Origin of the sequence: Pollutimonas nitritireducens, assembly GCF_002849615.1 — a bacterium.
Lineage (GTDB): Bacteria > Pseudomonadota > Gammaproteobacteria > Burkholderiales > Burkholderiaceae_B > Pollutimonas > Pollutimonas nitritireducens.
This window is the reverse complement of sequence record NZ_PDNV01000007.1, coordinates 173,015-229,302: the sequence shown is the minus strand read 5'-3', so window position 1 is coordinate 229,302 and position 56,288 is coordinate 173,015. Positions and strand designations below refer to the sequence as shown.

Below are 56,288 nucleotides of genomic sequence, written 5' to 3'. Positions count from 1 at the left end.
CAGGCAGTATTATCGGGCAAGCCCAGGGTTTCGCGGTAAAAGGTCCAGGGGTTTAGCGTTGCAGAAAAAAGTGTCGTCGCCCGGCTGGCCGCGAAGCGCGGGGTCAGGAAGGGCGCAGGCACAACATTGCGCAAGCATACGACCGAGCTGGCTGCGTCTGACGCCTTATCGTCGCCGCGCAGGGTGATGTCGAAGAGCGAGTGACCTCCGAATACCTCGGCAAGCCGCGAGAAGTGCAGGATGTCGAACTGGAAACGCTGCAACGCGCTGTTGGTATCTTGCGGGTGTGCGGCGAGGTATTCTGTGATGGCGCTGCCCGTTCGCAGTAGAGCGCCCTGGAATTTGATAGGTACCTGGTCGTACGCCTGATAACTGGCGGTCTGGTCGCGCCAGGTATCGCGCCAGCACCGCGCAAGACTGGTCAATGTTTTTTTCAGCGCGGGTGGGGCGGTCCGGCGCAAGCTTTTCAAGTCATATTCGTTCAGCTCGCAGCTGTACATTTTTCGCGCGCGTTCCAGCAAATTGTGCGCTTCGTCGACGAGCACGCCCACTGTCCATTGGTTGTTCGTCGCCAGGCTGTACAAGAGCGCTGAACCATCGAAGAAATAGTTGTAATCGCCGACGATGACATCGCTCCATCGGGTCAAGTCTTGTCCCAGCCAATAGGGACAAACTTGGTGTTGCAAGGCGATGTCGCGCAGCATGGATCGATGAAGCGTACCCGCCGCCACAGCCGCCTGCCTTGCAGCCGGAAGGCGATCGTAGAAGCCCTGGGCAAGCGGGCAAGCCTCACCATGACACGCTTGTCCCGGGTATTCGCATGTCTTTTCCCTGGCAGTCAATTCCAGGATGCGCAAGCTGCCGTCTGAGGGGATGGGGTCAAGCGCGGCTAGCGCGTCCAGCGCCAGTTGCCGCCCCGATGTCTTGGCGGTGAGAAAGAAAACCTTATCCAGCCCCACGCCAGGCGCGGCCTTGAGCAATGGAAAAAGGGTGCCCACCGTCTTGCCTATTCCTGTGGGGGCCTGGACCATCAGGCAACGATTCTGCCTGGCCGCCTTGTAAACGCTTTCAGACAGCGGACGCTGGCCACGGCGAAACGATGCGTGCGGGAAGGGCAATGCTTCCAGCTTCTGGTCGCGGCTGGCACGATGGGCAACTTCTTGCCGAGCCCAATCGATGAAGAGGCGACATTGCCGTTGAAAGTAATCTTCGAGCATGGCCGCTGAACATTCCTGCACCATTGACGTTTCCTTGTGCTGGATGACGTCGTAATAAACCAGCGCCACCTTGATCTCGTCAAGGCCCAAGTCCTGGCAAAGCAGATGGGCGTAGATCTTGGCCTGTGCCCAATGCAAGGCGCGATGGTTGGCCGGCATGGCATCAAGGTCACCACGAAATGTCTTGATTTCCTCCAGTTGATTCAGGTCGGGATCGTAGCCATCGGCGCGCCCACGGATCCGCAGTTCGGTGAACTGGCCTGTGAGGCTTATTTCTGACCGGTAACCCGGTCCTCGCCCGGCGCGCACCGCCGCATGCCCTTCGATCCCTTCCTGAGCGGTGGGCGACGGCGTGAAGCGCAAGTCGAGGTCGCCGCGCTTGGCGGTGAACTCGCAGAGGGTACGCACGGCGACGGTGTAGGTCATGTGAAAGAAAGCGCCTCGTAGTCGACATAGCACACCGAGACCGGCAGGTCATGCTTGTGGAAGTAGTCCAGCCAGCGTATCTGGTTGTCTTGAAGGCGGTCGCCCGGGCCCTTGACTTCGATCATCTGATAGCGTCGTTCTGCCGGCCAGAACTGAATCAGATCCGGAAAGCCTGAGCGATTATTGCGCACGTCGTGCATCAGCCGCCTGAAGGCAAGCTCCAGATGCGCTGCGGGAATGCAGGACAGGGCGTGATCCAGAACCTGGGCTGTGATGATGCCCCAGGCCACGAAGGGCGACTGTATGCCTGCCTTGCGTACGAAATTCTGCTGGATGGTGTGTTTGTATTTTCCAGATGCCAGCTGCCCCATGCTGCAAGCGAATTGAGACTCGCGGCGGACATGGAAATCGGCATGCAGGAGGTCGGCCGGACCAGGCTGGAAGGGATGGAAGAAGGCGCCCGGTATGACTGCAAAGATGGCTTCCCAGCACAACAGTCCGAACAGGGTGTTGATGAGCGTGTTTTCAACATAGAAAACGGGGGCGTCAGGTGTCTGCTCGTGTAGATGATCGCGGACCTGCCGTTCGACGCGCATAGGTGGCGCAAGGGTTGGCAGCCGCAGGCGGGAGTGCGGCAAGGGACGGGCGCGTTCACGACACTGCCATGGCAGACCGATACGGCGATGGAGGCGCGGCATCATACGTTCCAGGAGCTGCTGCTCGGCTTCACTTTCTGGCGATTGTGCGGCAATTGTGCCGATTTCTACGGCCTCGCCGTAGCGGCCGGCGCGTTCAAGTACGCGTATGCGACGCCCACGGGCCTGCGGATAGGAGCACGCTGTGTAGCAGCCCAGCGCATCGGTCCAGTTGCCCAGGCGCTCATGGTATCGGCCTAGATGAAACAGCAGCTTTCCCCGTCGTGTCTCGATCCAGTCATTGTCATGGCGAGGCGGCATGGTTACGGCGATTTCGGCGACGATGCCGGTATCGCCTGCGGCAATACCGGCCGCAAGCCGCTCTCTGCTTTGATGCAGCTGCAAATACGCGTCGATGTCTTCACGGGAGTGGAAAGCTCGTGACGTTTCCGGGAAGTCCACCTTCTCGTACACATAGCGCCCCAGGTCCGCCAGCACGAATTCGCTCCAGTCTTGACGCATATTGCCGAAGAACATCAGGCGAAAGCGGTCTGCCAGTGCGTTCATGTTTTCGCGATAGATCACTTCGTGCACGAGTTCATTTGCCTCGCAGCCCATGGAAGCACCCAGGCTTATCCATTGCGTAAGCCGGAGCGAATCTGGAAAACTCGCGCGTAGGCAGGCCAGCTGCGTTGCTTTCACCGACGTGGCGACCTTGCCCGCCAGTAGCAGCGGGCGGAATAGCGCTGTGATCTCTGCCTTGCTCAGCAGGCCAAACAATTCGTCGAGGGTAAGCAGTGGGTTCTCGCTGATCCACCCCTGGTCGCCCAGGCCCTCAGCGGCAATGAGCGCATCGCCGATCTCTGGATAGTTCAGCTTGGATGCCCTGAACAAGTTGCCCTTACGCATGACCATGCGTGTCAGTAGGCCACGGGCGGGACGCGGCAGAAGCAGAAAGCGTGATATCTGGTTTCGTTCTTCAGGCAGAAGTAGGTCGCTGTAGCGTTGTTCGATCCATCGAAGGACGAATTCGAAGTTTTCCAGGTAGTACCAGGGATTCGCCAGCGTATTCGTAGAGGACATGGGTGGTAAAGATAGCGAAACAAAGGTCGAATGAACTGGGTTTATGTACAGTTTATCAGTTTGACGCCGCCGCGTACTTGTTACCGTAAGGCCTTTAGGTTAAGTGATTGTTACCCTGCGAACCGAACCGCATGCGCTTTTTGACCTCGCACGGCAAGGTGCAGTAGGTACGCGGGCCGTGATACTCAAGGAAAAAACAGGAGACCGGTCAGAGTGTCGTTCACGCGGTATCGCGGCAACGGGCTGTAATGGCTTACTTACATTCCCCACGTTTTCGCCTTGACCGGTATTGGCGCAAACGGATAGGCTAATACCAAGCGTGACCGGATTGATATGTCCTCACGCCATCTCGGTGGCACGTCGCAGTAACGTCGTGCCGCAGTTGTCAATTAAGGGAGTAAACCATGAATAAAGACACACTCGAAGGCCAATGGAAGCAGTTGGCGGGTAAGGCGAAGGCAGCATGGGGCGACCTGACCGACGACGAACTTACCCGAATCAATGGCAATGCTGAGCAGTTGGCCGGCCTTATCCAGGAACGATACGGGCGTACTCGCGAAGAAGCGGAACGCGAAGTCAACGAATTCTTTGATAAAAACCGTTGAGTACTGCATTCTCTCGACACGTAAAGAAGCGAATGTACCTGGAAGCTTAAATAAGAAGGGGGAAGTGTTATGCTTTATTATGCAGTGGTCTTTTTCATTATTGCCATTGTTGCCGGCGTCTTCGGTTTTGGCGGTATTGCAGCCGGGGCGGCGTCTATCGCACAGATCCTGTTTTTCATCTTCATCGTGCTAGCTGTGCTCGCCTTGTTAAGCGGATTTTTCAGAAAGAAATAGCGCTACGATTGCAGGCGGCCGACAGCGGGGCAATTCTTGCCTCGCAACCGTCAGCTATGTTTGGGGTCCGCAGGCTTTTGGGCGTGCGGACTTTTTATCGAAACCAATGAATTAACACGTGCCGTTAAAGATAAACCGGAGATTGGCCGTTGCGGGCGCAATGACGTTGATTTGCGTCGGGCCAGTGCAGGCAGGTGATCATGCGTGGTCGCAGGACACGGTGAGCCCGGCAATCAACCATAAAAACGTCGCCATTGTTGCACGCCATATACCGGGATCGTCTGCGACACTGACGTCGACATCGCGCATTACTCGTGTCCAGGCCAGCCGTTCTTACCAGGGTAATGCGCAGATCACGACCCGCTTGTGCTGGAACGGGACGGACCGTTGCGTCAGCCTGACTGGCGCCAGCGTCAGCACACATGAGTTCGACGGCCTTGACGCTTCCAAGCCTTTGTATCTGGTGCACACCGTGGTTGCTGCGCATCCCGGTCCGTTGCCATCGCCAGTGTTTGTGAAGGGCAGCGTGGTGGTGTGGTACCGGCCCTAACTCGTCGAGCTAGTCGGCGATCAAGCTGTACCGGACCCGCCGCGTTTGCGCAGTGGATCCAGCAGTGCGCCGAGTCCGTTATGATCGATTTCCTGCATCAACATCAGCAGCCGGCCTATTTCTCCCGGTGGGAATCCTTCACGCGCAAACCAGTTCAAGTAGTTGCCAGGCAGGTCGGCAATAATCCTGCCCTTGTATCTTCCGTAAGGCATTGTGCGCCTCACGAGCAGTTCGAGGTCTTCAGGCTTCATAGGGCAGCATGGCGCGCGCGCAGTCGGCGCGAACGGCGCTTGCGTTCCCAAATCACGAGGCCGGTCACCGACAGCATGGCGACCATTACGCCCATCAACGACATCATGATGCGTCCAGGCATACCCAGGATGCGGCCCGAATGCAAAGGAAGTTGCAGCTGCACGAAAATGTCCGCCGCCGTGCCTTTCCATGGCCGGTGTTCGCCCAGCACAGTGCCGTCGTTCGCATCGATATAAAGATTGGACAGGCCCATACCCGTGGCTCCCATTTCATTTTCCGGATCGAAGAACGAGACATTGTAGAAGGCATAGTCGCCGCCGTAGTAGATGCCTCCCGCGGAGGTTTCAAAGCCGCGGCGCTTTGCTTCGGTTTGGGCCACGCGTACGGCATCTGTGAAGCCGAGTTTGGGTTCGAGATAGGTGCCATAGGGCGCCGGTGTCTGCGTTTCGTAAGGCCCCGGTGTGGTCTGCGACACCAGGGACATGACGGGGTAGAAGATTTCGCGATAAAGATTCAGCGAGAACGATGTGAAGGAAACCACCAGTATGATGCCCCAGACCCAAAGTCCTCCGGCACGGTGCAAGTCAAAATTAAGCTTGTAGCCACCGTCCTTCCAGCGCAATAGCCACGAAGGTTTCCAACGCTGCCACCAACTTCCTGGCTTGCGGTGCCGTTGTGGGGCGTCGTTGGCCTGACGTAGACGGCGCGGGGTCGTCAGGTATAGAGCCACGAAGCTGTCAACCAGCCACACCAGGGCGACGCCGCCCATTAACCAGTAGCCCCAACGATCCGTGCCCCAGAACGCAGGAATGTGCAGGCTATAGTGCAGATGCCGCAGAAATGGCATGAGACTGCGTCGTGACAGCGAAATAGCCAGTGAATCGCGGTGGCCGGTGATTTGTGCCGTTACGGGGTCGACGAACACGTTGTTGTAGTCGATGACGTAAGGGCGCCCGGTTGCTGGGTCAGTCAGTGGCCGTACCAGGAAGGAAGCAGCATGCCCTTCTACCAGACCCAGCGAGATGTAGCTGACCTCAATGCGGGGGTCGGCCGCCTCGACCGCAGTTGCCAAGGCGATCGGATCGCGCAGCGGCCCACGGCCGGGAGTCTCCATGATGTCGGCATTAAGCCATTCGTCGAGCTCGTGGTCCCAGGAAGTGATTGCGCCGGTCAGGCCGGCAACAATCAGGAAAAGCGCGATCGCGAGGCCGGCCCATCGGTGCAGCAGTGTTGCAATAACTCTCACCCAGATACCCGTTTAAAACTCGACCGCAGCGGACAGCATGAGCGTGCGAGGCGCGCCCAGTACCAAATAATTCGCTCCCGGGTAGCCGCCAGCGGAAGCCCAGTAGTTCTTATCCGCCACGTTATCCACGCTGGCGCGCAGGGTTACCATGCGGCCTTCTATTTCGGTGATGTACCTGGCACCTATGTCGAAGCGAGTCCAGGCCGGCAGGGTCTGGGTATTGGCGGCATCCGCGTACTGGGAAGAGGTATGCACGGCCCGGCCAGTCAGTGTCAGGCCTTCCACGGAAGGCACATCCCATTCCACACCTGCGTTGAACAGCGTGCGAGGCACCCCTATGGCGCGCTTGCCGTCGGTGAGGCCGCCTTGCGTACTGACTTGCTTCGCATCGAGCAATGTAACGCCGCCCAGCAAGCGTAGGCCGCGCATGGGTTCGCCGAACACGGTCAGTTCAGCGCCGCGATTGCGCTGTTTTCCGTTGCTGCCATATATCCCGGTGGTGAAGTCCACAAAGGCGGCCGGCTGATCGGTGGCGAAGAGGGCCAGACTGCCGCCGATTTTTCCACCGTCGAACTTGATGCCGATTTCTTTCTGCTTGGATTGGAAGGGGTCGAATACTTCGCCGGCATTTACCACCGGGCTGGCCGGGAAACCATAGAAGGCTGGCGCAGCGCCGACTTGCGTCAAGCCTTCAATATAGTTGGCATATAGGGATATCTCATCGGAGGCTTTCACGACTAAGCCGGCGACCGGCGTAATACGGCTGGTGCTGTTGACTGGCGGCTGGAGTTCTCCGGTATTGAAGCTGTATGAGCGATTGTCGATCTTCTGATGGCGCAGACCTACAGTAAACAGGACGCTGTCCTGGGCAAATGAGATCGTATCGGCGATGGCGAAGCTGGTGGTGCGCGTACTCAGACTGCGCAGCGGATCGCCCAGTGTGCCGCCCGAAAAAGTAATTACGCTGGAATGCGGTCTGTTCACCGGGTTGTAGAGATTGGATGATGTGGGATCGTAAAAGGCATAGGCCTGTCGGCTATCGAAGCGGAAGTGATTGGCAGAAGCGTTGATAGTGTGGCCAATGCTGCCCGTATTGAACTTTGCGCGTATCCCCACTTCGCCAGTCTTAATGATGTCCTTGCGTGAGAATGCCGAACTGCTGACGCTTGTGTCGCCGGCCAGATTGGTGACGGTCGGTGTGGCCAGAGATGATGATTCGTCGCTGCTGCGACCCCCAATGGCCGCCCACGCCATCACGGTATCGGTGATGTCGAATTCGCCCCGGATAGTCCCAAACAAATCACGTTCATTCGAGAATGTATCAGGAGGAGCAAAGCTATTTGCGGGGTCGGGCGCAGATGGTATGGGCAATCCTGCGGAAATGTTGACGCTAGGCTGGCTGCGGGTAAGCTTGTGCTCTTGCCAGCCCAGGTCTGCGGACAGGCGGACTCGTTCGCCACGCCAATCCAGACCAATGCCAAAGGCGCCAAGTTTGCGCTTTTCCTGATCCACCGCTGTACCGCCGTCGCGGCGCACCGCATTCAGACGTATTCCCGTGTTTTCATCCGGACCGAAACGCCGGGCCAGGTCGACCGCCCCATAGCCCTGATTGCCGCTTTCCCAACCCAGTGACACCTCCGACAATGGCGTGTTGGGCGCGCGTTTCGGAACCACGTTAATCGCGCCGCCAACACCTGACCCACCGGGCGGCGCTCCATTGAGGAACGCATTGGCGCCCTTGAACACTTCCAGGCGCTCGATGAATTCACTGGCAAGGTACTGCCGTGGCAGCAGGCCATACAAGCCGTTATAGGTGATGTCGTCCGAATACAACGGAAAACCGCGGACCATATACAGTTGCTGGTAGTTGCCGAAGCCGCGCGCAATGCGCACGCCGGGGTCGTTCTCCAGGATGTCGGCCACGCTGGCAGCCTGCTGGTCCTTGATCAACTGGCTGGTGTACTCCATGCTGTTGAATGGGGTATCCATGGTATCCAGATTACCCAGCAAGCCCTTGCGACCTCCCCGGGCGACTTGTCCGCCCGCGTACGCCGGGAGCAGGCCCCCCGCAGAGGCGTCGGCACTGGACTGTACTGTAACCGGCGCCAGTGTCTCTACAGAGGTTTCCGCTGCGACGGATTGCGCGTGCGCGGACGCGCTCGCGAAGGCGGCGACAATCGCCGCATGCAAAAGGAAACGTGTGTGCATGATAAGAGTGTGTTTGTAATTGAGAACGATCCGCATTATTGCTTACGCGCGGACGTGGGTCAATTCATTACCATGCTGTGATCAGTTTTTTGGCAGAACGAGGTCTGCAAGATGATCGAAGTCGCGCGCAACGATGTCCCAGTCTTCGGTGGGTTCAAGATCGCTGGCCTGCTGCGGGCCGTGCTCCTTCGGTCTTGCAACGAAGGCAGTGCTCAGACCGCATTCGCGAGCCGCGTGCAAATCGGAGTTGTGCGCCGCCACCATGCAAACATCTTTGGATGGCAAGCCAAGGATCTCGACCATGCGCGTATACGCGGGCGGTGACGGCTTATAGGCCTGGGTCACCTCGGCGCCAAGTATGGCATCCCACGGGACGTGGGCGCGCTTGGCCATATTGACCATCAATGCAATATTGCCATTGGATGCGGGAGCAATGATGTAATGCTGCTTGAGCCGTGTCAGGCCGCTGACTACATCGGGCCAGGGGTCCAGTCGATGCCATGCCGTATTGAGTTGATCCAATGCATTGGTGTCCAGCTGGGCGACATCCACGCCATAGTTGCCCAACGCGACGACAAGGTTTTCGCGATGCAGGATATCAAGCCGGGTGAAGGGACGCTTGCCGCTGCGGCACGCTTCCATGGCCGGCTGATACAAAGTCCGCCAGGCAGCGGCGAATTCGTAGGGATCTATTCCAGCTAGTCCGTAGCGTGAAAAGAAGCCCGCGGCCTCGCGTGCGATTCCGCTACGCCAGTCAACCACGGTGCCGAATACATCGAAACAAAAGGCTTTCATTTATTTTTCCTGAACCGCTCGGGACACTGAATCGATCATACCAGCGGTATCGAAGATCGAGCAGGGCTTAGTCATCGAGATTGCGGATGGCTGCGTTAAGCCGCGCAAAATCAAACTGCGGGCGGATGCTCGAGAATTGCAGCATTATCGCGGACACGATGATGGGAACGATGGCGGCAAGCAGGAACGACTCAAGCAAATAAACGGGCTTTTCGCTGGGGCCAGGAAATACCAGCAGGCCGGAAATCAACCCGCACAGGGTACTGGCGAACGCTGTGGTCCCATGGTACCGGCGATTGAACAGTCCGAAGAAGACGGGGAAGGCGGCAGCCGAACACAGCAGATCGGCAAGCAGAAAAAGGTAGAGCACGCTGTAACCCTGGGCAGCAGCGATCAGCACGGGAACGGCAAGCAGGAAGATAAGCCAGCGCGACAAGCCCATGAGCGCCGCCTTGTCGGTCTTGGGCAGCAAGCGGCGCATGTCCACGGCGATAATGCTTGATACAGCGCTGATGACGGTATCGGCCGTGCTCATCACCAGTGCCAGCCCCAGCGGGATCAGCGCAATCGCAAACCAGTCCGGAACACCGGGCATCAATACAGTGAACAGTGCCACCGAGCTATCGCTGGAGTGGCCAAGTCCGACGAATGCGAGTCCGAACATGCCCATGATGAATATGACGGGTGCGGCAAGCAGCCCACCCAACAGGAAGCCGTTGCGCATGCTGCGGCTGTCACGCGCCGCATAAACGCGTTGCCAGTTGCCTTGATGGAACAGCCCGGTCAGCAGGATGGCAACGAAAAAGGTCAGGCCGGCCTTGATTCCCAGGGGGTCCGTCAGGCTCAGGAGCCGCGGCGCATGTGTACGCAACCCCTCCATAACCGGCGTTGCCCCCCCCGCGGCCCGCCAGCCGAGCACGATCAGCAGCACAAGCAAGGGCACGATCACCAGCATCTGTACTTTGTCGGTGAATATGGAAGCGCGTATCCCGCCGTAGGACGTATAGAGCAGTGTGGCTCCCATCACGATGGCGGCGGTGACCCATAATGGCACCGGCGCGAGCAAGGCCACCAGTTTGGATATGGCGGTAATTTCAGCCGTCAACGCAATGAACATATAGAACAGCATAATAAGTAAGACCAGTCCATACATAGGCCGGCCGTAACGCACGATCACAAACTCCGTAAGTGTGTGCCCCTGTGGTATCAATTCGCGCATGCGTTGACCCAGCGGTATCATGAGCAATCGTGGCGACATCGCGCCGAGCGCGTAGCCTATGACAGCCGAAAGGCCGCCCCACGTAGCGGCCTGCGTTGGCGCAAATAGTATCCAGGCCCCCAACGTGGACGCCAGCAGGGTCGCTATGGTTGCAAGAGAAGACTGACTATTGCGCGCCACAATATAGTCCTCAAGGCTGCCCCGATCATGTCGGGCGTAGGCCACGCCGGCAACAGCAAAGCCCGCCGCGAAAAGCAGCAGCCATAAAATCGTTGATGTACTCGCAAACATGCCAATTTCCCAGTAGTCCGGTGTGCCGGAACTTTTGCAAACCATGTGGCCCGCATGTATGGGCGTGGCCGGAATGTGATGTAAGGGGGAAAGACAGTGCTAAATGAATTTCCTTCCCTTCGCCGGCATTACCCGGATCAGGTTCAAAGGGTTACCGCAAGCAAATGCGGAATCTCAGCCCGTAAAGGACTCCCCCAGGAACAGGCGCAAAGCTTAGGTCAGCCACATGGCATTGTCAATCGAGTGCCCGTGCAAGATGTATTAATTTCAAAGCCGAATGCCGTCGATTGTGCTATGGTTTCCGATCACGACACGGGGTGCCCTCCACGTCATTGATGGCTGAGGCTGAGATAACACCCGTCGAACCTGATCCAGTTCATGCTGGCGAAGGGATGTCAGCCTTTCGGCGCATGGCGCCACGTGCATGAGCATACCTTCGTCTATTTCAAAGGTCCGCCATGCAAGACAGCACCACAGCGATCCCACTCAACCAACAATTGGTTCTTGTAACGGGGGGCGCACGCGGCCTCGGTGAACACGTAGTGCGCGCCTTTTTGCGCGAAGGCGCGCGGGTGATCGTCAACTACTTGAATAGCGCCCAAGCCGCCCGGACGATAGAGGAGTCATCAGCAGGGCGGGCAATGGCGGTGCAAGCGGACGTCAGCGATGCAAGAGCCGTTCGTTCCCTCGTCGAACAGGCGCAAGAACGCTTTGGCATAATCGTCACTACGGTGGTCAACAATGCCTTGCCGGCATTTTCCTTTAATGGCGAGCTCCGCCCGCACGCCGATACTCTGACGTGGGACCACCTTCAACAGCAATTCCAGGGCATCGTCCGGGGCGCGCTGAATACCACGCAAGCCACTCTTCCAGGGATGGAAAAAATGGGCTTCGGTCGCATTATCAATATTGGCACCAATCTGTTCCAGAATCCTGTCGTTCCCTACCACGATTACACGGCGGCCAAAGCGGCATTGTTGTCGCTGACCCGAACGTTATCTCACGATCTTGGACCGAAGGGAATTACGGTCAATATGGTTTCCGGAGGGTTGCTGCGTACCACTGACGCGTCTTCCGCCACGCCGGAGGACGTGTTCAACCTGATTGCCGCCAGCACGCCGCTGCGCCGCGTGACCACTCCCGACGAATTCGCCGACGCGGTGCTGTTTTTTGCAGCGCCCTGGTCGCGTTCGATAACGGGGCAGAATCTGGTTGTCGACGGCGGATTGGTGAAAAACTGATGAACGATTCCGGCAAGCTCATGCACATAAACCTGTTCATCTTCGGCTGCGGACATCATCGCGCCGCATGGCGCCATCCGATGTCGTCCGTCGAGCGACTGGGCGACATCGCGTATTACGAAGAGCTGGCACAGACGGCGGAACGCGGCAAGCTGGACGCCGTATTCTTTGCCGATGGACAGTCAGCAGACAATGTGGCGGATGGTCCGCGCTGGTTCCTGGAACCGCTTACGGCGCTAGCCGCGATGAGCCGCGCAACCCGGCATATCGGATTGATCAGCACGGTCTCCAGCACGTTTTACACGCCATTTCATGCCGCGCGGCTGGTCGCTTCGCTGGATCACATTTCGCGTGGCCGCATGGGGTGGAATGTCGTCACATCCATGTTCGATGCCGAAGCGCGCAACCACAATTTCGATGCAATGCCGGACCACGCCTGGCGTTATGCCCGCGCGGAAGAGTTCGTGGATACTGTCCTGCGTCTGTGGGATTCCTGGACCGATGATGCGCTCGAGCTGGACCGGAAAGGGGTATATGCCCGCAGCGACAAGGTGCATGCGATCCATCACAAGGGAGAGCATTTCCGTGTTGATGGCCCTTTGACCGTGCCGCGTCCGCCACAGGGTCACCCGGTCCTGTTCCAGGCCGGTGCATCCGAGCAGGGCAGGGATCTCGCCGCGCGTCGCGCTGAAGCCATCTACGCGGTAGCCTACGACTTGGCCGCGGCCCAGGAATATTATTGCGATATCAAGGCGCGTGTGCGGGCGGCCGGTCGCCGGGATCCGGTGCCGATCATGCCGGGCCTGGTCACCTATATCGGCTCGACCCAGGACGAGGCGCGGGCCAAGCAGCGCGAGCTTGATGAATTATTGCCAGCACCCGACGCCTTGAGACAGTTGAGCATGTATATCGGCCGGGACTGCACCTGTTGGGATCTGGACGCTCCGGTGCCTGCATTGATGCCTCTGGAAGAGTTCGTGGGACCCAAAGGTCGTTACGCAACAGTCTTGCGTATCATCGAAACCGAGAAACCTACGTTGCGGCAATTGCTGGGCAGACTGGCCGCTGGTGGAGGACATTGCACGATGATTGGCACGCCGGAAACCATTGCCGACGAAATGGAACGGTGGTGGCGCAACGAAGCGGCCGACGGGTTCAACCTGATGCCGCCATCCTTGCCTGGCGGCATTGAAGACTTTGTTGACCAGGTTGTGCCGCTGTTGCAAAAGCGAGGCCTGTTTCGCCGCGACTACGAAACGACCTCACTGCGCGAACATCTGGGTCTGACGCGACCCTCGGCGAACTGACGGTCATTAAACGGCAATGTCGATGGGTTAAAAAGATGGTCGGGTCGGGATGGAAGCTTGCGGGTTTTCCCCATTAACCAACTGACCTACCGGTATCAAGCGTATGGATATTCGGGGCCAAATAGCGGAAGATCATTCATTACGCTCATTGCATTCACACAGATTTTTGCCCAGGAGCCCGACTTTGCGAGAACGTATTTTGAAGTTGCTGAAAGACTCCGCCAGGCATTTCGATATGCCCGACCATATTGTTGCCCATGCGATGGACTGCGACCGAACCTTTACAAGTAAGCCGGACCAAATTTAACCCGAAAACGGTGTTAAATAAACTGGAAACGGATCAAATTAAACGGGAAAGTATGCGCGCGGACGAATTCATTATGACCGCCGGCGGGCTCCGCTGCAGGCTGACATGCTGACGTGACGGACTGAATGAAGGGGCCGCAAAGGAACTCGTAGCAGCCGGAGTTTCGCCAATGACTCTTTTTACCACCATGCGAAATTTAATCCGCCTTCGGAGCTTCCGCGCGGCGATCTTGGCATAATCGAGACGGACGGCCGCAACGTTCGTTGACGAGTCACGCAGCCAGTTAGCGGACGTACCGGCCATTAACTTGGTCTCGACCATGAATTTATATTTCAAGTATTGATTCAAATCAAATATAAACGTGTCGAAATAGTAAATACTGATCATGTCGCACGACAGATAAAAGAACAATACAGCACCTAGGTTGAATTTGTCGTACTCGAAATACTGATATCAGGATATTGGTTTTGTAAGTACGCTATCCGGAGCGCCTGCGGGGATCGGAAGGTAAGTGCAGCAGCTTGGGAAGCTGAACACTTCCGGGCCGAAACAGGCGATCGGGGATTGAAATCTCAACAAGGGGAACAAGATGAGCAATGATTTGCGGGGCAAGGGCCTTCTTGCCGCCCTGGTTTTATTTTTGGGCGCCTTGCTGCTGTCGTGGTTTACGCATGGCACCGTGGTGGTCCATAACGATCGCGAGCGAAATATCTACATCCCGGATGAGTTGACCATGCCGTTGCAGGTCAAGGTTGCCTATAACGGGACGGATATATTTTTCCGATACCGCTGGCCGGCGAAACAACCATCGATCTATCACGACATGCTGAAGTTCGAAGGCGGCAAATGGGTTCGGCTTGGAAAAAGCGTCGCCGGGCCACAAACCGAGGGCATCTACGAGGACCGGGTGTCGATGATGGTGGACGATGGCAGCGTCCCTGAGTTCGCCCGCTATGGCGGCTACATCACTATTGGCGACAGCATGCGGTTTTTCACCCATGAGGCCAAGAAAGAGGAAGTGGAGGCCCATCCGTATCTTGGACGCAAGCGCAAGCAGGAGGAGGTTCGCAAGTATCTTCCGGCAACTCGCACGGACATCAACGACTGGCGTTCCGTTGTGCCTGAAGATGAACTGGCAGCACTACGCAAGGGCGGGTATTTCCTGGATCTGTGGCACTGGCGCGCACATCGTGGCAACCCGGTCAATGCTTCCGACGATGAATACGTCTTCGATGCCCGATCCGGCGATGCAGGCAAGGCGGCCTTCTCCACCAATTGGGATCCAGAGAAAAAGCAGCCCAAGTTCATGCTGGACCCGCAGAAAACTAATCACCGGGCATTGAACTGGGACGATCTGGCCCAGCGCAAGCTTGGCTTTGACGATGTCTATTACATCACGGACGACACTGCAGCGCCTTTCGACCCGAACTTCGCGTGGAAAGAAGGAGATACCATACCGCGCCGTCTGTTGCTACGTGGACGCGGCGATGGATCGCATGCGGACATCCGGGTGCTTGGCAGCGGACGCTGGAAAGACGGGTTCTGGGAAGTAACCCTGAAGCGTGCCATGGATACCGGCCACCCGGCAGACGACAAGATTTTCGTCGACAAACGGGTCTACAACCTGGCTTTCGGCGTTCATCGGAACGCAAACGGCAGCCGTTGGCACAACATTTCGCTGCCGGTCACGCTCGGTTTGGGACGTGATGCCGACGTAGTCGCCAGCCGTTTCGAAGCCAGTGAGCCGTCCTGGGACCAGCAGTGGAAGACAGTCACCCTGTTTTACCCTGGTCAGGTCAGTTGGCCCATGCTCAACAGCGTCCAGCATGCGGGTGCCGAGTTCATCCGCAAGGGACAGCCTGTGACCACCCACCACAGCGAGGCTCAACTTACGCAATATGGCATTGAAGCTGAATTCGCCGAAGAAATCCGCCGCCAGTGGCTGAGGACACTGTTCGCCGGAATCGCCTTAATCGTGTCCTTCGGCTTTGCCCTTAACCAATTGCTCAGAAGCAAGCAAGGAGACTGACCATGGCCCCCTATCACGTCTTAATGGTGCACTTCCCCATTGCGTTATGGATCACCGCCACACTGGCAATTCTGTTGCGTGCTTTTTCTGGCGGAGCCTTGGCCCATGCGGTGGATCGGGCACTCGTGCCGCTGCTCAGCGTCAGTTTAGTTTTCGGGATCATTGCTTTCGCCCTTGGATTGCTGGTCTGGCCGTGGGAAACCATTTCTGCGTCCGCACTCGGCCGTAACCACATTCTGGCTGCGAGTTGGACGATCACTTACTGGGCGATGGTTCTGGTTGTTCGGTGGCGCCGTGGTGAGGCCGTGTGGAATGGCTTGTCGCGCTGGATCATGGCCGGTTTTGCGCTGGTGGGTAGCGCGCTGCTAGGAATTACCGGCACGCTGGGCGGTCATCTGGTGGGCATCTATACCGAAGTCTCCGTGGCGCTGCGCATGCTGGGTTGGGATGTCTATACGACCTACTACGTACCCAATATGACCCTGGCAGCCATCTTGGTCGTTTCCGTCTTGCTATTGGGCCTTGGGGAGTGGGCTCGCCGTACTTTTTACCACCACGCGAAATAAATTCCACCTCAGAGCTTCCGAACAACCCGCTACGATCGTTTAAACTCACTTAAACTTGCATTTTCCGGATTAATTGTGGGCTTCTATTCCGGAATAATTAAATCCCTCCCACCATGTTCGCGCTGTCTAATTTTTCACTATGAAAATTGTAAGCTACGTGGTGCGCCGAATCGTACTGGCCTCGATACTGGTGTCGCTGCTGGGCGGCTGCGCCATGTACGGCACGACGCGCGCCTACTATAATCCCGGCGGCGCCGTTTATTACCCGCCACCTGGACCCGTTTATGCATCCCCTGCTGCGCCGATCTACGTCGACCCGTGGTACGCGGGTCCCCCCGTATTTCTGAACTTTGGCTTTCGCTCTTACAGCGGCCGTCACCCTCATCGCGGTCATCGTGACTGGCATGGCGGCGGACGCCGGGGTGGCGATGGCTGGCATGGCGGCGGACGCCGAGGCGACCCCGGCTATCGCCATGGTCGTGGCGGTCACTACCGGGGTCGTTAGCGCCCGCCGGCATTTCAATCCGTCCGGCCGGCACGCTGTTGCTTGATTTCGCTTATTTTTACGATGACATAGGCGATAAGCGCGAACACGAACACCACCAGATACATCCAGGCGATGCTTTGCAGGCATTCGATTATCGTTCGATAAATCTCCAGCACCCACCGCTCGGTCGTTAGCACAAGCGGCGCGAGATCTTTCTGGGGCGGCTCGATGTAGCGCTCCAGTTCGTAAATGCGTACGCCACCTGAAATTCCCACGACAAGTGCCGCAAACGTGATGTAACGACGCCATGCCGAGGCAATGTCGTCCTGGATAATCCGGTCCAGGATCCGGTTCAAGGGCCTGTCGAAGATGCGCACGACAATCAGCGAGACGATAGAGGCAATGAGGAAGGTGGCCAGCAGCAGGGTGAAAAACATTCAATTCACCTTTAAAGGAAGCTGCGCGGCGGCCACCATGCGCAGCAGATGTCGGCACTGCTTTATATAGTTACTGAACGTTGTAGGAACACTGGCGTCGTCGCCGGTCCAGTTGATGGTAAAGCAAAAGTTCACGCGTTGTGTTGGCAACACCATCTGACCTGCCAGGCTGAAACAATGGAATCCGTTCCAGTCTAAGTTGCCTCCTTTTCCATAGCCCATGATGTCGAGTGGAATGGTTTGCGGAATAGCGCCGGCCATGGCGGATATGCGTTTGAATTCGGCCAGGGTCTGGGGCTTTTCAAAATACTTGCCGGCCAAGACATGTCGGTACCAGTCGGTCATTTCGGCAGCGGTGCTGACCATGGTTTGGTGGTCGTTGATGGCCGCGCGCGGCGGCCCCGGTAAAGTCCCCGCCATCACTTTCGAGATGCCTGCCCAGCCTACGTCAGTGCCTTCTGGTGCGCCGGCCAAGTATGAGAACAGTATGCGCGTCGAATCAGGTATGCGTGTCTGATCGAGCCCCGCACTTTTGATCAAGGCACGTACCTTGTCCGGTCCGATTGTGTTGAGGGCAATATCCGTGGCCGTGTTGTCGCTATGCGCGATCATGGCCTCGAGCACGCTGCGCGCGGTGGTTGTACCTTGAAGATGGATGAGCACCGGGCTGCTGGGCGACCATACTTTGGGCCCCACGTCCAGTTGTGCCTCTTCGGAGAGACGTCCTGCTTCGACTTCTTTCAGGTATTGGGCGAGAATAAATGTCTTGATTGCGCTGCCGACAAAAAGAGGTAAATCGGCGTTGACGCTATGTCGTACTGTAGTCAGGCCGTCTTCGATCACGATGCTGGCTGAAGCACTGTCGGGGGATTGGTCGCCAAACGTTCTCAGCGCTCTTTCCAGTTCGGAATCATCCAGCGAGCGACCGTGGCTGCTGTTAAGGGTTGCGGCAGAAAATGTACCCAGTGCGGCGAGACGTAGCAAGGTTCTGCGATTCATGAATTCGCTCCTGTCGGGGTCAAGTTGGAGTAGGCTTGCGGCGCGTACGACTGGCTTGCTTGCGCACTGCTCTGGCCGGCACAATGGCATCCGCTTGTTCGTCACCGGTTTCGGCTTGTTGTTTGGGCGTGGTTATGCGGCTACGCCGTGCCCGCACGGGCGGCTTAGGTTTTTTCCCCGCCTGGGTGCTATGGACATAGATGCCCGACTTCTCGTCGCGACCAATGTCGAATAGTTGCATGGCCTGCGCCTCTTCCAGCAAGTTGCCAAATGTTCGAAAGCCGTAATAGGTTTCATTGAAGTCCGGTTTGCGACGCTTGACCGCTTGTTTCAGGGTCGACGCCCATATTTTTCCACCTTCGCCGCGTTCCGACAGCAGGGCGTCAAACGTGTCCACCACAATTCTCAAGGCTTCGGCTTTCAATGCCTGGACTTCGTCGACGCTGCGCTTGTCTCCTGCGGCAGGCGGCGTGTCGTGATCGATCATTGTGTCTTTGCGGACGGGCTGGTCGGCGTTGCGCTGCGTGGCACGAACAAGATCATCGTAGAAAATGAACTCGTCGCAATTGGCGATGAGCAGGTCCGATGTGGATTGCTTTACGCCCACACCTATGACTTGCTTGGCATTTTCGCGCAATTTGGACACCAGGGGGGAAAAGTCGGAGTCACCGCTGATTATCACGAACGTGTTGACATGTCCTTTGGTATAACAAAGATCGAGTGCGTCCACGACCAGTCGGATATCGGCGGAGTTCTTCCCTGACTGGCGTACATGGGGAATCTCGATCAGCTCGAAATTTGCCTCGTGCATGGTGGCTTTGAAGTTTTTATAGCGATCCCAATCGCAATACGCTTTCTTGACCACGATGCTGCCTTTCAAGAGCAGGCGTTCGAGCACCAGCTTGATGTCGAACTCATGATAGCGGGCGTCGCGCACGCCAAGCGCAACGTTCTCGAAGTCGCAGAACAACGCCATGCTGGCATTATCAGGTTGGGAAGCCATCTCGTTTCCTTTGCAGAATATTCCAGTTTGCATGGTAGTGCAGCTTTTCGTTCACCACGGTAAATTTACGCTTTACCATCCATGCAGATGGTGATAGGATGGTCACATGTCTAATCCAACTCCTTCAAAATCTCTGAAGCCTGTCGACGAGAAAATCACTATCAATCTTGGTTGTGTCGATCTTGGCCAAATTGAACTGCTGGTGCAGGAAGGCTTTTATGCCAATCGCACCGACATGATCCGTACTGCCATACGCAACCAGCTCGCTGCGCACGCCGATGTTGTCCGACAGGTTGTATCGCGCAAGACGCTGGTGCTTGGCATCCAGCACTACAGTGCCGCCGATCTGCGCGCCGTACAAGAGGCGGGTCAGACGCTGCAAATTCGCGTCCTGGGTCTGGCCACCATTGCGCCGGACGTAACCCCCGAGCTTGCGCTTGCCACCATCGAATCCCTTACGGTCCTGGGCGCGCTGCACGCGAGTCCGGCGGTGAAGGCTGCGCTGGCCAGCCGCATCTACTGAACCTACTTAATCGAGAACACTATGCCCACACTGGACCTGAATCGCTTGATGATAGAAGCCACCCAGATGACCCGCTCCGGCGATTTGCAGGGAGCCATGGCCGCCATACAATCCGCAATGCGCGGCGCCGGCGTCGCAGCCGGTACCGGAACTGGATGCGAACCAGCACGGAACGGCGGTGGATACGCTTCCGATGCAGGGGAGGTCATCGACGTTGAGATGCGTGATATCTCTGACTCGACCCGTCATGAACCGATCCGGCGCGACGTGCCCCGATCCGCTCCGGATCAGGCGCGGCCGACGGTTGACTCCGGCTTCACCGTCGGTCACTATGCCGACGGTGGCACGCGTCGAGATTACAAGCTCTACATTCCCCCCGCTGCGGGAACTCGTCCGCTACCCCTGATCGTGATGCTTCACGGCTGCACCCAGGACCCCGACGATTTTGCCGCCGGCACGCAGATGAACGAAGCGGGGCAGACACAGGATTTTTTCGTGTTATATCCAGCGCAGTCGCGCCGAGCCAATCCCCAAGGTTGCTGGAACTGGTTCAAGCACAATCATCAGGTTCGCGGCCGCGGCGAGCCGGCCTTGCTGGCGGGGATGACGCGCCAGATCATGGCCAAGCACATCATCGATCCAGAACGTGTCTATATCGCGGGCTTGTCAGCCGGGGGGGCAATGGCCGCCATCATGGGCGAGGCTTATCCGGACCTGTATGCGGCCGTCGGGATCCATTCGGGGCTGGCGTCTGGGGCCGCGGCCGACCTGCCTTCGGCACTGGCGGCCATGAAAGGCGGGGGCACCGGTCTGCGTGGTTCCGCCAGTGGGGTACCAACTATTGTGTTCCATGGCGATGCCGATGCCACCGTGCATCATGGCAATGGCCAGCAAGTCATCAGTGCGGCGGTTGGAACCGGTACGACGGTGAAGCCCGAACGCATAGGCGGCGGTGACCAGCGTGCGCACACACGGCATGTTCATCGTGCCGCCGACGGGCTGGTCATTGCGGAGTATTGGCTGGTGCATGGCGCGCCACACGCCTGGTCTGGCGGCAGCCGCCTGGGGTCTTACACCGACGAGCGCGGACCGGATGCCACCCAGGAGATGGTCCGTTTCTTTTTCGAACATCCACGCCAGCCCAAAAACTGAACGCACCAGGCGTCGTGCATAAGCCCGTGTCGCGGTCAGTCGCGCAGCGGGGACATCATGCGGCCTTGCGCGCCGATGCGATCTCTCGCTGGCGTTTGGCTTCTTCCAAAAGATAGACCTGGTAGTCGTCCAGGTCGCCATCGAAGTCTTTCATGCCGCCACGCGATACCAGCCAGAATTCGTCGCACACTGAACGCAACAGAGCCCGGTCATGGCTGACCAGCATGACCGAACCTTCGAATTCGTTCAAGGCAACGCTCAGCGCTTCGCGGGTGGCGAGGTCCAGGTGATTGGTGGGCTCATCCAGCAACAGCAGATTAGGGCGTTGCCATACGATCATGCACAACACAAGGCGCGCCTTTTCGCCGCCGCTCATGCTGCCCACGCTCTGCTTGACCATGTCGCCGTTGAAGTTGAAGGTGCCCAGGAAATTGCGCAAGCCCTGCTCGCGACAGTCCATTGCACTTGGACGCACGCTGGCGGGCGTATCGCGTACCAGCCGTATCATGTGCTCCAGAGGATTGTCCGCAGGCCGCAGGACGTCGAGTTCCTGTTGGGAAAAATAGCCGATGTTCAGGCCCTTGCCGGTGATGATTTCACCCGCTGTAGCCTGGAGCGCGCCGGCAATGGTCTTGACCAGCGTTGACTTGCCCTGGCCGTTGGCACCCAGGATACCGATGCGTTGCCCCGCCAATACGGAGCGGTTGATGTTCTGCACAATAACGGTGGGAGGCGTACCCGGAGCCGCATCGTGGGGCGCCGGGTAACCGAAGCTGGCGGCGGACATGGACAGCATGGGGTTAGGCAGGCTGAGTGGTTCTTTGAATTCGAACTGGAAATCGGCATCGGCAAGCATGGGTGCAATCTTTTCCATGCGTTCCAACGCCTTGACACGACTTTGCGCCTGCTTGGCCTTGCTGGCTTTGGCCTTGAAGCGGTCGATAAATTTTTGCAGGTGCGCCACTTTTTCCTGCTGTTTTGCATGCGCAGCCTGTTGCAGCAGCATCTGTTCGGCACGCATATCTTCGAACTTGCTGTAGTTGCCGCCGTAGCGGACCAGCTTACTGTGATCGATATGCAGCGTCACGTTGGTCACGGCGTCCAGGAATTCCCGATCGTGGCTGATTACCACCATGGTTCCCGCGTAGTTCTTCAGCCACGCTTCCAGCCAAACCAGGGCATCCAGATCCAGGTGATTGGTCGGCTCGTCGAGCAACAGCAGATCGGACGGGCACATCAGCGCGCGAGCCAATTGCAGACGCATGCGCCATCCGCCTGAAAAACTGTTCACCGGCCGGTCCAGCTCCGCGACGCTAAAGCCCAGGCCCAGGATGAGCGCTTGCGCACGCGCCGGCGCGTCATGTGCGCCCGCGTCGTGCAACGCCATATAGGCGTGCGCCATGCGCATGCCATCGTCGCTGGTTTCGGACTCCGTCACTTCGGTCTGCGCCGCCAGCAACAGCGTATCGCCCTCGACCACGAAGTCGGTGGCGCTTTGCTCTGTTTCGGGCATGTCCTGGGCGACTTGCGACATACGCCACTGCGCCGGTATGGAGAATTCGCCGCCATCCTCGTGCAATGTGCCGTTAAGCACGGCGAACAAGGAAGACTTGCCCGCACCATTGCGCCCGACCAGACCTACTTTTTCACCGGGATTGAGCGTGACGGATGTCTTGTCGAGCAATACTTTGCTGCCGCGACGCAAGGTCACGTTCTTGAGGATAATCATTGGGGAGGGCGAGAGAACTGCGCAAAAGGGGTTCTTATTGTAGCATTCGGCAGGGTTTGTCCGTATGCCTAGCGGACGCCACGTGTGGCTTGAGCCAGCATCCGAAAAATGTTGGGGTCGCTCATTTGAGTCACGTTGAATCGCATGAATTCACCAGCCGACTGCGATGGGCTGAACACATTGCCCGGTGCCAGGATGATGCCTTGCAACAAGGCTTGGCCTGCCAGGGCCGTAGCGTCCAGTCCTGAAGGCAGCCGGCACCACAGGAACATGCCGGCCGGCGGCATCGCCGACGGCAGCCATGGCGTGATGCCTGTCGTTGCGAGTCGATCTGTCGTTTCCTGCATGGCATTGGACAGCCGTGCGCGCAACGTGTCGATATGCCGGCGATAGCTGCCGTCCTTCAGTATCGCCAGGACGACTTCCTGCGCCACGCGGGATCCCGAAAAGGCCGTGGCAATACGCAGGTCTACCAGCCCCTCGATCCAGTCTGGCCGCGCGACGATATAGCCGCAGCGGATCGAGGCTGACAAGGTCTTCGAAAAGCTTCCAATCTGGACCACCCGGTTCAAGCCGTCAAAACTTGCCAGCCTCGCCGCCGGTTCATGTTCGAAATCGGCGAATATGTCATCTTCAATGACGTGCACGTCGTGCGCCTCGATAAGCTTGAGCAACCGGTGCGCAATGACCGGGGTCAGGGTTGCGCCTGTGGGATTGTGCACGCCGGAATTCGTAATGTAGAGACGTGGGTGGTGTTCTGCCAATGCCTTGGCAAAGAGGTTGACGTCGGGTCCATGGGCTGTGTAGGGAACACTGATAATCCTTGCTCTATGCGCGCGCAGCAAGGCCTGGAAATTGAAATAGCAGGGGTCATCGACCAGCACGACATCATTAGGTTCGATAAGAAACCGACAGAGCAGGTCAATGGCGTGTGTGCCGGAGTCGGTAATGAGAATCTGGTCGGCGGAGGCACTGATCCCGCGCTGGGCGATCCGCCGCGCCAGCAGCTGGCGCAACGCGGCCGAACCCAGCGGCGATGCATACTCTGCAAGCGTCGCGTCGCCGGCACGCGCCACCGTGCCCAGCGCCCGCTGCAAGGCCTCTTGAGGTAACCATGAAGACGGCAGCCAGCCACAGCCCGGTTTCAGGATGGCGTCGCTGGCCTCGAGCGACTGGCGCGACACCCAGAGTGGGTCGACGCTGCGTTCAAGCCGGGGCTCGATTTCAGCCAGAGCGAGCGGTGCGAGATGGCCGGCTACGTAAAATCCCGCGCCCGGCCGCGAACGGATGACGCCTTCGGCGGCCAGGCGGTCGTAGGCATCGACGACTGTGGACTTGGATACTTGTGTCGCCGCAGCGTAGCCGCGTATTGACGGCAGCCTTGCGCCGGGTACGAGTTGGCGTGCGGCGATGCGCTGGCGTATCGAATCCATTACGTGCGCGACGCGCGTGCCGCCGGGATGCCCCTTTGAAATCGTATCCATGTGTACCGCCTTTTTGACCAATACAGTTTTTGAATATTGTACTGAACTGTCTCTGGCTAATGGAAGGAAATACTTCGACACTGTCTTCTTCTCGGAGCGCAGCAATGACGAAAGTGACACACGGTTGGATCAATGGTTTTGTCGGGATGTTGATATTCAGCGGTTCGCTGCCGGCCACACGGGTGGCAGTGGCTGGGTTCGATCCGGTGTTCCTCACCGTTGCGCGCGCCGCGATTGCGGGCGTGCTGGCACTGACGCTCCTCGTAATCTTGCGGCAAAAACGGCCGGCCAGGGCTGACCTGCTTTCGCTCGCTGTTGTGGCCGTCGGGGTGGTCGCGGGGTTTCCATTGTTGACGGCTCTCGCGCTGCAGCATATTACAGCGGCCCAGTCCATGGTGTTTATCGGGTTGCTACCCCTAGCGACGGGTATTTTCGGCGTCCTGCGGGGGAAGGAGCGTCCGCGTGCCATATTCTGGTTGTTTGCGGGCACGGGCAGTCTTGTCGTCGCGATATTTGCGTTCGACGACGCGGGAACAGGTTCCGTGGTGGGCTCCCTGCTGATGATCGGCGCCATACTGGTTTGCGGGCTGGGCTATGCCGAAGGCGCTATGCTGTCGCGCCGGATGGGAGGATGGCAAGTCATATGCTGGGCTCTGGTTTTGCCTTTACCCTTGACGCTGCTTGCAATCATGAATATCTGGCCGGCCTCCCTCGCCGCAGTGCAAATGCCGGCCTGGATCGGCCTGGCTTATGTGTCGTTGTTCAGCATGCTGATCGGTTTCATGTTCTGGTATCGGGGCCTGTCCATGGGCGGGATCGCAGCCGTCGGACAATTGCAATTGCTGCAGCCATTTTTCGGGCTTCTGCTTGCCGTCACATTGCTGGATGAACCGTTCAAGTGGTCGATGGTCGTGGTCATGGCCGTTGCGGCTACATGTGTTGTTGGCGCGCGCCATGTGGCGACCTCGCGCTAGCGAATCACGCGGTATATTCTGTAATATGCCTATGTCCCCAACGCGCCTCCGGTTGCAGGGCGCTGGCATAGTCATGGCATGGGGTTACAGGAAGGAATCGACATGAAGAAAACAAAGGGCGCGCCCGATCCGGATGAGATCGCGCTGATCGAATGGTGTATTGAAGTGGAAGGGCATCTGGTTGCCGCCGGCGCCAGTTTGCGCGAAGCGCAGGATCATATCGAAGAACAGGCAGAGTGGTTCACGGATATGTTCTATAACGGTCTGACACCCGAAGAGGCAGCCAAGGAAGCATTGAATTGAGTGCGCGGCAAGCCGGTGCCCTGGTCTATTCCACCGAGGAAGGACGGATATGTCCAGCGTGTTCGAAGCCCGTGGCGCAATGCTCTTGCCGGATGCAGGGCGCCATTCCAGTCTCCGACGGTGTTGTGCGTATTTCGCTCGAAACGAAAGGTCGGCGCGGCAAGGGGGTTACCGTCATCAAAGGCATTCCCCTGAATGCGCTCGAGTTGACCGCGCTGGCCAAGCAACTGAAAACAACTTGCGGCTCAGGGGGCACGGCGAAAGATGGCCTCATCGAGATCCAGGGCGATCATCGCGATTTGATTGAACAAAAACTGTCTGCACGCTGGGTGGTAAAGCGTTCGGGTGGCCGTTAAGTTTGGCTGGTAACAGTGCCTGTCACGGACGATGTGAAATGCTGCTGGCAAACCAGAATCCCAACAGCGGCAAGGCGATCATGCTGGCGATGAATGCTGCACCCACGCCATACTCGTCGATCATCAAGGAGATGGCGCTGATGCCCAGCGACTGACCCAGGAACAGACTGCAGGCAAACAGCGATACGGCAGTGCCGCGCGTGGCTGGCGCCATCTGCGTGGCATTGGCCTGCAGTGTGTTATGCATCATATAGAAGCCCAGGCCGGATATCAGGCAAGACGGTATCGCCCACGCCCAGTGCGGGCCAAAGGCCAGCATGGCGAAACCAGTACCCATCAGCGAGCCGCCTATCAATGCAAGCCCGCGCTCGCCAAATCGTGCGAGCAGTCGGCGCGCGAAGAAAGTGTACGCGAGGCCTCCGGCCCCATACAGGGCGACGATGGCCCCAGCAGCTGTCAGCGACAGCGCGAAGCGGTCATGAAGATAAGTGGGTATGAAGACCAGGGCGCTGAATACAAAACCGCCCTCGATCAGGGCGATCAGCAAGATGCGGCGCGCCCACGGGATCGCAAGCACGTTGCCCATCTGCCTGAGAAAACTCTTCCTGTCGGGATTGACGGGTTCGACGGGAGGAAGTGTGCGCAATAGCATGAAGGCCACCGCGCCGAAAAGCAGCGCCAGGACACCGAATGCGGCTTGCCAGTTCAGCAGGTCGGCGAATATCCCGCCCGCCCATTGTCCGGAGATCATGCCCAGGATGGTGGCCGACATGAACTTCGCCAACACGCCTTGTCGCTCGGCGTAAGGCACCGAATCGCCGATGTATGCCATGCTCAATGGGATAATCCCCGCCGTTGCCGCGCCGGCCAGGCCGCGCAGGACTACGATAGCCGACATGGAAGGCGCGAAAACCAGGGCCAGATTCAACAACGCGGAGGCAGCGACAGCGAAACTAATGATGCGTTGTTTGCCGTAGCGGTCACCCAGTGGCCCGTACACCAGTTGCAGTGCCCCATAGGCAATAACGAAAAGCGAAATCGATCCCGCCGCCACGCCGGTGGACACCTGAAACGATTCGGCCAGGTCCGGCAACAGGGCGTCACAAATTCGCATGCCGACCATGCTGGCGAAGCCGGCACAGGCCACAAGAAAAAAACTGCTATGTGTGGCTTGCCCTTGTTGCGATGTGACGTCGACCATCCGTGTGGTGTCCCGATTGCTTTAATAGGATGCAATCTTACGTGGTTATCCCTGACAGGGTAATCGTGAGCCCCAGAACCGTAACAAACCCTAGTTATTTTGACTTGGATAGGTACAATTTAGACATATATCTGTTACTGGATATAAATAAACCGCATAGATGTTGTATGCCGGGCCAACACAAGGAGAAGACTATGTCCAACGAAATGATGAAGAACTGGAGCGATTACAAACCCTCCAAGACGCTGTGGTTGTGGTCCGCGGTCGGTGCCGCGGGCTTGACCATGATCGTAGGCTTTACCGCCGGCGGCTGGATGACCAGCGGAACGGCAGCGGAGCGGACTGAGGCCTCCACCGAATTAGCGGTCGCTACACTGGCCGCCAATATCTGTTCCAACCGGTTTCTTGCCGCCCCCGATGCCCATGCCAAGCTGGCCGCCCTAAAAGAAACGGATTCCTGGAAACAAGACAGCTTTATTGAAGAAGGTGGCTGGGTAACATTCGCCAACATGGAAAAGCCCATCAGTGGCGCAGCGGAACTCTGCGCAAATCGGCTCGTGGCTGCCACACCGCCCGCCGCAGACAGCGGCGCCTGAGCAGCCAGGCCCCTGTGTTACGGTGAAACTCGGACCAATGAGTTCGGATAATGAGTAAACTGGCACGTACTCATCAGAGAGACTCCACCTTGTCGCAACCCATGCCCACCGCTCACGAAATCCGTCCCGAACAATCCATCGAACTGCTCAAGGCACTGCATATCCTTACGCGCGACGGCAAGATGAACCAGGACAGCCGGCGCAAGCTCAAGCAGGTTTATCATTTGTTCCAGTTCATCGAGCCGTTGCTGACGGACTTGAAACAAGGCCGCGACGGCATCACGCTGGTTGACCACGGTTCGGGAAAATCCTACCTTGGTTTCATCCTATACGACCTGTTCTTCAAGCAGCTGAACGACCGCTCCCACCTTTACGGCATTGAAACCCGTGAAGAACTCGTCAAGAGCGCCACCGACCTGGCGCAGCGTCTGGGATTTACGGGCATGTCGTTTCTGAATCTTTCCGTCGCCGACTCAATTTCCTCAAACCTTATTCCGCCTCGCGTCGATATCGTTACGGCGCTGCATGCATGCAATACCGCAACCGATGATGCCATACGGTTCGCCTTGCACAAGCAGGCCAAATACATCGTGGTGGTTCCGTGTTGCCAGGCTGAAGTGGCCGGTGTGCTGCGCCGCAAGAAGGCCATGTCGCTGGGCGCCGGCGCTCTGGCGGAAATTTGGCGTCATCCTCTGCATACGCGCGAGTTCGGCAGCCAGGCCACTAATGTATTGCGCAGCCTGCAGCTCGAAGCCCATGGTTATCAGGTTACCGTGACCGAATTGGTAGGCTGGGAGCATTCAATGAAAAACGAGTTGATCATCGCCACCTACAAGAACTTGCCTCGACGCAAGGCGACTGAGCGGCTCGAGAGTCTGCTCAAGTTGTTGGGATTGGAAGAAATGCGCGACCGATTTTTTGTGCCCTCAGAACCAGCCGAACAGACCGCCACGGTTTAAGTCGCCTTCGCAGCGCTTGTATTGAGCGCCGAAGCGTTCGGCGCGTTGGTTCACCAGGGTCGACACCCGCTTGAGCCACGGTTTTCCATCGTGGCTTCGATTGCGGTAGCCAGTCCAGCCTTCGTGGTAATTCAGGTACTGTCCGTAGGCGTCCCATTTTGAAACACCATTCAGGCGCTGTGTTTTGCTAATGTACCAGCCCATGAAGTCCATCGCATCGTCGAAATCGTCCCTGCTTGCAAGCCAGCTACCTGCCTCCTGCCGATAGTCGTCCCATGTTTCATCCTTGGCCTGTGCATAGCCATAGGCCGAACTTACGCGTCCCCATGGAATGAATCCGAGTAGAAAATCACGGGGCGGCAGGGCATCTTCGCGAAAGCTGGATTCCTGGTACATCATCGCCATGGGAATCTGGGGCGGTACACCCCATTTGTCGCGCATCTTCAAGGCGGCCTTATGCCACTCAGGTTTTTCGCGGAATATGGCACACAGGTTCTCAGGGTCGGAGGGTGGCGCAGTGGCGCAGCCCGTCAGCCAAAATAGGGGCAGTAGATAAACAATTCCTCGCATGGGATTCCTGCCTTAGCTTGAATAGGGCATGCCCCGGATAAGGTCATGTCCTGGTAGCGGAGGTGCCGCTATTTTCTGATGAGGCGATGTCGCGGCCGATATAGTAATCCATTCGGTCTGAGCGCACGTTGCGTTGTCCGCGGGCACGACACTTGCTGTGTAACCCTGAAGCGTGGGTCAAGTCAAGTTATCGACCCCGCCGCATCGTTACTCAACAGGAGATTCATATGAAGAAGATAGTCTGGTTGCCTATAGTCCTTGCTTTTGCGGCATTCACGGCAGGTTGCAACACAATGGAAGGAGCCGGCGAAGATATCGAGCGCGGTGGCGAGAAGATCCAGCAGCAGGCCCGATAGGTCCTGGCAGAACCCAGCCCTAGTGGCTGGCTGCTGATGCATTCCCAAGAATTGGATCAGCGGTCCAGCACTTGGGGCTTTTTTATTCAGGCAGCCTTGCTACTACCTTTGTTGAGATGATGGATACGTTTCAGAAAATTGGCGTTGGCATGGCTGGAAGGTTTCAAAGCGAGTCGTTCATTGGTCAGTCCCGTGGCCAGATTCGAATACCCGCCACGTATTGCCGCTTCCATCAGGGTCAGGTCTATGATGTCTCGCTGCGCGTGACTTCCGCCGAAGCGGTCGACGATGAAGCGGGCACCGTGCAGCTTCTCGGCAGCAGTCTGGTAATCCTGACGCCAGAAGGCTGTGAAGCCTTCAATCAACGGAATGGCCGTCAGGCGTGCCCATTGCGCGATCTCGGAATCTTCGCTTCCTTTTCTTCGCAGTTCCAGGAGGTTACATTCGATGTCGTTGTCGCGGCCGGCGCCCAGGTAGGCCATTACCGCGTGCCAATCGTTAAAGGGATATGAATTTCCATCGGCATGCGGCTCCCAGCAGTTTGCCACTTCCGACCATCGTTCCCCCACATCGACGCCCGCAAGATGCAGGCGCCACAGCATGGCTGATGCATCCACCAGTTCAAGGGCTATTTGGCTTTGATTGACGCGGATCCGCGAATCATAGAGCGCGAGTGCTTCATGGCCGCGGCCGAGGTCCAGCAGGTAGACAGCATGGTGCCACCAGTTATGGACCTTGAAAAAATTATCGTCGTCAGCCCAATAGGGCTTGCGTATGGTCATCCAGTCCAGTCCCTCTTGCGTTCGCCCCTGCATTTCCATAACGTGCGCGACGGCATGATGAGCCCAGGAATCCAGGGGCTGCAGCTCAATGGCGCGGCGTCCCTTTTCCTCTGCTTTGGTGTAGTCTGCGGCCTCCTCGAGTCCGAATGCGTACATGCCCAGCAGCAGGGAGTAGCCGGGTATGTCGGGTGACCAGGCAGGCAGCACCCGGGCCACACGGTCGCGCAAATCCCGCGCACAGCCACGATAGAAATCCAGAAGGTGACCCGCATGCACGGCCACCATGTCCAATGGATAATTGACGTTGTGCATATCGAGGGCCTGCGCCGCGGCCGTCCAACCTCCATCCAGCATGAGCTCCAGCGCATGAGTGTGTGATGCCTCGCGATCGTCCAGTCGCATGCTGGACAATTTGTCCACTATTTCCTTCGCATATTCGTTGGCGGCAGGCTCGGTGGCCACCCCCAGCATGTAGGCTTTCAGGATATGTGCCATCGCGAAATTGGGCGCCGTCTCAATAGCACGATCGACCATGGCCAGTGGGTCTCCTCGATAGAGCGCGAAGGATACCTGTGCCTCGTTGTAATGCTCTGCCGCCTGCGCGGTGGCGCCGGAAAGCCGATTGCCTTGTTGATCTGTAATCATTGGTTTCTCTCTTCCTCATCGATGCGCATGGACTTACCAATCCGATGCGCGCATAGTGTCATTGAAGGTTTGCCATCTCTTTGTGCAGATGGGCGGAAACAGCTTACGAGACCGATGCACGCAAAACCATGCGCGAAGCGCCGGTTTTATTGACCATGCCGCCAGGAATGCCGCGGGCGATTTGCGATGAGCACCGTTTTCAATACTTTGCGCGGAACGCGTCTTACTGGTGGCATCTTTCTCGATGCCGAGTTTTCGGCGCCCTGGTGCGTCGCCGCGCAGGTAACACCTGAAGACTGTCGCCCATTCATGCCGGTTCCGCAGCACATCATCGCGTACCACTACGTTGCCCTCGGCGACTGCGTGATTGCGCTGGCCGGGCAGCCGCCGGCTACGGTCAGTGCTGGCGGAATCGCAATCCTGCCACGCAACCCTCCCCACTTTCTTGCCAGTGCGTTGAATGTAGTGCCGGTCCATGCGGATCACCTTGTCCAGCCGGGAACCGGGGCAGGACCGGCGCATATCGAGTATGGCGGAGGAGGTGAAGTCACGCATATGTTGTGCGGCTTCCTGGGAACCGATACTCCGGGTGCCGCGACGGTTGCAATGCTGCCGGACCTGTTGATTGTAGGCCCGGCGGATTGGACCGTGGCCGCCTGGACAGAGAGTTCACTCAGGTTCGCGGTACAGGAATCGGCCAAAGGGCCGGCCGATTCTGGCGTCTTGCTCGTCAGGCTGGCGGAGCTTCTGCTATTTGTGGCGATCCGACAGTACCTGGCCTTGCGTCCCGGCGACTGCGCACCGATGGTCGCGGGCATGCGAGATGTGTTGATCGGCCGCGCACTACGGCTATTGCATCATCAAATGTGCCGGCATTGGACCACCGAAGAGCTCGCCAATGAAATAGGATTGTCCCGGTCATCATTTGCCGAGCGTTTCGTCCGTGCGGTGGGCGAACCGCCGATGCGGTACCTGGCTCGCCAACGGCTGGACAAGGCCTCGCTGCGCTTGCTCGAGACATCGGATCCGATATGCCGGATCGCGTATGAAGTGGGATACGAGTCGGAGGCGGCTTTTAATCGCGCTTTTCGGCGCGAGTATGGATCGCCGCCTTCGGCATGGCGTCGGGGTGCAATGACTCATCGGCCTGAAAGTTCGTCGCCTGCCAATCAGGCCCGCAGCGCCTGAGGGGCCATGAGGGTGAAATCGCGCGACGGCAGACGCAGCGCAATGGCAGAGGCGATCAGCAGAAGCACGCCGGCACTGCCGAATGCGACCCAATGCGTTCCGAACCTTTCGTAGCCCCATCCGCCCAGCCAGGAACTGACCATGGCGCCGACCTGATGGCCAAGGTAGGAACAACCATACAACACGCCCACCAGGCGTACGCCATAGATATCGGCCAGGAGGGCGGACGACATGGCTATGCTGCCCGCCCAGACGATGCCACCAATGGATGCAGCGATATAGAGCTCCCAGTGCGTGCCCACTACCAGCAATGCAAAGAAACCCAGGCCGCGCACAAAATAAATAGTGGAGAGCATCTTCTTGCGTGGCACTTTGTCCGACATGTTTCCGAGGATCAGCGTGCTGAAGATGGCGACCAGACCGATAAGTCCGATGCCCAATGAACTGGTGGTGGGATCGAAGCCGTGGTCCATCAGCATGGGAACGCCGTGCGTGCCCAATAAATTCATACTGAAGCCACAGGCGAAGAGGCCCAGGGTGATTTTCCAGAACGGTGCGGTATATATGGCCTGGCGTAGGGTAAGGCTTTCCGGAACAGGCTGTGTGCCCGCTGGTTTGGAGGCAATGTACTCGGCAGTCTGGTCGGCATGCATAGGAGCGTTGTCGCGAATGACGAACAGGGCCAGAGGGACAGTGAAAAGGGTGTAGATCGCTGCGAACCCCAGAATCGTCGCCTGCCAGCCTACCGCTTGAATGGCGCTGGTCAGCAAGGGTGTCATGACAGCGATGCCTGCCATCGAACCTGTGGAAAGGAAAAACAAGGCCTTGCCCCGCCGTCGCACGAACCACTTTGTCAGCACGGGGGTGAGGGTGATCGGACTCGCCAGGGCCAGGCCGATGGACAACAGTACACCGAAGGCCAGCGTGAATCCTACCGGATCACGTGCATTGACTGTCCAGATTGATGCTGCCACGACGACGGCATTGCCCAGCAGGAGCACGGGACGGGTCCCCAACCTGCCAACCAGGTATCCGGCCACGGGCATGCCCAGGCCGTAGCACAGCATGCCAATGGCGATGATAGTGGAGAGCAGGCTGCGGCTGAAGCCCAGGTCATCCACCATGGGCAAGAAAAACGGCCCTATCCCCAAGCGCATACCCACGGTCAACAAGGTCAGGACGGACGCCGCCGCGACAATGTTCCACCCAAAATACCAGTCGCCGTAACGGTTCGCTGCCAAAGTCTTCTCCAATGTCGCCGTTATTGACTGGCGTTCTGCGATTGCGCAGTGTCGGACCAGCCGTTCATTTCGTTGAATTATTCAGTGATTGTACTGTGGCATGCGGCGTGCTAGTAGAAGCCTGCGCGCCGGCGCATCACATTCATTATGGAGATACCTATGCGAGTTCATCTTCTTTTTGCTCTATCGGCAACCATTGGCCTGGCGAGTTATGCGTTGGCCGATACCAAAGTCGAAATGCATGAAGTCAATGCACAAGGGAACGGCAAGTCTGTCGGCACTGTCGTGATCTCTGAAACAGCCTATGGGCTGGTCTTCACTCCCCAGATCAAAGGCCTCAGCGGCGGCATCCATGGATTTCATGTCCACGAGAATCCAAGTTGCGATCCCGCGGAGCAAAAGGGCAAGCCGGTTGCGGCGGGAGCCGCGGGCGGGCATTACGACCCCGAGAAAACGAAGAAGCATGGTTTTCCTTGGGGACAAGGCCATCTGGGCGACTTGCCGGCGCTTTTTGTGGATAGCGATGGCAATGCCGTCAACCCGGTCCTGGCTCCCCGCTTGAAAAAACTGTCCGACGTCTCCGATCGCGCGCTGATGGTCCATATGGGCGGCGATAACCACTCCGACCATCCTCAGCCTCTGGGAGGCGGGGGATCACGCGTTGCCTGTGGTGTCATAGGCAAGTAGGAACCAGTTGGCCCGCGGGCAAGTCATCATGCGCCTGCGACTAATCGATCAGTGCACCGTTGTCATGGAAAGGATAAGGACCCTCAAACTGACCGATAGGCGCCAGGTGTGTGACCAGCCGTCTGCTCCTGGCGTCCCAGGCGTGCACACGGAAGCTGGGCGGTTCAAGCATCCACGTGGACGCCGCGGCGTCGTCAAGGTCCAGTGTCACTTGGTGCGCAGGCGCTGGCGACGTTGAAGCGATGGTGCCGCCGAACCTGACATCGATGGCGCGGTGCAGATGGCCGCAGATGATGCGTTCAATATTTTTGTATTGAGAAACGATCGCTTCAAGTAGGTCGCTGCCGGCGTTTAGGCCGATGGCGTCCATGTGCCCGATTAGCGTACGAAAAGGAGGGTGGTGCATGGCGATTATCACCGGGCGGTCCTGGCATTCTTGCAGCATGGCGTCCAGCCAGTCAAGTCGTTCTGTGCACAGCGATCCACCGCTTTCTCCAGCAATGCAGGTATCGATGGCGATCACTCGTACCGGCCCGATGTCTACGGCATACTGAATGAATGGGCCTTGTCCCAGATACGTGTGCTCCGGAAAACTGTCGCGCAGAGTTTGCCTGTCATCGTGATTGCCGGGCAACAAATACACCGGGATGTCGAGCGGTGAAAGCAGTTCCTTGAAATGCGCGTATTCGGTAGCTCTGCCAAAGTCGGTGAGATCACCGGTAATGACCACGGCATGGGGCCGTTGGCGCAGCGCCTTTATTGACGCGACTCCGGCACGCAGATAGGACGCGGTGTCTATCCTTCCGTAGGCAAGCTGCTTTGGTTCCCGGATATGGGGATCAGTCAGTTGGACAATAATGCTCATGGTCAGGCCTCTTGGGCGGCAAGAAAACGGGAGGGGTCAATGCATATTCCTACGGTCTCGCCCACCCGAAACAGTGTGTTTCCGGGCAGCTCCGCCATGATTGGCGCTTGCCCTTCGGTTCCCAGTTGCAGTTGCACGCGATCACCTAGAAAGGTGCGCCGCAGGACGCGCGCATGCGCCGTATCCGATGCCGGTTGTCCGACCTGGATGTCTTCGGGACGGATGAGCAAGTCCTGTTGAGGCTTCAAGTGGTCTGGGCATTCTATATCGTGTCCGCCTATGCGAACCACACCTCGATCGCGCTGTGCCGCGTCTCGGGAGATGCGGTTCACCCGTCCAAGGAATTGAGCGACGAACGGATGAGCCGGGTTCCGATAAAGTGACTCACCGTCACCCACTTGAACGATCGCGCCGGCATGCATGACGGCCAGCCGGTCCGCGATCGCGAGCGCCTCCTGCTGGTCGTGCGTAACATGGACGGCGGTGATGCCCAAGCGGCGCAGCAGTTCGGCCAGCTCGTCGCGTAGTGACTCCTTGAGCTTGGCATCTAGCGCGGCAAGCGGCTCATCCAGCAACAGGACCCGAGGGCGAACGGCAACGGCGCGCGCTAGCGCAACGCGCTGACGCTGTCCCCCCGACAATTCTGGAGCCCGTTTCTTCTCCAGACCGCTCAGGCGTACGAGGTCGATCAGTTCACCAACAATTTTGCGCCTTTCCGCTACGGGGACGCCACGGATCTTGAGGCCATAGCCGATATTTGCCTCGACGGTCATCTGCGGAAAGAGTGCATAGCTCTGGAAAACCATACCCACTCCGCGTTTCTCGGCGGGTTGGGCAGTGACGTCCTGACTTGCGAACAGAATGCGACTTCCGGCGTCTGCTGTCTCAAGGCCGGCGATGAGCCGCAACAAGGTTGTCTTGCCGCAGCCGGAGGGGCCAAGCAGTGCAAGGACTTCACCTGCTTCGATGTCCAGATTGGCGGGCAGCAAGGCCCGGGTGCCATCGGGAAAGGTCTTCGCGCACTCAATAACCTGGATGGGGATACGTTCGGGTGTCATGAATAGATGCTTGTCAGTTGGCGTAGCGCTTCTGGATGACGGTGGATACCGCTTGAAGCAGCCACAGTATCGGTAAGATAACGAGTAGAAAAATGAGCGTATAGGCTGATCCGACCTCGATGCGCATGGATGCGTAACTATCCGCCAGTCCCACCGGTAAGGTGCGGGTCAGCGGCGTATGCAGCATCCAGGTCAGGTTGAACTCGCCGATAGACAGGGTGAACACCATCAAGGTGCCTGCAACGATGGCAGGGAACACGGCCGGCACGAGTACGCCGAGGAACCGTTGCGTGAACGAGGCTCCCAGCGTACGGGCGGCCTCTTCAAGGGCGAGCAGTTCGTGACGCTGGAAGGCCGAGGACACCGTGCGCACCATGAACGGCAGCGTAAACACAATATGCCCAATAAGGATGAATCCAAAGCTCTGCCGCAGCAGGCTGACATGCCCATAAGTGAGGATCAGGGCCAGCGCCGTGGCCAGCCCGGGAACGGCCACCGGCAGTGTCAGGAGCTCTTCAAAAGCCCTGGCCCAGCGAGAGCGGCTGCGGGCTAGCGCATAGGCACACGGCACGCCTAGAACCAGGGTGCATGCGACACAGGCGAGTGCCACGACGATCGAGGCGAAAACCGTGCCGCCGTAGACCGCCCAGACTTCACCAAGCCAGCGCAGTGTCAGGCCGCTGGCCAGCCCCACACTGTAATTCTCGACGAGACCGGCCATGACGGACATGGCGATGGGAACCGCCATGAATAGCGTCACGGCCAGTGTCATCGTAAACATGAGCGGCGCGCGGCTGCCAGGATCAAGCCTTGTCATGGTCTGCTCTTACGTAGTTGGCGCGCTGGTTCCAGCGACTCGTGCAATGAACAGCACGAGCCAGGTCACAAGCCCCAGGGCAATGGAAAGCGATGCGGCCACTGCGAAATTGGCGTAGTTGGTGAATTCGTTATAGATGGTGATGGGAATCACCTCAAACTTGCTGGCCAAGGTGAACGCGGTGCCAAACGCACCCATGGCAGTGGCAAAAACAATGGCGCCGCAGGCGATCGTCGTGGGTGCCACCTGCGGTATCCAGACATCGCGCGTTATCGCCCAGCGGGATGCGCCCAGCACTCGGGCCGCTTCTTCAAGCTGCGCGTCCATGGCGCCGGCCGCGGCGGTGTACGACGCGATGGCCCGGGGCAAGGAAAAATACAGGTAGGCAAGAAACAAGCCTAGAAGGCCGTAGGCGAATGCGACGCGGCCCATACCAGCGGCGCTGGATAGCTGTGCTATCCATCCCTGGCGTCCACCCAGAAGAATGATGAAGAAACCGATAATGACTCCGGGAAAAGCCAGCGGCGCAGTCAGTATCGACAGCAAGGCCTGACGGCCGGGGAAACGGCGGCGTGCCAGGTAGATACCGACCGTTGCGCCCACTGCCAGCGTGACCACGGTAACGGCTAGCGACAGCACTAGCGTATTGACCATGCTCTGCAGATAGCGAGCATCGGTGAGGACCAGGAAGTAAGTGGCCCATCCTTGCCCTGCCGGCAGCGCGATCAGTCGCGCGACCGGCAGCAGCCAGAACGCCACGAAAAACGCCGCGGCTGGCGCTGCGCATCCGGCAAGGACAGCGCGGCGTCGATCAAAAGGTGGCGATAGGCGCGACATGGCTCGGTATCCTGTTTACTGAAGGCTTAGCGGACGTCTTTCAGATAGCGATCGGCGAAATTCCGCTGAACCGCAGCCATCTTGCTGTAATTCACTGCTTTGACGCGTTCGTATTCCGATGCAGGCAGGAAAAGGGCTTCCACATCCTTGGGCATTGCTTCCGACCGGACGGGGCGCAGGAATGCTCGCGCCCATATGGCCTGGCCTGCGTCAGACATGACAAAATCCAGGGCTTTGCGACCGTTATCGGCATGCGGTGCATTGGCCACCAGGCTCATTACATAAGGCACGGCCACTGTACCTTCGCCAGGTATCACGAATTCCACGTTGGCCTTGTCCTTGTACTTGGCGCGGTAGGCATTGAAATCATAGTCCAGCAAGATTCCGATTTCGCCGGAAAGCAGACGCGCGTAGGAAGTCTGCTTTGGCACGATGGGCGAGTTCGCCTGGAGCTTTTTGAAATACTCGATACCGGGCGTGAAATTGTCCAGTGTGCCGCCCATTGCCTGGTTGGCGGCCACGGCACCTACGTAACCGACAAAGGCGGAAGAGGGGTCCAGATAGGCGACCAGGCCCTTGTACTCAGGCTTGAGCAAGTCCGCCCAGGTGCGCGGCACAGGCTTACCTTCCAGCGCGTCGACGTTTACCATGAACCCCATCGTGCCGGAATGCGTGGTGAACCAGTGGCCGTCAGGGTCTTTTAAATCGGATGGAATGTCTTCCCAATGTGCTGGCTTGTAGGGTGCTACGACGCCTTTTTCCTGGGCCTGGATGGCGAAGGAAATGCCCATGTAGGTGATGTCGGCGACAGGGTTGCCTTTTTCCGCTACCAGCTGAGCGAGGGACTGTCCCGAGTTTTTATTATCGGCAGGAATGGTGACGCCGGTGTGCTGTTGGATGGCCTTGAGCTGGGTACCCCAGTCAGCCCACTCCGTAGGGCAGTTGTAGCAGATGGCTGTCTGGGCCGACACAGTGCCAGCAGCGGCGAGCCCAAGGGCAAACAGGCTGGCGCGGACGAATCTATTAAAAAGAATGGACATCTTGATCTCCATGAAACGATGACGGGGACGTGGTGTGGCGTAGTTATGATGTGGCGCAGCAATCAAAATGGGGCCTGCGCGCATGATTCGCCCCTGAAAAAATGGTAGGGAAGGGTGATGCTTTCTGACGCTCTTGGTTGGCGCCCTTCGTGCAGGGCGTGCAGCAGCAACCCGACGCTACGGCGTCCCATTTCATGGTTGGGCTGCACGATGGTGCTTAGAATGGGCGTCAAGTCCTGGCCCAGCCTTATGCCGTCAAAGCCAGTGATGCTCAAATCACCGGGGACGTTAAGCCCGCACTCGTGCGCCGCCCGCAGGGCACGGATGGCAATCAAGTCGTTGGAGCAGACCAAAGCTGTCGGACGAGACGGTGCCCGCAACACCTTCGCCACATCTTCGATAGCCTTCTCGATGAAAGGCACTTCAATCAGAGGGTGTGGCGCCAAGCCTGCCTTGTGCATGCCGTGAATGAAGCCGGCAAGCCTCTGCTGGGCGCGATCCGACGCATCGAGCTGGCCACACACCATTGCAATCCGCCGGTGCCCAAACTGCACCAATTCATGGACGATGTCGCACATCGCCGTGTCTCCAGCCACCGACACTGTGGGATGATGGGGATGTCGGTTGTAGACCAATGCATATGGGCTATGGCGTTGGACCAGCATTTGCAGTGCGAGGGATGTCTCGGCGTCCGATACGACTAGTATCATGCCGTCGACGCCGAAAGACTGCAGGGTCGCAACCGCCTCTTGTTCCATCTCAACACGGTAGTCGGTCGTGGCTGGCATGATCGAGTAGCCCAGGGCCGCCGTGGCCTGGGCGATACCTTGCAGGCACTCGGCGAATACGGGATTGACCAGGGTCGGCAGAATGACGCCCAACACCCGGCTGCGCTGCGTGCGCAAAGTCCTGGCCGAGGCGTTGGGGCGATATCCCAGTTCGCTGCAAATGGCTCGTACGTGTTCCCGCGTTGCCCCGCTGACCTTCTCGGGGCGGTTGAAAACCCGTGAGACCGTGGCGGGAGAAACGTTCGCACGCCGGGCAATTTCCAATATGGAAACCGGATCGACGCCTGCACTGTTCTTTTCCATCCTGGCCCTATGAAATCGATTTCTGGAAAACGTTTTCATAGTAGTGACGCTACATGACATGACGATGACACGACAGCGGTGCCGTTGGCCTCTTTGCTCCACGCACAGTCGCGCTGCCATAATTGCCGGGCTGCATTATTGCTTGTATGCTGACGTGGCTGAAGACCAAGGAAGTTTATGACGGAAGACGACAAGCAATTCATGGCACGCGCCATTGAGCTCTCGGAGCGGACATCGCTCATCGACAGCGCCGGCGGTGCCTTCGGCGCGGTCATCGTGCAAGATGGCAGCATCATCGGCGAGGGCGCAAATCGGGTGGTGGCCGAAAACGATCCGACCTGGCACGGTGAAATGGAGGCCATCCGCAATGCCTGCAAGGCCACTAACAGCTTCAAACTGCGCGATGCCACGCTTTATACCAGTGCAGAGCCATGCCCGATGTGCATGGCGGCTGCCTATTGGGCCGGAATCAAGAACATCTTCTACGCATCGACCAACGAAGATGCTTTCGAATATGGCGATTTCGATGACAGCCTAATCTACGAGGAAATCAAGAAGCCATTGGCGCAGCGCGCCATCCCAAGCGTGCAGATTATGCGCGACGAAGCCGTTGAAGTCTGGAAAAAGTACCAGAATAAGCCTGACCGCGTACCATACTGACCTTTTGCGTGGACTTTGAATGCGCCTGGACAAGTACCTGTGTGAAAGCACCGATCTGACACGCTCGCAAGCCCGCGGCGCGCTCGCCAGCGGTCGCGTCACCGTCAATGGCGCCGTAATGAAGAAGGGCACGCATGTGGTGCGGGATGGCGATGACGTGCGGTGGATGGATGAAACGCTAGTCCCCATCGGGCTGCGCTACATCATGCTGAACAAGCCCGCCGGCTACGAATGCAGCATACGCAATAGCCAACATCCTCCGGTCATGCACTTGCTCGACGTGGATAAACGAGAACGCTTGCATACCGTCGGCCGCCTTGATGTGGACACCACGGGACTCATCCTGATTACGGATGACGGCCAGTGGACGCATCGCATCATTTCTCCGCGCCACCGTTGCGACAAAGTCTATCTCGCCACGCTGGCCGAACCGCTACCCGACAATGCCGAGGATTTGTTCACGACCGGAATTCTGCTGGAGGGCGAGGACAAGCCTACGCTGCCTGCCGTGCTCGTGCGCGTCGATGAACGCTGCGCGCGCCTCACGATCCAGGAAGGCAAATACCATCAAGTCAGGCGCATGTTCGCATCCCTGGGCAACCATGTACTTGCATTGCATCGTGAACGAATCGGCCCGGTCGCCCTTGACGCCGACCTGCAACCAGGGGAATCCCGATACCTTAAACCCGACGAGGTGACAAGCCTGGCACAGACCGGCGACAGCGACGCGGCGGCCTGATCAAATCTACTGCCCTCACGCTAGGTAATGGGCGATATCAAGACCACGAATGATATCGGCCGTCGCGCCAACCAGGGTCGAGTGCGACCTGTTCGCCGGCAACGCCAAGGTCAGATTGTTCTTGATGGGCGGGTCGGTAATGGCGGAATAGGCCAGTTCGGCCTGGCCCGGCACATCGCTGATCGCAGACCGCGGGATAATGGTGAACATGTTTCCGTATGACGTTGTTTCCACGATGGTCTGCACGACATCGACTTCCGCCACGATGTTCAGCCGAACATTCAAATCGGTACAGGTGCTGTCCACCAGCGCGCGTATGGTGTTCGGGGCACTGGGCAACACAAGAGGATAGTGGTCCAGTTCGGTCACCTTGACGGTCGACGGAGGTGTTGGCCGACATGCCGGCGTGTAGGCCAATACCAGTTCTTCACGAAAAATCGATTCACAGATCATCAAGGCCGATGGCGGCGGCTCATAGAGCAATGCCAGATCGACCCGGTCCTTGATCAGCCATTCCCTCATCTCGGTACTGAGTCCTTCGGCAATCGTAATGGAGCCGTGGGGAAACATGGTCCTGAATTTTTGCACCAGGTGTGGCGTCAAGCGACGCGCAATGCGTGGCGGCATGCCTAGCCGCACCTTTCCCTGCTCCACTAGCCGGAAGCTTTGCATATCGTGCCTGGCATTCGTAGCCAGCTTGTGAATCGCTTTGGCATGCTCAAGGAAACGCAGGCCTGCTTCAGTGGGAACAACTCCGCGTCCCGTGCGCATCAGTAGGTGCTGTTTGAGCTCGGCTTCCAGCAACTGGACCTGGCGGCTCAAAGACGGTTGCGACACGCCCAGTATATCGACGGCGCTCGAGAAGCTGCCTTGCTCAGAAACAATGATGAAGTAATGGATTTGCTTTAGGTCCATCCCGGCATGATATACGTTTTTTCTATAGCTGAAGTCCATATACCGGTATTGCATCAAACCTCTGTGGTACGCATGATGGAGCCATCTAGAAAAAAACGAGGTTTTCATGTCCGATTGTGCGCCACCCCTGGATAACATCACGGCACCGGTTCGCTCGCTGCCACCTGGTGTATGCGATAGCCATTGCCATATTTTTGGCCCCGCGGCCCTATTTCCCTTTGCCGACGAGGCGCCCTATACGCCCCCTGATGCGCCGTTCGAAAAGCTGCGGGCCTTGCACCGCAAGCTGGGAATCTCGCGTGCGGTCATCGTGCAGGCAGGGTGCCATGGCTTCGATATGTCGGCAGTGCTGGACGCCCTGGAGAAGGGCGCGGGCCAGTACCGTGGTGTGGCTTTACTGGCGCCCGACGTCACCGCGGGGCAGATTGCTCACCTCGATCGTTGCGGCGTGCGAGCGGCACGGTTCAATTTTGTCGCTCACCTGGGTAATGCCGGCTGGCAGGATGTAGAACGTATTGCCGCGCTGGTTGCCCCCTTTGGCTGGCATCTATGTATACATACCGACAAGGGCTCGTTGCCGGGCGTGCTTCCCCTGCTCAAAAAATTGGACCTACCCTTTGTGCTGGATCACATGGGCCGGGTTGCCGCACAAGACGGTATTGATAGTGATGCATTCAGGGCAGTGCTCGATCTGAAGAATCAGCCCAATGCATGGGTAAAAATCTCTGGAATCGATCGCATATCGAGCTCCGGGAAAAGGCCGTTTATCGACGCGCAACCTTTCGTTGCAGCCCTGATCGATACGATGGCCGATCGCGTGCTGTGGGGCACTGATTGGCCGCACCCCAATGTGCGGGGCGAAATGCCAGATGACGGAGAGGTCCTGAATATTTTTACCGAGCTCTGTCCGGATCCCGCCATGCAAGCTCAGATATTGGTGGCCAACCCCCAGGCCCTGTATCGATTTGACGCCAGCAACGGCTTGGGCCGGGGTTAAAAAAACTAAGGAGTGGATATCATGAAAATCATTTTGATGAAGTTCCCGGGTGAGGAATTGGACGCGTCGCAAATTCTCAGCGAGCTCGGGGAGACGGCCAATTTCTTTGAGGTCCGGGAGGACGCAATGGCGGTCTATCACGGCGTCGACAGTGCTGAGTCCTATGTGTACTTGCAAATTCCCTTGGCTGGCGAGGAAGGCTCTGAAATGAAGGGACTTCAAGGACTATGCCAAGCCTTGCATGAAGCACTTGTCCCAGGTCATCCCATGGTCGAAGTCCTTTGGATGGAAAAGACGCTGGACGTGGCTGGTCATTCCGTCGGCAAACCCGTCGCCTGGCACTATGTGGTCGAAACCGACGTTCTGCCTGCTGCCGAAGACGATTTCAATGACTGGTATTCCAGCGAGCATCTGCCAGGCTTGGCTGCAGTACCGGGAACCATACGGGCAACACGCTACGTCAGCGACGAGGCCACGCCAAAGTATTTCGCCGCCTACGACCTGGAGACCAGGGAAACCTTTGGTTCCGAGCCCTGGCTGACGGTCCGTGGCACCGAGTGGAGCTCCCGGGTACGCCCCAATTTCATCAACACCAAAAGAACCATGTTCAAGAAAGCATCGGGTTCGTTCTAATCGGAAGGTAGACATGGCAAAGTTATTTGCACCAGAACCAGATCAAATGTCAGAGCACCAACGGCGCGTCTACGACGCGATCATGGCCGGTCCGCGCGGAAGGGTCCGGGGGCCGCTGGCCGTCTGGTTGCACCGTCCGGGCTTGGCCGAGCATGCGCAGGCGCTGGGCCAGTACTGCCGGTACGACTCCAGCCTGCCGCCACGCTTGTCGGAGCTTGCCATCTTGACCATGGCGGCCCTATGGCGCTCGGACTTTGAATGGTGGGCGCACCAGCCCATCGCGGTGAAGGCGGGTATTACCCCGGAAATAACCGAGTGCATTCGCCAGGGCAAGACGCCGGTCTTCGTCGAACAGGATGAAGCGCTGGTGTACGAATTCATTGGAAGCCTGGTCGAGAACCGGCGAGTGCCTGACGAGCTTTACCAGAGGGCAGTGCGGTTGCTGGACGAGCCCTCCGTGGTAGATCTGGTCGGACTGGCCGGCTACTACACCTTGATCTCCATGACTCTCAATGTTTTTGACATACAGCCGCCCGAGGGTGAAAGCCGATTCTTTGCACACGCCCACGATTGAGGCCAGGCAGTGCGAACTGCATCATCGTTTCAGGAAAATTCAATGTCCGGACGTTTGAACAACAAAGTCGTTATCGTCAGTGGCGCGGGTAGTGTGGGGCCAGGATGGGGCAATGGCCGAGCCATTGCCTACCGCTTTGCCCAAGAGGGGGCAAAAGTATTTGGGGTTGACCTTAATCCGGATACCCTTTTGGAGACTGTCGCCAAAGTCCGTGAGTTTGGTGGAGAAATAGCGACCTGGCACGCTGACGTCACCTCCGATGAGGCTGTCCGGTCCATGGTCCAGGCATGCATCGACACATATGGCCGTGTCGATGTGTTGGTCAACAATGTGGGCGGATCCAAAAAGGGCGGCCCTGTTCAGCTCGACGAAACCGCATGGGATCAGCAAATCGATTTCAATCTGAAAAGTGTGTTTCTGGGCTGCAAGCACGTGTTGCCTATCATGGAGGAACAGCAGTCAGGTTCCATCGTCAATATTTCTTCGACCTCGGGCATACGCTGGACCGGTTCTGCCCAGGTCGCCTACGCCAGTGCGAAAGCGGGAGTGATCCAGTTGTCCCGCGTTGTGGCGGTGGAATACGCCAAGCGAAATATTCGTTGCAATACCGTCATTCCAGGCCAGATGCATACGCCTATGGTTGAAACACGGCTTGCTGGGCAGCGTTCGGGTGGCGACATAGCCGGCTTGTTGGCGCAGCGGCAGTCGCGCATTCCATTGCCGTTCATGGGCGATGGGATGGACACGGCCAATGCAGCCTTATTCCTGGCTTCTGACGAGGCCCGGTTTATCACCGGGACTGAAATTCTTGTGGATGGAGGCATGAGTGCACGATGTGACTAACCTATCGTCCCGCTATCCTGACCCGGCGATCATTGCACTTGACCCGCGTTTTGAAAAGTTGGTATTGCCGTTGGCCGTGATTGAGAAGCTGGCCAGTGGGTGCCGCTGGGCAGAAGGCCCTGTCTGGTTTGGCGACGGCCGCTACTTGCTATGGAGCGACGTTCCCAACGATCGGATCATGCGGTGGGACGAAATCAGCGGACAGGTACACAGCTATCGCGAGAGCTCCAATTTTGCCAACGGCAATACCCGAGATCGGCAGGGCCGGTTGATCAGCTGCGAGCATCTTGGTCGGCGCGTTACACGGACGGAGTACGACGGAAAACTAACGGTGCTGGCTGACAGCGTTGACGGGAAACGGCTTAATTCACCGAATGACGTTGTGGTCAAGTCCGACGGCTCGATCTGGTTCACCGACCCCCCCTTCGGGATTGTGGGGTATTACCAGGGAGAAAAGGCGCCGCAGGAATTGCCTGCTTGTGTCTACCGGATAGACCCGGACTCCTGCCAGGTAACCATGGTGGCTGACTCGGTGGACGGACCCAATGGTCTGGCCTTCTCTCCCGACGAGAAAAAGCTATATGTCATCGAATCGCGCGCGCGTCCGCGTAATGTCCTGGTGTTTGACGTTACGCCGGATGGAAGGCGCTTGCGGAACCCGCGAGTCTTGTTCAATGCGGGTGATGGTACGCCGGACGGATTTCGGGTGGACGTTGCCGGGAACCTCTGGTGCGGATGGGGAATGGGCTCCGCAGACCTCGACGGCGTCAGGGTCTTCTCGGCAGAGGGCGACTTGCTTGGCAAGATAGCGTTGCCAGAACGTTGTGCCAATCTATGTTTCGGTGGGAAGCATCGAAATCGTTTGTTCATGGCGTCATGCACGTCGATTTACTCGCTCTACGTCAACACGCAAGGAATTGCGGGTGCCTGAGAGCTACAAGGAGGAAGTATGTTAGAAACTAAAAAACTGGCCCTGGGCAAGACTATTCTGGCGTTGGCACTTGGACTGTCGGCGGCAGGCGTGAATGCCAGCTCACCGACCACGATCGTCGTTGCGTTTCCCGCAGGTGGGCCGGCCGACTCTCTGGCACGGGTAGTCGCCAAGGAAATGGAGGTAACTCTTAAGACTTCCGTCATTGTCGAGAACAAGCCGGGCGGCAACGGAGCTATTGCTGCCAGCTACGTGGGGCGAGCAGCGCCCGACGGCAATACGCTATTTTTGAGTTCGGCCGGTGCGATCGCGATCAATCCGCCGTTGTATCCAAAACTTGTCTACAACCCCGACAAAGATCTTGCACCCATTTCGATGCTGGTCTCGACGCCCGAGGTTCTGGTCGTTCCGGCCAAGGGCAAGGTCAGGAACATAAGAGACTTCTTGAACGAAGCCAACAATGCAAGTGGCACCACCTTATCGTCGTCGGGCATTGGCAGCATGCCTCATATGGCAATTTCACTATTGAAGGCGCAGACACGGGCCAACATACTGCACATTCCATATAAAGGTGCCGCGCCTGCAATACAGGACACGATCGGCGGACAGGTGGGGGGCTTCTTCGGCGACATTTCTGGCCTGGTGTCGTTTATCAAGGACGATCGTGTGCTGCCCATTGCTATTGCAGCGCCGCAACGGTCGCGCGTCTTGCCGGAGGTGCCGACTTTTGACGAGCTCGGCATCAAGAATGTGTACGCCAATAACTGGTATGGGATCTTCGCTCCCAAAGGCACTTCCTCGGACAGAATCGCTACGATCAATGCGGCGGTACATGCAGCTCTGAAATCCGAGTCAGTCCTGAAGTATGTTGGGACCTCGGGTGTGGATGTCACCCCGACGACACCCGCAGAGTTCGCCGACATCATCAGCGCCGATACAAAGAAATGGGGCGACCTGATCAAGGCAGAGGGAATCACGGTCAACGAGTAATATCGTCACAGGGTGAAATGCCCCGGCCTGCATGCAGGCCGGGGCATTTCTATTTGCATGAAGCGCTGTCGGGCGTATGATTTTGAATATGGGTCTATCCACGCCGCACGCTACGGGCTGCGGTTTTGGAGTTGTGCCGTGCATCAATTCCTTTCTGTCGCCACCCTGAATGCCAAGGGGTATCAACGCTCCGGGGCCAAAGGCTGCTCACCTGCGCGTTATGACGATTTCAAGGTATTCGCTGGGCACCACCATACCCGCATCGCCGGAGCGATTGAACCGTTCGATCTGCGCCATGATGTCGGTGGTCAGGGCGGCTTGCGTCGACGATTCCAGGGACCCGAAGGCTTTGAGCAGTGGGCCGTAGTAGGTTTTGAAGACTTGCAGTCAGTGTTCCGGCGAACGATACCGAAACACGAAGTGGCGGGATTCAATACTGATCGACGCTGCCTGTGTTTCGAACAGCTCCTGGATATGCGTCTTCGTACCCCAGAGCGCGGGAGACTTGACGCCGGCAGGCGGTGGCAAATGCTTGCCTATGGTCTTGAATATTTGACCGATGAAGCCCTCGGGTGTCCAATTGGCGAGGCCAACTTTTCCTCCCGGACGGCATACCCGTATCAGTTCGGATGCTGCCTTTTCCTGATTGGGCGTGAACATGACGCCGAACGTCGACATGACGGCGTCAAAGCTAGAGTCCTCGAACGGCAAGGCTTCCGCATCCGCCTCGCGAAATTCGATCTGCAGACGCTCGGCGGCGGCGCGCTCACGTGCCCGGCCCAGCAGCGCAAGCACGTAGTCGGTGGCGACGACATCGCACCAGCGGCGCGCGGCAGCCAGGGACGCATTGCCATTGCCAGCTGCGACATCGAGCACTCTTTGTCCCGCGCGCAGGTCAAGGGCTTCGCACAATTGCTCGCCGACAATCTGCAGGGTCGTTCCAACAACGGCATAGTCTCCGGAAGACTAGGTCGCTTGCTGGCGCATTTTCAAGGCGGCAAGGTCAGGTTGTGCGGAATCGCCCGCCTGACTGGTGGTGGGCTGGGTAATCGTGGATGTGGACATCGTCGTTCTCCATTGAGGCTTGGTATGTGGGACGGCTTGGATCACCGCCGGGGTGAAGAGCCGGAATTCGTGTCGCGCTGCGATCACGGGCCGGACTCTTAATGGCTACGATAAGCATCCATCGTGGGGGCGATCGTGGTAGAGATCATGGAAATCACCGTGGAATCTGATCGATACGCTGACCTTACTTCGGGGGTGCAAATCCATGTGGGTCTGCTGGGACGCATGTCTATCAGCCGGGCGGGGCGCCCATTGACCCTGCCGGCGTCACGCAAGTTGCGCGCCCTGATCGCTTACCTTGCACTCGCTCCGCATGCACTGACGCGCGAGCGTCTTTGTGAACTTCTATGGGATATACCCAACGATCCCCGGGGCGAGCTACGCTGGTGCCTGAGCAAGGCAAGATGTCTGCTGGACGAACCGGCCCGTAGCAGGGTCAGGACGGACAAGGATACGGTCCGCCTGGATCTGACCGATTGCTATGTCGATGTGACCGATATAAACCGCTGGATGCAACAGGGTCTTCCCACGTTGGGTACAGAACGGCTACGTGCGCTCTCCGGAATATTTGGCGGCGACTTTCTGGAGGGGCTGCAGATAGAGCGCAGCCCGGACTTTCAAAGCTGGCTGAACGCCCAGCGACGGCGCCTGCGGGCCTGCCATGCTGCCATTCTCGAACACCTCGTCGCCCGCCTTGCTACCGGTTCCCAGGAGAGCTTTTCCTGCCTTGACAAGTGGTTGCAGCTCGTCCCCTTCGACCTGCGCGTGCACGAGCTGGTCCTGCAGGCGCTTACCCATCGCGGACGGTTGCGGGAAGGTGAAGAACATCTGGCGGCCACGGTTCGCGCCTTCGAGCTGGAGGGCTTGGACTCTGTACCCTTGCGCAAGGCATGGCGGGATGCAAAGACACGCGCTGCCGGTCATTCAGGGCCGGAACACACACTGCTCTGTGCCGCGGGGGCGACGCTGCCCGCCAGTGAATCCGACGCTTCTTCGAGCGGTGCGCGCCGCGCCTCGATCGTGATCATGCCGTTCTTGGATCGATCGGCCCCAAGCGGTGCGCGAGGCGGGATAGCTGATGCGCTTGCCTTCGACATCATTACCCGACTCGCAAAACTGCGCAGCCTCTTTGTTATTGCACAAGGTACTGCGTTTGCCCTGGACCAGCGCAATATAGGTCCGGAGGAGGCCGCCCGGACGTTGAACGTTGACTATCTTGTTAGCGGATCGCTGCGTCGCCAGGCGAAGCGTCTCATTGTGAATGTCGAGCTTGTTGAGTCAAGAACCGCCCGTATCGTGTGGGCCGACTTCTTTGACTACAGCCTGGACGATACTTTTCTTGCGCTCAATGAAATGGGTGACCGGATCGTTGCATCGATCGACACCGAAGTCGAGATGGCGGAGCGCAACCGGGCCATCCTCAAGCCACCCAGCTCACTGGACGCGTGGGGAGCACATCACCGCGGACTCTGGCATATGTACAGGTTCAACCGCGGTGATAATGAGTTGGCAATGCAGTTCTTCAAGACGGCGTTGCGGCTCGACCCGACGTTCTCACGGGCGTATGCCGGCTTGTCTTTTACTCATTGGCAAAACGCGTTTCAGGGTTGGGGCGAAGAACACCAGCGCGAGATTGATCTTGCCTTCGAGACTGCCGGGCAAAGCGTGTTTGTCGACGATCGCGATCCGGCCGCGCACTGGGCGATGGGGCGGGCCCTTTGGTTGCGCGGTGAGCGGGACCAATCCCTGACCGAGCTGCAGCGCACCATAGACCTCAGCCCCAATTTTGCACTCGGGCATTACACCCTGGGCTTCGTCAATTGTCAGTCTGGAGATGCCAAGGCGGCCATCGACTCGTCCGATCACTCACGCCGCCTCAGTCCTTTCGATCCGCTGCTCTTTGGAATGCTGGCCGTGCGCGCGATTGCGTTGGTCCGGCTGGGTCGCTTTGACGAAGCCGCCGACTGGAGCCTGATGGCGGTAGCGCGTCCGCATGCCCATGCCCACATCCTGGCGATCGCGGCACAGTGTCTTGCATTGGCCGGCCGGGTGGAGGAAGCGCGCAACTTGGTGAGTACCCTGCATAAATTGCAGCCGTCCTATTCGATCGATGGTTTCGTGGCTGCATTTCGGCTCTCTGCAGATACCGAAGCATTATTTCGCAAAGCCGCCGAGCGTATCGGAATAGCCTGATTGCAGTCTGCAAAGCCTGTATATTACGTGCGTTAACAACCCATCTGGAAACCGAATGCGCCTGGACAAGTACCTTTGCGAAAGCTCCGATCTCACACGTTCGCAGGCTCGGTCCGTGCTCCTCAGCGGCGATGTCACGGTCAACGGCGAGATCATGAAGCGCGGCACGCATGAGGTGCGGGAAGGCGACGAGGTTCAATGGGAAGGCGAAACCTTGTGCCTCATCGGACTACGCTACCTGATGCTGAATAAACCCGCCGGCCATGAATGCAGCAATCGCAATAGCCAACATCCGCCGGTAATCGACCTTCTCGACGTGGAAAAACGGGACCGTCTGCAGACTGTAGGCCGGCTTGACGTGGACACGACGGGATTGATCCTTGTCACGGATGACGGTAAATGGATGCATCGCATCATTTCGCCGCGCAACCGGTGTGAAAAGGTCTACCTCGTCACACTTTCCGACCCACTCCCGGAAAATGTCGAAAGCCTGGTCGCGACCGACACCGGGTTGGACGACGAAGCGCAGCGGGGCTTGTGTGCCTCGCTTGTTCGCGTCGGTGACCGCAGCATCCGGTTGACCATCCAGGAAGGCAAGGACTTTCACATTAAGCGCAAGTTCGAGTCCATAGGCGTTCCCGTACTTGCCTTGCACTGTGAACGAATCGGCCCGGTGGCGCTGGATGCTGATTTGCAGCCGGGCGAGTCACGCTACCTGACCGCAACCGAGGTGGCTGGACTCGCCCACAGTAGCGATGAAGCAGGTACCGACGACTAGAACTTGTGGCTCATGCCCACGCCGATCAGCGTCGCTTTCAAATCGTCCTGGAAAGCGACATTCTTGGCATAGGAGCCAATAGCGTAAAGGTCGGTGCGCTTGGATAGCGCGTAGGTATAACCCAGGCTATAACTATGTTGCGTCTTGGCGTCGCCTTCGCTTCGGGCATCAGCCACAGTCCAGGCGGCAAGAATTTCCCCGCTACTTCCCACAGGGGCGCTGATGCCGGCTACATACGAGTTCACTTTCAGGCCGTCCACTGCCGACAGCTCTTCCAACCCCTCATCGCCAATTTCCATTTCGGAGAACCAGCCGTTACGAGTTTGTCCGAAACCCGCGTGGAGCTTGATGACTTCGAAGTCGTAGCTTGCTGCAATATTCCATGACCGGACTGTTATGCCGCGCTCATCCTCGTCATACTGGTCATTCACTGCCGTCGGCGTCTTGAACTGGTCGTAAGTAAGGGCTGCTTCGAGAGGGCCGTTTTCGTAGACCAGACCCGTTGTGATGGCGCGAACGTTGGGCTCGCCGCCACCGTTCAGACGATATTGCTGGCTGCCGTTCGCGTTGAACGAATACCCCACGCCAAACCGGAAGCCATCTAATTCGGGTGTCTGATACATAACCATATTGTCATAGCGGACGTCGGCAGCACTGAATGCTGTCGACACTGAAGCCTGGTTGAAGTCTTCTCCGAATGGACTGGCGACCTCGGCAAAATATTTGGCGGCAATATTGGTTTGCCGGCCAACGTCCAGCCGTCCCCATGTTTCGGACTGTAAACCTACTGTGGCGTGACGGCCAAATAAACGAGTTTCGTACTCGGAAGTGTCGCCTGTGTTCAGATCAAAGCCGCTTTCCACCTGGAATATCGCCTGCAGGCCACTGCCTAGATCTTCGGCGCCTTGCAGACCCCACTGATTCTCAGTACGAATGCCGTTGATCATTCCCTTGCGGGTTGCCTTGAAATCATTGCCCCTTACCCGTTGATACCCGATTCCACCATCCAGACTGCCATACAAAATCACGGACGTTTCCGCGTGAGCGAGGCCGATAAATCCCGCTGACAAGGCAACGGCCACCAACTTCTTCTTCATGTGTGTCTCCGATTTGAGTCCCCCTTATGGAAAGGTCAAACCGGTATTTTGGTTTCCTCCCCTTTTTGGGTAAGTATTATGCACGACATATTGCCGTGCATCGGTGGCTCCGTCGACCAGTGGGCGTTCGCCGCGAAGGCGTCACAGCAGCGGCAGGCAATCTGCGAAAGGCCGGCCTTATCGAATACAGTCGTGGCCATGTGACCTTGCTCGATCGTGCCGGCTAGCACAGCACTGCGCGACTTCGGCACCGGCATAGCCGCCATCGCTCGGACATTCAGCTGCCGATTATTCCGCCGTCATCCTTAGTGATAATGATCGTGGACGAACGCGGTATTGAGCTGCCGCCATCAGGCCAGTGGCTATTGCCGGATTCGCCGGGATGCTGGATATTGATGAACATAGTCTTGCTATCCGGTGTGAAGGTAATACCAGTGACCTCGCACTCTTTGGGCCCCACGAAGAAGCGGCGTATTTCTTTGCTTGTTGGGTCGGCACATAGCATCTGGTTATTGCCCTGGCCCTCGTAGTCGCCAGAGTTGCTGTACTTTCCGTCGGTCTGTATCCACAATCGGCCTGCCCTATCGAACGCCAGGCCGTCAGGACTGTTGAAGGTGTTGTCGACGGTGATGTTGGCCGAGCCCGACATCAGGTCGTCACGGTTGGTGTGTTTTTTTGGATTGCCAGCCAGCGCGAAAATATCCCACTCGAATGTGGTGGCAGCCGCGTCGCCGCCGGTTTCGCGCCAACGGACGATCTGCCCGTAGATGTTGCGGGCTCGCGGATTGGCCGCGTCAGGGGTCGTACGCTTGTCATTATTGGTCAAGGCAACGTAGACATCACCGTTTCCCGGATGTACGCTTACCCATTCGGGGCGATCCATCTTGGTGGCACCCGCGGCGTCAGCGGCCAGGCGCGTGTTGACGAGGATAGCAGCCTGGTTGCCAAAGCGGGGGTCTTTGGCAAGCTTGGCATTCGCGGCCTTGTCCAGCGGGATCCATACTCCCGTGCCCATGAAGTCGCCGTTGGCTTTGCCATCTCCAAATCTAGCTACGTACAGCCTCCCCGCATCGAGCAGGGCCGAGGTGTCGCCGCCTTCCCGATAGACGCCGTCGGATACAAATTTGTATAGGTAGTCGTCGCGTTGATCATCACCCATGTAGACGACGATGCGCTTGTCGGCAGACAATGCGTACGCCGCGTTCTCGTGCTTTATGCGGCCGAGTGCGGTGCGCTTCTTGGGTCTCGATGCAGGGTCGAAAGGATCGATTTCGACGATCCAGCCGTGGCGGTTGGACTCGTTCGGCTCTTTGGCATAGTCGAATCGATCGACGAATTCCTCCCAGCGGTACTCTGTGCTGTTGGCTGCCAGGCCATAGCGCTTCTGTGCGGCAGTGCGGGAGTCATTGCCAGATGTAGTGCCGAAGTAATTGTTGAAATTTTCTTCACAAGACAGGTAGGTGTTCCATGGCGTCCAGCCGTTACCGCAATTATTGAACGTACCCAGCACACGCGTTCCAGTGGGATCCGCTTTGGTCTTCAGGAGTTCGCTACCCGCAGCAGGCCCTGTAAGGTCCATTGGGGTCGAAGCCGTGATGCGACGGTTGTAATGGGAATCGAGCTTGATCTCCCATTTTCCGGCGGCGTCGCGCAAGACATGAATTATCGAAACGCCATGGGCATTCATGGCCTTTTCGGTTTTTTCAGCCGTCCAGGGCTTGCTGCCGTTGGCGCCGAACAGCCATGTATAGTCGCCGTTCTCGACGGTAGTGTATTCATGATTCAGCACCAGCAAGCCTTCAGTGCTACTGCCATCGATGGGAAAAAAATGAATACCGTCATGATTATCTCCAACCTGGAGAGCCTGTGCAGCGGAGTCGTCACTGGCGTCCGGTTGCCACTCGGAAGCGTTTGCGAACAGCGGTGTGCCCCAAGGCGCAAACACGGCGGCGGTATAGCCCGCCGCGATTTTTATCGTATCGTCGGTCGAAATTGGAATGGCGTTGAAGCCCAGTAGCGTAGCGGGTTGCTTAGTGTCGCCCTTGTCTTCACTTTTTGCCCTGGCAACCAAAGGGCCGGCCAGGAATAGGGCGGCTGATAATCCAATACCAGACTTAAGAAACCCGCGCCGGCTGCTTGCACGTGCAACAACATCCTGGAAATGTTGATTTTCAGAGGTGTTGGTCGGAAGGTCTTCTGAATCCAGGGCGTAATATTTTTGCATCGAACTGCTCGACTATGATGAAAGTGAGCATCCAGTATCCCGGGTGCTCATTACAGCCGTATTAAACTATTTTGCCTGAAGCAACTGTTTGGCGTTCAATAGCACCAGTTCGTTATCGTCCTGCCGGTTAGGGTCGCGGCTGGCAGGAACTTCCGGCTGTGCCACTGCGACCGCCGTGGCAGAACTCACTACCGCGGCCAATACCGACAAACGGAAGCGTTTCATGTGGACTTCCTCAGGACTAGGGAAATAGGGCAGTCCGGGATCGAATATGACGATGATATGAACGACTGAGGATTCAGTTGCGCGCGGACAACCGAGGTATTCGGTATTATCTACACCGGCTTCCTCGACGAGTGGGGCCGACGGGTGGCCTTAATTGACGCGACCGCCCGAATGCCCTTGCGTGAGGATGGTTTGTGAGTTCAGTTCAAAGTATTCTGGTGTTGGTAATTCTGGTGCTGGCTGCCGGCTTTCTTTCTTTGACGGAGATTGCCTTTGCTGCGGCGCGGAAAATAAAACTCAAGCTCATGGCCGAAGCAGGGGATGAGCGCGCCTTGAAAGTGATGGCAATACAGGCACAATCCGCCAGTTTCTTTGCCGCATCGCAAATCGGGCTGAACGCGGTGGCCATCCTCGGCGGTATTCTTGGCGAAGCGGCGTTTCGTCCTTATTTTCTTGGCTTGCTCAGCTACGTATACATAGGAGCATGGGCGGAGCAGATCAGCTTCGTTCTTTCGTTTGTTTTTGTCACCTTATTGTTCGTGCTGTTCTCCGACCTGATGCCGAAACGTCTGGCCATGATGGCTCCCGAGCGGTTTGCGGTCGCGGTGATCAACCCCATCAACGTCTTTATCCGTATTTGCAGACCGTTTTCCTATGTGTTGAATCTGGTGGCGAACCTGCTTTTTCGACTGTTCAACGTCAACACCGCGCGCGAAGACAATATCACTTTTGACGATATCTCGGCGGTTGTTGAGGCCGGAGCGCAGGCTGGGGTGCTGCAGCAGCAAGAACAGCACTTCATTCAAAACGTTTTTGAGCTTGAGTCCCGACTGGTGTCATCTTGCATGACCGGCCGCGACAGTGTCGTCTTTATTAACTTGAGCGAATCCGAAGAAAGCATTCGCCAGAAGATAGCCCTACATCCCTATTCCAAATTTCCAGTATGTGATGGTGTAATCGATCACGTGATCGGCTATGTCGACACCCGGGACATACTGGTTCTCTGGCTGGGCAGGCAGTCGTCGTTTCAAATCAACGAAGCGAGTCTGCGCACCGTCTTGATCATTCCCGACACATTGAAGTTGTCGGAGCTGTTGGATAAGTTCCGGGCATCAAAAGAAACCTTTGCAGTGGTGATCAACGAGTACGCACTGGTGATAGGGGTGGTTACGCTCAGCGACATCATGGTGACCGTCATGGGAAACTGGGGTAGCTCCCTGGACGAAAGCAATCAGATTCTGGAACGTGACGATGGGTCTTGGCTTATCGAAGGAGGGACTCCCATTGAAGATCTCAAACGCGCCATGGGAATCGATCAGCTTCCCGAAGAAGAGAATTACGAAACCGCGGCAGGCTTCATGATGTTCATGTTGCGCAAAGTCCCCAAGCCGACAGACAGCGTGGAGTACGCCGGGGTCAAATTTGAAGTGGTCGATGTGGATCATTACCGCATTGACCAATTGCTTGTGAAGCGTATAACGCCGCTATGATCAAAAACCAGTGTGCCTGGCTCTTATGTGGCAGGCTCGAATAATTGGTGATTTGGTTTACATCGCTCAGTTAACAAGAGCAAGCGTTTCCTTGTATGCGACAGCGCGTCCGGTGTCTTCAATCCATTCGAATCGCAATTCGCCGCTCTGCCGGGGTGTCACTTCGAACCGAAGGTAGGGGTTCATCGAAAGCGAGCGGTAATAGGTTGCCTTAATCAGCGGCCTGTCTCCCAGTGTCGCAGAGAATGTCTTGATGATGCGTTGTGGGGGAGTGACACCCGCCGCGTCTGCCGCCAGGCCAGTCGTCATGGGATGGGTGATCATGGTCAGGACTTCGCCCGTG

Annotated in this window: 55 protein-coding genes, 2 pseudogenes and 2 riboswitches (2 of these 59 running past the window's edge); of the genes and pseudogenes, 29 read left to right on the top strand and 28 right to left on the bottom strand. The window is 57.7% G+C overall.

Going from position 1 to position 56,288, the window contains the following annotated elements; genetic code table 11:
- Both CR155_RS12505 and CR155_RS12500 read right to left on the bottom strand, forming a co-directional pair.
- A protein-coding gene (locus CR155_RS12505; RefSeq protein ID WP_102070356.1) for an ATP-dependent DNA helicase crosses the window boundary here: on the bottom strand, window positions 1–1,643 show its 5' portion. The gene continues 631 nt to the left of window position 1, outside the view; only the first 1,643 of its 2,274 coding nucleotides appear in the window; the start codon lies at window positions 1,641–1,643; the stop codon falls past the left edge of the window.
- Complete coding sequence (locus CR155_RS12500; RefSeq protein ID WP_102070355.1) at window positions 1,640–3,361, bottom strand: VRR-NUC domain-containing protein; 1,722 nt, start codon at window positions 3,359–3,361, stop codon at window positions 1,640–1,642. Before CR155_RS12500 ends, CR155_RS12505 begins: the two co-directional genes overlap by 4 nt.
- Before the next feature lie 404 nt (window positions 3,362–3,765).
- On the opposite strand from CR155_RS12500, the gene CR155_RS12495 reads away from it, so the two are divergent.
- The 3 genes from CR155_RS12495 (at window position 3,766) to CR155_RS12485 (ending at window position 4,750) form a co-directional block, all read left to right on the top strand.
- A complete protein-coding gene (locus tag CR155_RS12495; protein WP_102070354.1) occupies window positions 3,766–3,966 on the top strand; it encodes a CsbD family protein in 201 nt (66 codons plus the stop codon).
- A 69-nt stretch (window positions 3,967–4,035) separates the two neighbouring features.
- Window positions 4,036–4,200, top strand: coding sequence for a DUF1328 domain-containing protein (locus tag CR155_RS12490; RefSeq protein ID WP_102070353.1), 165 nt, complete (start codon window positions 4,036–4,038; stop codon window positions 4,198–4,200).
- Between the two features lie 160 nt (window positions 4,201–4,360).
- Window positions 4,361–4,750: a flagellar protein FlhE gene (locus CR155_RS12485; RefSeq protein ID WP_102070352.1), complete on the top strand. Its 390-nt coding sequence runs from the start codon at window positions 4,361–4,363 to the stop codon at window positions 4,748–4,750.
- Window positions 4,751–4,770: 20 nt separating this feature from the next.
- Here CR155_RS12485 and CR155_RS12480 read toward each other — a convergent pair whose 3' ends face one another.
- The 5 genes from CR155_RS12480 to CR155_RS12460 all read right to left on the bottom strand — a co-directional run bounded on the left by CR155_RS12480 (window position 4,771) and on the right by CR155_RS12460 (window position 10,761).
- Complete coding sequence (locus tag CR155_RS12480) at window positions 4,771–5,001, bottom strand: DUF3820 family protein (RefSeq protein WP_102070351.1); 231 nt, start codon at window positions 4,999–5,001, stop codon at window positions 4,771–4,773.
- Window positions 4,998–6,248 carry a PepSY-associated TM helix domain-containing protein gene (locus CR155_RS12475; protein WP_102070350.1) on the bottom strand — a complete coding sequence of 417 codons (1,251 nt, stop codon included), beginning with the start codon at window positions 6,246–6,248 and terminating at the stop codon, window positions 4,998–5,000. The genes CR155_RS12480 and CR155_RS12475 overlap by 4 nt, the downstream gene beginning before the upstream one ends.
- A gap of 12 nt (window positions 6,249–6,260) precedes the next feature.
- Entirely contained in the window at window positions 6,261–8,456 is a 2,196-nt protein-coding gene (locus CR155_RS12470; protein ID WP_102070444.1) for a TonB-dependent receptor, read from the bottom strand.
- A gap of 81 nt (window positions 8,457–8,537) precedes the next feature.
- The gene (locus CR155_RS12465) at window positions 8,538–9,251 is read right to left on the bottom strand and encodes a haloacid dehalogenase type II (protein WP_102070349.1); all 714 of its coding nucleotides are present in this window, start codon (window positions 9,249–9,251) and stop codon (window positions 8,538–8,540) included.
- A gap of 67 nt (window positions 9,252–9,318) precedes the next feature.
- Complete coding sequence (locus CR155_RS12460; RefSeq protein ID WP_102070443.1) at window positions 9,319–10,761, bottom strand: sodium:solute symporter family protein; 1,443 nt, start codon at window positions 10,759–10,761, stop codon at window positions 9,319–9,321.
- Window positions 10,762–10,858: 97 nt separating this feature from the next.
- A riboswitch (TPP riboswitch) is annotated at window positions 10,859–10,967 on the bottom strand.
- A gap of 97 nt (window positions 10,968–11,064) precedes the next feature.
- Window positions 11,065–11,171: riboswitch (TPP riboswitch) on the top strand.
- Between the two features lie 48 nt (window positions 11,172–11,219).
- Here CR155_RS12460 and CR155_RS12455 point away from each other — a divergent pair.
- The 5 genes from CR155_RS12455 (at window position 11,220) to CR155_RS12430 (ending at window position 16,716) form a co-directional block, all read left to right on the top strand.
- Window positions 11,220–12,002 carry a 3-oxoacyl-ACP reductase gene (locus CR155_RS12455; RefSeq protein ID WP_102070348.1) on the top strand — a complete coding sequence of 261 codons (783 nt, stop codon included), beginning with the start codon at window positions 11,220–11,222 and terminating at the stop codon, window positions 12,000–12,002.
- A complete protein-coding gene (locus tag CR155_RS12450; protein WP_102070347.1) occupies window positions 12,002–13,309 on the top strand; it encodes an LLM class flavin-dependent oxidoreductase in 1,308 nt (435 codons plus the stop codon). The genes CR155_RS12455 and CR155_RS12450 overlap by 1 nt, the downstream gene beginning before the upstream one ends.
- An 896-nt stretch (window positions 13,310–14,205) precedes the next feature.
- Window positions 14,206–15,645, top strand: a complete 1,440-nt coding sequence (locus CR155_RS12440; protein WP_102070345.1) for an ethylbenzene dehydrogenase-related protein — start codon at window positions 14,206–14,208, stop codon at window positions 15,643–15,645.
- A 2-nt stretch (window positions 15,646–15,647) separates the two neighbouring features.
- Complete coding sequence (locus CR155_RS12435) at window positions 15,648–16,211, top strand: DUF2231 domain-containing protein (protein ID WP_102070344.1); 564 nt, start codon at window positions 15,648–15,650, stop codon at window positions 16,209–16,211.
- Between the two features lie 139 nt (window positions 16,212–16,350).
- Complete coding sequence (locus CR155_RS12430; RefSeq protein WP_102070343.1) at window positions 16,351–16,716, top strand: flagellar basal body L-ring protein FlgH; 366 nt, start codon at window positions 16,351–16,353, stop codon at window positions 16,714–16,716.
- A 14-nt stretch (window positions 16,717–16,730) separates the two neighbouring features.
- On the opposite strand, the gene CR155_RS12425 is transcribed toward CR155_RS12430, so the two are convergent.
- From CR155_RS12425 to CR155_RS12415, 3 genes and pseudogenes are all read right to left on the bottom strand, one after another.
- Entirely contained in the window at window positions 16,731–17,135 is a 405-nt protein-coding gene (locus CR155_RS12425; protein WP_102070342.1) for a hypothetical protein, read from the bottom strand.
- On the bottom strand, window positions 17,136–18,134 hold the full coding sequence (locus CR155_RS12420) for a serine hydrolase (RefSeq protein WP_158238266.1): 999 nt from the start codon (window positions 18,132–18,134) through the stop codon (window positions 17,136–17,138).
- Between the two features lie 192 nt (window positions 18,135–18,326).
- A pseudogene (locus tag CR155_RS12415) lies at window positions 18,327–19,137 on the bottom strand (NYN domain-containing protein); the annotation flags it as partial.
- A 106-nt stretch (window positions 19,138–19,243) separates the two neighbouring features.
- Here CR155_RS12415 and CR155_RS12410 point away from each other — a divergent pair.
- On the top strand, window positions 19,244–19,660 hold the full coding sequence (locus tag CR155_RS12410; RefSeq protein ID WP_102070339.1) for a ribbon-helix-helix domain-containing protein: 417 nt from the start codon (window positions 19,244–19,246) through the stop codon (window positions 19,658–19,660).
- A gap of 21 nt (window positions 19,661–19,681) precedes the next feature.
- The gene (locus CR155_RS12405; protein WP_102070338.1) at window positions 19,682–20,812 is read left to right on the top strand and encodes an extracellular catalytic domain type 1 short-chain-length polyhydroxyalkanoate depolymerase; all 1,131 of its coding nucleotides are present in this window, start codon (window positions 19,682–19,684) and stop codon (window positions 20,810–20,812) included.
- 55 nt (window positions 20,813–20,867) lie between these two features.
- On the opposite strand, the gene CR155_RS12400 is transcribed toward CR155_RS12405, so the two are convergent.
- On the bottom strand, window positions 20,868–22,541 hold the full coding sequence (locus CR155_RS12400; protein WP_102070337.1) for an ABC-F family ATP-binding cassette domain-containing protein: 1,674 nt from the start codon (window positions 22,539–22,541) through the stop codon (window positions 20,868–20,870).
- Window positions 22,542–22,609: 68 nt separating this feature from the next.
- Window positions 22,610–24,025: an aminotransferase-like domain-containing protein gene (locus CR155_RS12395; RefSeq protein ID WP_102070336.1), complete on the bottom strand. Its 1,416-nt coding sequence runs from the start codon at window positions 24,023–24,025 to the stop codon at window positions 22,610–22,612.
- A gap of 104 nt (window positions 24,026–24,129) precedes the next feature.
- Here CR155_RS12395 and CR155_RS12390 point away from each other — a divergent pair, with 104 nt between their 5' ends.
- From CR155_RS12390 to CR155_RS12380, 3 genes are all read left to right on the top strand, one after another.
- The gene (locus tag CR155_RS12390) at window positions 24,130–24,999 is read left to right on the top strand and encodes a DMT family transporter (protein WP_102070335.1); all 870 of its coding nucleotides are present in this window, start codon (window positions 24,130–24,132) and stop codon (window positions 24,997–24,999) included.
- A gap of 102 nt (window positions 25,000–25,101) precedes the next feature.
- Complete coding sequence (locus CR155_RS12385) at window positions 25,102–25,302, top strand: hypothetical protein (protein ID WP_102070334.1); 201 nt, start codon at window positions 25,102–25,104, stop codon at window positions 25,300–25,302.
- Window positions 25,299–25,658 carry a translation initiation factor Sui1 gene (locus tag CR155_RS12380; RefSeq protein WP_102070333.1) on the top strand — a complete coding sequence of 120 codons (360 nt, stop codon included), beginning with the start codon at window positions 25,299–25,301 and terminating at the stop codon, window positions 25,656–25,658. The genes CR155_RS12385 and CR155_RS12380 overlap by 4 nt, the downstream gene beginning before the upstream one ends.
- 22 nt (window positions 25,659–25,680) lie before the next feature.
- Here CR155_RS12380 and CR155_RS12375 read toward each other — a convergent pair whose 3' ends face one another.
- A complete protein-coding gene (locus tag CR155_RS12375; protein WP_102070332.1) occupies window positions 25,681–26,859 on the bottom strand; it encodes an MFS transporter in 1,179 nt (392 codons plus the stop codon).
- Window positions 26,860–27,053: 194 nt separating this feature from the next.
- Between CR155_RS12375 and CR155_RS12370 the strand changes: the two genes are divergently transcribed.
- Together CR155_RS12370 and CR155_RS12365 are read left to right on the top strand one after the other, a co-directional pair.
- The gene (locus CR155_RS12370; RefSeq protein ID WP_102070331.1) at window positions 27,054–27,455 is read left to right on the top strand and encodes a hypothetical protein; all 402 of its coding nucleotides are present in this window, start codon (window positions 27,054–27,056) and stop codon (window positions 27,453–27,455) included.
- A 101-nt stretch (window positions 27,456–27,556) separates the two neighbouring features.
- Window positions 27,557–28,414, top strand: coding sequence for a class I SAM-dependent methyltransferase (locus tag CR155_RS12365; RefSeq protein ID WP_102070442.1), 858 nt, complete (start codon window positions 27,557–27,559; stop codon window positions 28,412–28,414).
- Here CR155_RS12365 and CR155_RS12360 read toward each other — a convergent pair.
- Window positions 28,382–28,984, bottom strand: a complete 603-nt coding sequence (locus tag CR155_RS12360; protein WP_102070330.1) for a transglycosylase SLT domain-containing protein — start codon at window positions 28,982–28,984, stop codon at window positions 28,382–28,384. The genes CR155_RS12365 and CR155_RS12360 overlap by 33 nt on opposite strands.
- Before the next feature lie 227 nt (window positions 28,985–29,211).
- Between CR155_RS12360 and CR155_RS12355 the strand changes: the two genes are divergently transcribed.
- Window positions 29,212–29,340 carry an entericidin A/B family lipoprotein gene (locus tag CR155_RS12355; RefSeq protein ID WP_102070329.1) on the top strand — a complete coding sequence of 43 codons (129 nt, stop codon included), beginning with the start codon at window positions 29,212–29,214 and terminating at the stop codon, window positions 29,338–29,340.
- Window positions 29,341–29,426: 86 nt separating this feature from the next.
- On the opposite strand, the gene CR155_RS12350 is transcribed toward CR155_RS12355, so the two are convergent.
- Window positions 29,427–30,767 carry a tetratricopeptide repeat protein gene (locus CR155_RS12350; RefSeq protein ID WP_102070328.1) on the bottom strand — a complete coding sequence of 447 codons (1,341 nt, stop codon included), beginning with the start codon at window positions 30,765–30,767 and terminating at the stop codon, window positions 29,427–29,429.
- Between the two features lie 186 nt (window positions 30,768–30,953).
- Between CR155_RS12350 and CR155_RS12345 the strand changes: the two genes are divergently transcribed.
- The gene (locus CR155_RS12345; RefSeq protein ID WP_102070327.1) at window positions 30,954–31,955 is read left to right on the top strand and encodes an AraC family transcriptional regulator; all 1,002 of its coding nucleotides are present in this window, start codon (window positions 30,954–30,956) and stop codon (window positions 31,953–31,955) included.
- On the opposite strand, the gene CR155_RS12340 is transcribed toward CR155_RS12345, so the two are convergent.
- The gene (locus tag CR155_RS12340) at window positions 31,937–33,196 is read right to left on the bottom strand and encodes an MFS transporter (RefSeq protein ID WP_102070326.1); all 1,260 of its coding nucleotides are present in this window, start codon (window positions 33,194–33,196) and stop codon (window positions 31,937–31,939) included. The two genes, CR155_RS12345 and CR155_RS12340, sit on opposite strands and share 19 nt — an antisense overlap.
- A 159-nt stretch (window positions 33,197–33,355) precedes the next feature.
- On the opposite strand from CR155_RS12340, the gene sodC reads away from it, so the two are divergent.
- Window positions 33,356–33,883 carry a superoxide dismutase family protein gene (gene sodC / locus CR155_RS12335; protein ID WP_102070325.1) on the top strand — a complete coding sequence of 176 codons (528 nt, stop codon included), beginning with the start codon at window positions 33,356–33,358 and terminating at the stop codon, window positions 33,881–33,883.
- A gap of 40 nt (window positions 33,884–33,923) precedes the next feature.
- On the opposite strand, the gene CR155_RS12330 is transcribed toward sodC, so the two are convergent.
- From CR155_RS12330 to CR155_RS12305, 6 genes are all read right to left on the bottom strand, one after another.
- The gene (locus CR155_RS12330) at window positions 33,924–34,748 is read right to left on the bottom strand and encodes a phosphodiesterase (RefSeq protein WP_102070324.1); all 825 of its coding nucleotides are present in this window, start codon (window positions 34,746–34,748) and stop codon (window positions 33,924–33,926) included.
- A 2-nt stretch (window positions 34,749–34,750) separates the two neighbouring features.
- Complete coding sequence (locus CR155_RS12325) at window positions 34,751–35,806, bottom strand: ABC transporter ATP-binding protein (RefSeq protein ID WP_102070323.1); 1,056 nt, start codon at window positions 35,804–35,806, stop codon at window positions 34,751–34,753.
- A 13-nt stretch (window positions 35,807–35,819) separates the two neighbouring features.
- Window positions 35,820–36,623, bottom strand: a complete 804-nt coding sequence (locus CR155_RS12320) for an ABC transporter permease (RefSeq protein WP_233214224.1) — start codon at window positions 36,621–36,623, stop codon at window positions 35,820–35,822.
- 9 nt (window positions 36,624–36,632) lie between these two features.
- Entirely contained in the window at window positions 36,633–37,460 is an 828-nt protein-coding gene (locus tag CR155_RS12315) for an ABC transporter permease (protein ID WP_102070322.1), read from the bottom strand.
- A 26-nt stretch (window positions 37,461–37,486) separates the two neighbouring features.
- The gene (locus CR155_RS12310) at window positions 37,487–38,500 is read right to left on the bottom strand and encodes an ABC transporter substrate-binding protein (protein ID WP_102070440.1); all 1,014 of its coding nucleotides are present in this window, start codon (window positions 38,498–38,500) and stop codon (window positions 37,487–37,489) included.
- Window positions 38,501–38,562: 62 nt separating this feature from the next.
- Window positions 38,563–39,591, bottom strand: coding sequence for a LacI family DNA-binding transcriptional regulator (locus tag CR155_RS12305; protein ID WP_102070321.1), 1,029 nt, complete (start codon window positions 39,589–39,591; stop codon window positions 38,563–38,565).
- A gap of 177 nt (window positions 39,592–39,768) precedes the next feature.
- Here CR155_RS12305 and CR155_RS12300 point away from each other — a divergent pair, with 177 nt between their 5' ends.
- The gene (locus CR155_RS12300; RefSeq protein WP_102070320.1) at window positions 39,769–40,251 is read left to right on the top strand and encodes a nucleoside deaminase; all 483 of its coding nucleotides are present in this window, start codon (window positions 39,769–39,771) and stop codon (window positions 40,249–40,251) included.
- Window positions 40,252–40,270: 19 nt separating this feature from the next.
- Complete coding sequence (locus CR155_RS12295) at window positions 40,271–40,990, top strand: pseudouridine synthase (RefSeq protein ID WP_102070319.1); 720 nt, start codon at window positions 40,271–40,273, stop codon at window positions 40,988–40,990.
- 15 nt (window positions 40,991–41,005) lie between these two features.
- Here CR155_RS12295 and CR155_RS12290 read toward each other — a convergent pair whose 3' ends face one another.
- Window positions 41,006–41,905: a LysR family transcriptional regulator gene (locus tag CR155_RS12290; RefSeq protein WP_102070439.1), complete on the bottom strand. Its 900-nt coding sequence runs from the start codon at window positions 41,903–41,905 to the stop codon at window positions 41,006–41,008.
- A gap of 106 nt (window positions 41,906–42,011) precedes the next feature.
- Here CR155_RS12290 and CR155_RS12285 point away from each other — a divergent pair, with 106 nt between their 5' ends.
- The 6 genes from CR155_RS12285 to CR155_RS12260 are packed head-to-tail and all read left to right on the top strand — an operon-like array spanning window position 42,012 to window position 46,873.
- Window positions 42,012–42,902 (top strand): amidohydrolase family protein, encoded by an 891-nt coding sequence (locus tag CR155_RS12285; RefSeq protein WP_102070318.1) that lies wholly within the window; start codon window positions 42,012–42,014, stop codon window positions 42,900–42,902.
- A gap of 21 nt (window positions 42,903–42,923) precedes the next feature.
- Window positions 42,924–43,535, top strand: a complete 612-nt coding sequence (locus CR155_RS12280) for a DUF4286 family protein (RefSeq protein ID WP_102070317.1) — start codon at window positions 42,924–42,926, stop codon at window positions 43,533–43,535.
- Window positions 43,536–43,548: 13 nt separating this feature from the next.
- Window positions 43,549–44,109 carry a carboxymuconolactone decarboxylase family protein gene (locus CR155_RS12275; RefSeq protein WP_102070316.1) on the top strand — a complete coding sequence of 187 codons (561 nt, stop codon included), beginning with the start codon at window positions 43,549–43,551 and terminating at the stop codon, window positions 44,107–44,109.
- Window positions 44,110–44,151: 42 nt separating this feature from the next.
- Entirely contained in the window at window positions 44,152–44,952 is an 801-nt protein-coding gene (locus CR155_RS12270) for an SDR family NAD(P)-dependent oxidoreductase (RefSeq protein ID WP_102070315.1), read from the top strand.
- Complete coding sequence (locus tag CR155_RS12265) at window positions 44,945–45,883, top strand: SMP-30/gluconolactonase/LRE family protein (protein ID WP_102070438.1); 939 nt, start codon at window positions 44,945–44,947, stop codon at window positions 45,881–45,883. Before CR155_RS12270 ends, CR155_RS12265 begins: the two co-directional genes overlap by 8 nt.
- A gap of 18 nt (window positions 45,884–45,901) precedes the next feature.
- Entirely contained in the window at window positions 45,902–46,873 is a 972-nt protein-coding gene (locus CR155_RS12260) for a Bug family tripartite tricarboxylate transporter substrate binding protein (RefSeq protein WP_102070314.1), read from the top strand.
- Window positions 46,874–47,080: 207 nt separating this feature from the next.
- Here the strand turns inward: CR155_RS12260 and CR155_RS12255 are convergent.
- A pseudogene (locus tag CR155_RS12255) lies at window positions 47,081–47,938 on the bottom strand (class I SAM-dependent methyltransferase).
- Between the two features lie 159 nt (window positions 47,939–48,097).
- On the opposite strand from CR155_RS12255, the gene CR155_RS12250 reads away from it, so the two are divergent.
- Window positions 48,098–50,131, top strand: coding sequence for a transcriptional regulator (locus CR155_RS12250; RefSeq protein ID WP_233214222.1), 2,034 nt, complete (start codon window positions 48,098–48,100; stop codon window positions 50,129–50,131).
- Window positions 50,132–50,186: 55 nt separating this feature from the next.
- Window positions 50,187–50,909, top strand: a complete 723-nt coding sequence (locus tag CR155_RS12245) for a pseudouridine synthase (protein WP_102070313.1) — start codon at window positions 50,187–50,189, stop codon at window positions 50,907–50,909.
- Here the strand turns inward: CR155_RS12245 and CR155_RS12240 are convergent.
- From CR155_RS12240 to CR155_RS20795, 3 genes are all read right to left on the bottom strand, one after another.
- Window positions 50,906–52,006 (bottom strand): porin, encoded by a 1,101-nt coding sequence (locus CR155_RS12240; protein WP_102070312.1) that lies wholly within the window; start codon window positions 52,004–52,006, stop codon window positions 50,906–50,908. The genes CR155_RS12245 and CR155_RS12240 overlap by 4 nt on opposite strands.
- Before the next feature lie 277 nt (window positions 52,007–52,283).
- On the bottom strand, window positions 52,284–54,230 hold the full coding sequence (locus CR155_RS12230; protein WP_102070311.1) for a PhoX family protein: 1,947 nt from the start codon (window positions 54,228–54,230) through the stop codon (window positions 52,284–52,286).
- 66 nt (window positions 54,231–54,296) lie between these two features.
- Window positions 54,297–54,455, bottom strand: coding sequence for a hypothetical protein (locus tag CR155_RS20795; RefSeq protein WP_158238265.1), 159 nt, complete (start codon window positions 54,453–54,455; stop codon window positions 54,297–54,299).
- Window positions 54,456–54,649: 194 nt separating this feature from the next.
- Here CR155_RS20795 and paeA point away from each other — a divergent pair, with 194 nt between their 5' ends.
- Entirely contained in the window at window positions 54,650–55,945 is a 1,296-nt protein-coding gene (gene paeA / locus CR155_RS12225; protein ID WP_102070310.1) for a polyamine export protein PaeA, read from the top strand.
- 66 nt (window positions 55,946–56,011) lie between these two features.
- Here paeA and CR155_RS12220 read toward each other — a convergent pair whose 3' ends face one another.
- Window positions 56,012–56,288, bottom strand: the 3' portion of a protein-coding gene (locus CR155_RS12220) for a thiosulfate oxidation carrier protein SoxY (RefSeq protein ID WP_102070309.1). Its footprint extends 563 nt past the window's final position; 277 of the gene's 840 nt are visible here — the last part of the coding sequence; the start codon falls outside the window, past its right edge; the stop codon is at window positions 56,012–56,014.

Coding starts and splice junctions, on each gene's coding strand:
- CR155_RS12260 (WP_102070314.1), top strand. CDS start 45,902: ATGTTAGAAACTAAAAAACTGGCCCTGGGCAAGACTATTCTGGCGTTG.
- CR155_RS12295 (WP_102070319.1), top strand. CDS start 40,271: ATGCGCCTGGACAAGTACCTGTGTGAAAGCACCGATCTGACACGCTCG.
- CR155_RS12405 (WP_102070338.1), top strand. CDS start 19,682: ATGCCCACACTGGACCTGAATCGCTTGATGATAGAAGCCACCCAGATG.
- CR155_RS12280 (WP_102070317.1), top strand. CDS start 42,924: ATGAAAATCATTTTGATGAAGTTCCCGGGTGAGGAATTGGACGCGTCG.
- CR155_RS12370 (WP_102070331.1), top strand. CDS start 27,054: ATGTCCAACGAAATGATGAAGAACTGGAGCGATTACAAACCCTCCAAG.
- CR155_RS12420 (WP_158238266.1), bottom strand. CDS start 18,134: ATGAATCGCAGAACCTTGCTACGTCTCGCCGCACTGGGTACATTTTCT.
- CR155_RS12395 (WP_102070336.1), bottom strand. CDS start 24,025: ATGGATACGATTTCAAAGGGGCATCCCGGCGGCACGCGCGTCGCGCAC.
- CR155_RS12375 (WP_102070332.1), bottom strand. CDS start 26,859: ATGGTCGACGTCACATCGCAACAAGGGCAAGCCACACATAGCAGTTTT.
- CR155_RS12490 (WP_102070353.1), top strand. CDS start 4,036: ATGCTTTATTATGCAGTGGTCTTTTTCATTATTGCCATTGTTGCCGGC.
- CR155_RS12325 (WP_102070323.1), bottom strand. CDS start 35,806: ATGACACCCGAACGTATCCCCATCCAGGTTATTGAGTGCGCGAAGACC.
- CR155_RS12460 (WP_102070443.1), bottom strand. CDS start 10,761: ATGTTTGCGAGTACATCAACGATTTTATGGCTGCTGCTTTTCGCGGCG.
- CR155_RS12430 (WP_102070343.1), top strand. CDS start 16,351: ATGAAAATTGTAAGCTACGTGGTGCGCCGAATCGTACTGGCCTCGATA.
- CR155_RS12305 (WP_102070321.1), bottom strand. CDS start 39,591: ATGGAAAAGAACAGTGCAGGCGTCGATCCGGTTTCCATATTGGAAATT.
- CR155_RS12435 (WP_102070344.1), top strand. CDS start 15,648: ATGGCCCCCTATCACGTCTTAATGGTGCACTTCCCCATTGCGTTATGG.
- CR155_RS12450 (WP_102070347.1), top strand. CDS start 12,002: ATGAACGATTCCGGCAAGCTCATGCACATAAACCTGTTCATCTTCGGC.
- CR155_RS12385 (WP_102070334.1), top strand. CDS start 25,102: ATGAAGAAAACAAAGGGCGCGCCCGATCCGGATGAGATCGCGCTGATC.
- CR155_RS12355 (WP_102070329.1), top strand. CDS start 29,212: ATGAAGAAGATAGTCTGGTTGCCTATAGTCCTTGCTTTTGCGGCATTC.
- CR155_RS12500 (WP_102070355.1), bottom strand. CDS start 3,361: ATGTCCTCTACGAATACGCTGGCGAATCCCTGGTACTACCTGGAAAAC.
- CR155_RS12440 (WP_102070345.1), top strand. CDS start 14,206: ATGAGCAATGATTTGCGGGGCAAGGGCCTTCTTGCCGCCCTGGTTTTA.
- CR155_RS12470 (WP_102070444.1), bottom strand. CDS start 8,456: ATGCACACACGTTTCCTTTTGCATGCGGCGATTGTCGCCGCCTTCGCG.
- CR155_RS12390 (WP_102070335.1), top strand. CDS start 24,130: ATGACGAAAGTGACACACGGTTGGATCAATGGTTTTGTCGGGATGTTG.
- CR155_RS20795 (WP_158238265.1), bottom strand. CDS start 54,455: ATGAAACGCTTCCGTTTGTCGGTATTGGCCGCGGTAGTGAGTTCTGCC.
- CR155_RS12270 (WP_102070315.1), top strand. CDS start 44,152: ATGTCCGGACGTTTGAACAACAAAGTCGTTATCGTCAGTGGCGCGGGT.
- CR155_RS12245 (WP_102070313.1), top strand. CDS start 50,187: ATGCGCCTGGACAAGTACCTTTGCGAAAGCTCCGATCTCACACGTTCG.
- CR155_RS12495 (WP_102070354.1), top strand. CDS start 3,766: ATGAATAAAGACACACTCGAAGGCCAATGGAAGCAGTTGGCGGGTAAG.
- CR155_RS12330 (WP_102070324.1), bottom strand. CDS start 34,748: ATGAGCATTATTGTCCAACTGACTGATCCCCATATCCGGGAACCAAAG.
- CR155_RS12360 (WP_102070330.1), bottom strand. CDS start 28,984: ATGCGAGGAATTGTTTATCTACTGCCCCTATTTTGGCTGACGGGCTGC.
- CR155_RS12455 (WP_102070348.1), top strand. CDS start 11,220: ATGCAAGACAGCACCACAGCGATCCCACTCAACCAACAATTGGTTCTT.
- CR155_RS12240 (WP_102070312.1), bottom strand. CDS start 52,006: ATGAAGAAGAAGTTGGTGGCCGTTGCCTTGTCAGCGGGATTTATCGGC.
- CR155_RS12400 (WP_102070337.1), bottom strand. CDS start 22,541: ATGATTATCCTCAAGAACGTGACCTTGCGTCGCGGCAGCAAAGTATTG.
- CR155_RS12285 (WP_102070318.1), top strand. CDS start 42,012: ATGTCCGATTGTGCGCCACCCCTGGATAACATCACGGCACCGGTTCGC.
- CR155_RS12275 (WP_102070316.1), top strand. CDS start 43,549: ATGGCAAAGTTATTTGCACCAGAACCAGATCAAATGTCAGAGCACCAA.
- CR155_RS12365 (WP_102070442.1), top strand. CDS start 27,557: ATGCCCACCGCTCACGAAATCCGTCCCGAACAATCCATCGAACTGCTC.
- CR155_RS12485 (WP_102070352.1), top strand. CDS start 4,361: ATGACGTTGATTTGCGTCGGGCCAGTGCAGGCAGGTGATCATGCGTGG.
- CR155_RS12320 (WP_233214224.1), bottom strand. CDS start 36,623: ATGACAAGGCTTGATCCTGGCAGCCGCGCGCCGCTCATGTTTACGATG.
- CR155_RS12345 (WP_102070327.1), top strand. CDS start 30,954: ATGAGCACCGTTTTCAATACTTTGCGCGGAACGCGTCTTACTGGTGGC.
- CR155_RS12230 (WP_102070311.1), bottom strand. CDS start 54,230: ATGCAAAAATATTACGCCCTGGATTCAGAAGACCTTCCGACCAACACC.
- CR155_RS12290 (WP_102070439.1), bottom strand. CDS start 41,905: ATGGACCTAAAGCAAATCCATTACTTCATCATTGTTTCTGAGCAAGGC.
- CR155_RS12425 (WP_102070342.1), bottom strand. CDS start 17,135: ATGTTTTTCACCCTGCTGCTGGCCACCTTCCTCATTGCCTCTATCGTC.
- CR155_RS12465 (WP_102070349.1), bottom strand. CDS start 9,251: ATGAAAGCCTTTTGTTTCGATGTATTCGGCACCGTGGTTGACTGGCGT.
- CR155_RS12410 (WP_102070339.1), top strand. CDS start 19,244: ATGTCTAATCCAACTCCTTCAAAATCTCTGAAGCCTGTCGACGAGAAA.
- CR155_RS12315 (WP_102070322.1), bottom strand. CDS start 37,460: ATGTCGCGCCTATCGCCACCTTTTGATCGACGCCGCGCTGTCCTTGCC.
- sodC (WP_102070325.1), top strand. CDS start 33,356: ATGCGAGTTCATCTTCTTTTTGCTCTATCGGCAACCATTGGCCTGGCG.
- CR155_RS12300 (WP_102070320.1), top strand. CDS start 39,769: ATGACGGAAGACGACAAGCAATTCATGGCACGCGCCATTGAGCTCTCG.
- CR155_RS12350 (WP_102070328.1), bottom strand. CDS start 30,767: ATGATTACAGATCAACAAGGCAATCGGCTTTCCGGCGCCACCGCGCAG.
- CR155_RS12310 (WP_102070440.1), bottom strand. CDS start 38,500: ATGTCCATTCTTTTTAATAGATTCGTCCGCGCCAGCCTGTTTGCCCTT.
- CR155_RS12480 (WP_102070351.1), bottom strand. CDS start 5,001: ATGAAGCCTGAAGACCTCGAACTGCTCGTGAGGCGCACAATGCCTTAC.